General features: G+C 66.6%; 39 protein-coding genes and 2 pseudogenes (1 of these 41 cut by a window edge). 20 read left to right on the forward strand and 21 right to left on the reverse strand.

Going from position 1 to position 57,671, the window contains the following annotated elements:
• Positions 1-65: 65 nt before the first annotated feature.
• The 5 genes and pseudogenes from ACI7BZ_RS09240 to ACI7BZ_RS09260 form a co-directional block, all read right to left on the reverse strand.
• Positions 66-413: a hypothetical protein gene (locus tag ACI7BZ_RS09240; RefSeq protein WP_414116868.1), complete on the reverse strand. Its 348-nt coding sequence runs from the start codon at positions 411-413 to the stop codon at positions 66-68.
• A pseudogene (locus ACI7BZ_RS09245) lies at positions 389-1,014 on the reverse strand (IS630 family transposase); the annotation flags it as partial. The pseudogene ACI7BZ_RS09245 and the gene ACI7BZ_RS09240, both read right to left, overlap by 25 nt.
• Positions 1,015-1,077: 63 nt before the next feature.
• Positions 1,078-2,213 (reverse strand): IS3 family transposase gene (locus tag ACI7BZ_RS09250; RefSeq protein ID WP_414116353.1). Its coding sequence is split into 2 segments (ribosomal slippage): positions 1,078-1,958 and positions 1,958-2,213, totalling 1,137 coding nucleotides; the frame shifts between segments, so codons are not numbered across the junction.
• Between the two features lie 166 nt (positions 2,214-2,379).
• Complete coding sequence (locus ACI7BZ_RS09255; RefSeq protein ID WP_414116869.1) at positions 2,380-2,778, reverse strand: DUF5681 domain-containing protein; 399 nt, start codon at positions 2,776-2,778, stop codon at positions 2,380-2,382.
• A 3-nt stretch (positions 2,779-2,781) separates the two neighbouring features.
• The gene (locus tag ACI7BZ_RS09260; RefSeq protein WP_414116870.1) at positions 2,782-4,152 is read right to left on the reverse strand and encodes a site-specific DNA-methyltransferase; all 1,371 of its coding nucleotides are present in this window, start codon (positions 4,150-4,152) and stop codon (positions 2,782-2,784) included.
• Positions 4,153-4,730: 578 nt separating this feature from the next.
• On the opposite strand from ACI7BZ_RS09260, the gene ACI7BZ_RS09265 reads away from it, so the two are divergent.
• The 4 genes from ACI7BZ_RS09265 (at position 4,731) to ACI7BZ_RS09280 (ending at position 7,859) form a co-directional block, all read left to right on the forward strand.
• The gene (locus ACI7BZ_RS09265; RefSeq protein WP_414116872.1) at positions 4,731-5,255 is read left to right on the forward strand and encodes a hypothetical protein; all 525 of its coding nucleotides are present in this window, start codon (positions 4,731-4,733) and stop codon (positions 5,253-5,255) included.
• A gap of 21 nt (positions 5,256-5,276) precedes the next feature.
• On the forward strand, positions 5,277-5,738 hold the full coding sequence (locus ACI7BZ_RS09270) for a hypothetical protein (RefSeq protein ID WP_414116873.1): 462 nt from the start codon (positions 5,277-5,279) through the stop codon (positions 5,736-5,738).
• A 188-nt stretch (positions 5,739-5,926) separates the two neighbouring features.
• Positions 5,927-6,993, forward strand: a protein-coding gene (locus ACI7BZ_RS09275) for an IS630 family transposase (RefSeq protein ID WP_414116874.1) whose coding sequence is annotated in 2 segments (ribosomal slippage) — positions 5,927-6,413 and positions 6,413-6,993 — 1,068 coding nt in all. Because the reading frame shifts where the segments join, the coding sequence is not laid out codon by codon here.
• Positions 6,994-7,529: 536 nt separating this feature from the next.
• Positions 7,530-7,859 carry a hypothetical protein gene (locus ACI7BZ_RS09280; RefSeq protein ID WP_414116875.1) on the forward strand — a complete coding sequence of 110 codons (330 nt, stop codon included), beginning with the start codon at positions 7,530-7,532 and terminating at the stop codon, positions 7,857-7,859.
• Here the strand turns inward: ACI7BZ_RS09280 and ACI7BZ_RS09285 are convergent.
• Positions 7,849-8,667 (reverse strand): hypothetical protein, encoded by an 819-nt coding sequence (locus tag ACI7BZ_RS09285; protein WP_414116876.1) that lies wholly within the window; start codon positions 8,665-8,667, stop codon positions 7,849-7,851. The genes ACI7BZ_RS09280 and ACI7BZ_RS09285 overlap by 11 nt on opposite strands.
• Before the next feature lie 74 nt (positions 8,668-8,741).
• Positions 8,742-9,986: an MBL fold metallo-hydrolase gene (locus tag ACI7BZ_RS09290; protein WP_414116877.1), complete on the reverse strand. Its 1,245-nt coding sequence runs from the start codon at positions 9,984-9,986 to the stop codon at positions 8,742-8,744.
• A 212-nt stretch (positions 9,987-10,198) separates the two neighbouring features.
• On the opposite strand from ACI7BZ_RS09290, the gene ACI7BZ_RS09295 reads away from it, so the two are divergent.
• On the forward strand, positions 10,199-10,429 hold the full coding sequence (locus ACI7BZ_RS09295) for a helix-turn-helix domain-containing protein (RefSeq protein ID WP_414116878.1): 231 nt from the start codon (positions 10,199-10,201) through the stop codon (positions 10,427-10,429).
• 413 nt (positions 10,430-10,842) lie between these two features.
• On the opposite strand, the gene ACI7BZ_RS09300 is transcribed toward ACI7BZ_RS09295, so the two are convergent.
• From ACI7BZ_RS09300 to ACI7BZ_RS09320, 5 genes are read right to left on the reverse strand one after another with little or no spacing between them, the layout of a single operon-like run.
• Entirely contained in the window at positions 10,843-12,042 is a 1,200-nt protein-coding gene (locus ACI7BZ_RS09300; protein WP_414116879.1) for a Wadjet anti-phage system protein JetD domain-containing protein, read from the reverse strand.
• Entirely contained in the window at positions 12,039-14,294 is a 2,256-nt protein-coding gene (locus ACI7BZ_RS09305) for an SbcC/MukB-like Walker B domain-containing protein (protein ID WP_414116880.1), read from the reverse strand. Before ACI7BZ_RS09305 ends, ACI7BZ_RS09300 begins: the two co-directional genes overlap by 4 nt.
• Before the next feature lie 14 nt (positions 14,295-14,308).
• Entirely contained in the window at positions 14,309-15,487 is a 1,179-nt protein-coding gene (locus tag ACI7BZ_RS09310; RefSeq protein ID WP_414116881.1) for an ATP-binding protein, read from the reverse strand.
• A complete protein-coding gene (locus tag ACI7BZ_RS09315; protein ID WP_414116882.1) occupies positions 15,484-16,131 on the reverse strand; it encodes a DUF4194 domain-containing protein in 648 nt (215 codons plus the stop codon). Before ACI7BZ_RS09315 ends, ACI7BZ_RS09310 begins: the two co-directional genes overlap by 4 nt.
• Positions 16,121-17,638: a Wadjet anti-phage system protein JetA family protein gene (locus tag ACI7BZ_RS09320; RefSeq protein WP_414116883.1), complete on the reverse strand. Its 1,518-nt coding sequence runs from the start codon at positions 17,636-17,638 to the stop codon at positions 16,121-16,123. Before ACI7BZ_RS09320 ends, ACI7BZ_RS09315 begins: the two co-directional genes overlap by 11 nt.
• 432 nt (positions 17,639-18,070) lie before the next feature.
• Here ACI7BZ_RS09320 and ACI7BZ_RS09325 point away from each other — a divergent pair, with 432 nt between their 5' ends.
• The 6 genes from ACI7BZ_RS09325 to ACI7BZ_RS09350 all read left to right on the forward strand — a co-directional run bounded on the left by ACI7BZ_RS09325 (position 18,071) and on the right by ACI7BZ_RS09350 (position 30,745).
• Complete coding sequence (locus ACI7BZ_RS09325; protein WP_414116884.1) at positions 18,071-19,957, forward strand: AAA family ATPase; 1,887 nt, start codon at positions 18,071-18,073, stop codon at positions 19,955-19,957.
• The gene (locus tag ACI7BZ_RS09330) at positions 19,954-20,601 is read left to right on the forward strand and encodes a 4Fe-4S single cluster domain-containing protein (protein ID WP_414116885.1); all 648 of its coding nucleotides are present in this window, start codon (positions 19,954-19,956) and stop codon (positions 20,599-20,601) included. The genes ACI7BZ_RS09325 and ACI7BZ_RS09330 overlap by 4 nt, the downstream gene beginning before the upstream one ends.
• Positions 20,602-20,813: 212 nt before the next feature.
• Entirely contained in the window at positions 20,814-26,945 is a 6,132-nt protein-coding gene (locus ACI7BZ_RS09335) for an AAA domain-containing protein (RefSeq protein ID WP_414116886.1), read from the forward strand.
• Positions 26,942-28,360, forward strand: a complete 1,419-nt coding sequence (locus tag ACI7BZ_RS09340) for a hypothetical protein (RefSeq protein ID WP_414116887.1) — start codon at positions 26,942-26,944, stop codon at positions 28,358-28,360. The genes ACI7BZ_RS09335 and ACI7BZ_RS09340 overlap by 4 nt, the downstream gene beginning before the upstream one ends.
• Positions 28,361-28,845: 485 nt before the next feature.
• Complete coding sequence (locus ACI7BZ_RS09345; RefSeq protein ID WP_414116888.1) at positions 28,846-29,340, forward strand: DUF6538 domain-containing protein; 495 nt, start codon at positions 28,846-28,848, stop codon at positions 29,338-29,340.
• Between the two features lie 391 nt (positions 29,341-29,731).
• Entirely contained in the window at positions 29,732-30,745 is a 1,014-nt protein-coding gene (locus tag ACI7BZ_RS09350) for an aldo/keto reductase (RefSeq protein WP_414116889.1), read from the forward strand.
• 90 nt (positions 30,746-30,835) lie between these two features.
• Here ACI7BZ_RS09350 and ACI7BZ_RS09355 read toward each other — a convergent pair whose 3' ends face one another.
• Entirely contained in the window at positions 30,836-31,741 is a 906-nt protein-coding gene (locus ACI7BZ_RS09355; protein WP_414116890.1) for a LysR family transcriptional regulator, read from the reverse strand.
• 192 nt (positions 31,742-31,933) lie between these two features.
• Here ACI7BZ_RS09355 and ACI7BZ_RS09360 point away from each other — a divergent pair, with 192 nt between their 5' ends.
• Positions 31,934-33,181, forward strand: coding sequence for an MFS transporter (locus ACI7BZ_RS09360; RefSeq protein ID WP_414116891.1), 1,248 nt, complete (start codon positions 31,934-31,936; stop codon positions 33,179-33,181).
• Positions 33,182-33,823: 642 nt separating this feature from the next.
• A pseudogene (locus ACI7BZ_RS09365) lies at positions 33,824-34,668 on the forward strand (IS5 family transposase); the annotation flags it as partial.
• On the opposite strand, the gene ACI7BZ_RS09370 reads toward ACI7BZ_RS09365, so the two are convergent.
• From ACI7BZ_RS09370 to ACI7BZ_RS09380, 3 genes are all read right to left on the reverse strand, one after another.
• Complete coding sequence (locus ACI7BZ_RS09370) at positions 34,630-35,754, reverse strand: IS4 family transposase (RefSeq protein ID WP_414116892.1); 1,125 nt, start codon at positions 35,752-35,754, stop codon at positions 34,630-34,632. The pseudogene ACI7BZ_RS09365 and the gene ACI7BZ_RS09370 sit on opposite strands and share 39 nt — an antisense overlap.
• A gap of 339 nt (positions 35,755-36,093) precedes the next feature.
• Complete coding sequence (locus ACI7BZ_RS09375; protein ID WP_414116893.1) at positions 36,094-36,378, reverse strand: hypothetical protein; 285 nt, start codon at positions 36,376-36,378, stop codon at positions 36,094-36,096.
• Positions 36,379-36,662: 284 nt separating this feature from the next.
• A complete protein-coding gene (locus tag ACI7BZ_RS09380; protein ID WP_414116894.1) occupies positions 36,663-36,911 on the reverse strand; it encodes a hypothetical protein in 249 nt (82 codons plus the stop codon).
• A 314-nt stretch (positions 36,912-37,225) separates the two neighbouring features.
• On the opposite strand from ACI7BZ_RS09380, the gene ACI7BZ_RS09385 reads away from it, so the two are divergent.
• Positions 37,226-39,067, forward strand: a complete 1,842-nt coding sequence (locus ACI7BZ_RS09385) for a DEAD/DEAH box helicase (protein WP_414119126.1) — start codon at positions 37,226-37,228, stop codon at positions 39,065-39,067.
• A gap of 129 nt (positions 39,068-39,196) precedes the next feature.
• A complete protein-coding gene (yghU, locus tag ACI7BZ_RS09390; RefSeq protein WP_414116895.1) occupies positions 39,197-40,072 on the forward strand; it encodes a glutathione-dependent disulfide-bond oxidoreductase in 876 nt (291 codons plus the stop codon).
• A gap of 128 nt (positions 40,073-40,200) precedes the next feature.
• Here yghU and ACI7BZ_RS09395 read toward each other — a convergent pair whose 3' ends face one another.
• Together ACI7BZ_RS09395 and dsbD are read right to left on the reverse strand one after the other, a co-directional pair.
• On the reverse strand, positions 40,201-40,836 hold the full coding sequence (locus tag ACI7BZ_RS09395; protein ID WP_414116896.1) for a DsbA family protein: 636 nt from the start codon (positions 40,834-40,836) through the stop codon (positions 40,201-40,203).
• 37 nt (positions 40,837-40,873) lie between these two features.
• On the reverse strand, positions 40,874-42,706 hold the full coding sequence (gene dsbD / locus ACI7BZ_RS09400) for a protein-disulfide reductase DsbD (RefSeq protein ID WP_414116897.1): 1,833 nt from the start codon (positions 42,704-42,706) through the stop codon (positions 40,874-40,876).
• 230 nt (positions 42,707-42,936) lie between these two features.
• Here dsbD and ACI7BZ_RS09405 point away from each other — a divergent pair, with 230 nt between their 5' ends.
• The 4 genes from ACI7BZ_RS09405 to ACI7BZ_RS09420 all read left to right on the forward strand — a co-directional run bounded on the left by ACI7BZ_RS09405 (position 42,937) and on the right by ACI7BZ_RS09420 (position 46,388).
• A complete protein-coding gene (locus tag ACI7BZ_RS09405; RefSeq protein ID WP_414119127.1) occupies positions 42,937-43,599 on the forward strand; it encodes a response regulator in 663 nt (220 codons plus the stop codon).
• Complete coding sequence (locus ACI7BZ_RS09410; protein WP_414116898.1) at positions 43,596-44,921, forward strand: ATP-binding protein; 1,326 nt, start codon at positions 43,596-43,598, stop codon at positions 44,919-44,921. The genes ACI7BZ_RS09405 and ACI7BZ_RS09410 overlap by 4 nt, the downstream gene beginning before the upstream one ends.
• A gap of 111 nt (positions 44,922-45,032) precedes the next feature.
• Positions 45,033-45,329, forward strand: a complete 297-nt coding sequence (locus ACI7BZ_RS09415; protein WP_414116899.1) for a putative quinol monooxygenase — start codon at positions 45,033-45,035, stop codon at positions 45,327-45,329.
• 45 nt (positions 45,330-45,374) lie between these two features.
• Positions 45,375-46,388, forward strand: a complete 1,014-nt coding sequence (locus ACI7BZ_RS09420; protein ID WP_414116900.1) for an aldo/keto reductase — start codon at positions 45,375-45,377, stop codon at positions 46,386-46,388.
• Positions 46,389-46,460: 72 nt separating this feature from the next.
• Here the strand turns inward: ACI7BZ_RS09420 and ACI7BZ_RS09425 are convergent, their stop codons facing one another.
• Positions 46,461-47,072, reverse strand: a complete 612-nt coding sequence (locus ACI7BZ_RS09425; RefSeq protein ID WP_414116901.1) for an invasion associated locus B family protein — start codon at positions 47,070-47,072, stop codon at positions 46,461-46,463.
• Positions 47,073-47,263: 191 nt separating this feature from the next.
• Positions 47,264-54,460, reverse strand: a complete 7,197-nt coding sequence (locus ACI7BZ_RS09430) for a hypothetical protein (RefSeq protein WP_414116902.1) — start codon at positions 54,458-54,460, stop codon at positions 47,264-47,266.
• 777 nt (positions 54,461-55,237) lie between these two features.
• On the opposite strand from ACI7BZ_RS09430, the gene ACI7BZ_RS09435 reads away from it, so the two are divergent.
• Positions 55,238-55,840 carry a helix-turn-helix transcriptional regulator gene (locus tag ACI7BZ_RS09435; protein ID WP_414116903.1) on the forward strand — a complete coding sequence of 201 codons (603 nt, stop codon included), beginning with the start codon at positions 55,238-55,240 and terminating at the stop codon, positions 55,838-55,840.
• Positions 55,841-55,904: 64 nt separating this feature from the next.
• Here the strand turns inward: ACI7BZ_RS09435 and ACI7BZ_RS09440 are convergent, their stop codons facing one another.
• A protein-coding gene (locus ACI7BZ_RS09440) for a heavy metal translocating P-type ATPase (protein ID WP_414116904.1) crosses the window boundary here: on the reverse strand, positions 55,905-57,671 show its 3' portion. 288 nt of this gene lie beyond the right edge of the window; only the last 1,767 of its 2,055 coding nucleotides appear in the window; the start codon falls outside the window, past its right edge; its stop codon occupies positions 55,905-55,907.

Consider the following 57,671-nt stretch of genomic DNA (forward strand, 5'->3'; position numbering starts at 1 on the left):
CCCGGAACGAAAAACCCCGCCGATGGCGGGGGGCGAGTTGATCGGGTTCTGGATGGTCTCTGGAATCACCCGAACCCAAGTTCGCGGCGCTGCTCCGACCAATCCCTCGGCAGCTTGGCCAGCGACAACTTCAGGGCCGAGAGTTCGAGGGGCTGGCGCCCGTCGAGGATCGCTGCGGTGATATCGGGCGCAAGGAAGCTCAGGTGGACGATGCGCGTGAAGTAGGACGGCGTGATGCTGCTCAGCCGCGCGAGTTCGGTGATAGAGGTTCCATCGCCCTGAAGGATCAGATCCCGGAACCTCTGGGCGCGGGCGATCAGCCGCAGGAGGCTATGATCGGGCTTGCGGCTCTGCCGGGCCTGCGGCGCATCAATAATACCAACGGCCCTTACAACTGACCGGTATGTGCCCATTCTCGCATTCCGATGGATGTGATGGTTTCTTGCCTGCCGATGAGGCTTTGCCAGGCGTCGCAAGCGGCGTCGATGATGTCGTCGTAGGTGTCGAAGACGCGGTTCGAGAGGAAGTTGGCGCGCAGGAACTGCCAGACCTGCTCGACGGGATTGAGCTCCGGCGAGCGCGACGGCAGCAGGATCGGCGTGATGTTCTTTGGCCACCGCAGGTTGCCGGTCGTGTGCCAGCCGGCGCGATCGAGCAGCAAGACGGCGTGGGCCCCTCTGGCGACGTGGAGCGATATCTCGTCGACGTGGAGCTGCATCGCCTCGGTATCCGCGAAGGGCAGTGCGAGCCCGGCCCCGACACCTCTGGCTGGGCAGATCGCGCCGAAGAGGTAGGCGCTCTCGTATCTCTGGTCGGCCGGCTGGCTCGGCCGCGTGCCGCGTCTCGCCCATTGGCGCACGAGGCCGTTTTTCTGGCCGATGCGGGCCTCGTCCTGGAACCAGATCTCGATGCGCTTACGGCGGGCTATGGCGCCGACATGGGCTTCGAGCGTGCGGGCGAAGTTTTTTTGAACGCTGCGATGGTCTCACCATCCTGCTTCGGGTGCCGCGGCCGAGTGAGGTGGTCCCGGTTTGGCGGACAGATTGGCGGCTTCGCTAAGCTTGGTTCTGGTGTGTGTCACGCCGCCTTGTTGATGCCGTCGCAGGCCGTGTGGACCTCCTCCGGCGTTCTGCCGCCGAGGGCCGAGTGGGGCCTCGCGCGGTTATAGTAACTGACCCACCTGCCGATGCCGGCCCGGGCCTCGGAGCCGGTCTCGAAGGCGTTGAGGTAGATGCACTCGTATTTCAGCGACCGCCAGAGGCGCTCGATGAACACGTTGTCCATCCACCGGCCGCGGCCATCCATGGAGATCCGCACGCCGGCGTCCAGCAGCACCTGGGTGAACCGCGGGCTGGTGAACTGACTGCCCTGGTCGGTGTTGAAGATGCCCGGCCGCCCGAACCGGGACAAGGCCTCCTCCAATGCCTCGATGCAGAAGTCGGCCTCCATGGTGTTGGACAGCCGCCAGGACAGAACCCTCCGGCTGTGCCAGTCCATGATGGCGACCAGGTACAGGAAGCCACGCCGCATCGGGATGTAGGTGATGTCGGCGCACCAGACCTGGTCAGGCCTGTCGATCGCCATGTTCCGCAGGAGATAGGGGAACACGCGGTGCTGCGGGTGCCGCACTGTGGTCTTCGGCCGCTGGTAGATGGCGGCCAGCCCCATGCGGGCCATGAGGCGCCGCACGCGCTTGCGCCCGACCTCATGTCCCTGCCGGCGCAGATGGCGGACCATCTGCCGCGAGCCGTACCAGGGCGTCTCGAGGAACTGGCCGTCGATCTCTCGCATGACGGCGAGGGTCTCGGGGCCTTCGGTCCGCGGGCCGCCGTAGAAGGCCGACCGGCTGATGCCGACCAGGGCGCACTGGCGCGTGATCGGCAACTGAGGGTGATCCGGTTCGATCATGTCGCGTCTCGCCCCCACGCTCAGCGACCGGAGGCCCGACGCAAAAAATCCCGTTCCACCACCAGTTGGCCGATCTTGGCATGGAGCTGGTCGATCTCGCCCTCGCGGGCGGCGTCGGCGGCTTCCGCCTTGCCGGAGAACACCGTGGCCATCCCCTCGACGGCCTGCTTCTTCCAGGCGTTGATCATGGTCTGGTGGAGGCCATGCTTCGCCGCCAGCTGCGCCACCGTCTGCTCCCCGCGAAGCGCCTCCAGGGCCACCTTCGCCTTGAACTCAGCTGAATATCGCTTCCTCTTCCCGGTCATCGGGCTCGTCCTTCCGTCAGGCCGAACCAAGCTTAACTCCCTGTCCGATTTTCGGGGACCACCTCAGAGGACCGGGAACATGATGTGCACGAACGTGTAGAGGTCGTTGCGCGCGAAGCGGCAAATATCTTCCTTGGAGACGTCTTTCGAGAGAGCGTTCATGGTGTCAATCCTTCGTGTTGTCGGGGGTCGGGCCAGCAAGAATGGCGATCAGGTCCGCCAAGGTTTTTTCTTCGGCCGCGTTGAGCTTCGTTTCTCTCGGCTCTTCCAGGTGTGGCGAGACGAGCTTCGTGATGAGTGCGACAAGCGTTGTGGCCGCGCGGGCATCGCCCTTGAGCGCGCGTGCGACGAGGGTCTTCACCATGGCGCGCTGCTTGGAGACCGAGAGTTCCCGGTCCCCCTCACGCACGCGAATGCGTTCACCCAACTCCTCTTCCAGGTCGGTCGCGAGATTCCGTGTCCCTTTGGACCGGCCCTTGGGGTTGCCGGATCGGCCCTTCTGGAACCGGGTATGAGTCGGCGGCTTGCAGTAGCCGACCTCGTAATCGGTGGGCTTCTTCGCCATGGCTCAGCCCTCCTGCTGGTGGTTGACGGAGCGAGTGTCCGGTGCAGCGGCGGCGAGGACCGCCGTCTCGCGTGCCGCGAAGCTCTCGCCGGTCCCCGTCAGGACGGCGGTGCCGCCGGTGTGGTCGAGCCAGCGCCGGACGATGAGGTCCACATAGGCCGGGTCGTACTCGATGCCGAAGCAGCGCCGCCCGGTTTCATGGGCGGCGATGAGGGTGGTTCCGGAGCCGAGGAAAGGATCGAGGACGATGTCGCGGCAGTGCGACACGTCCTTGATAGCGTCCGCGACCAATGCGACCGGCTTCACGGTTGGGTGGAGCTTCAGAAGCGCGTCCCGCTCCGCCCCGAGCACGTTCATGCCGCGGTAGGTCCACAGGTTCGACCGGGAGCGCCCCTTCTTGCCCAGCTCGAACGTGTTGACGTGCGGCGCGGTGCCTTTCTTTACCGCGAGGATCATCTCGTGCTGGGACCGGTAGAAGGAGCCCATGCCGGCATTGGTCTTGGCCCAGACGCAGAGGTTAAGGAGCGTGAGCCGTGCTGCGTCGACGGCGGCGAACAGTTCAGGCAGGTGCCGCCAGTCCATGCAGACGAATAGAACCGCGCCTTCTGCGAGGCCGGGCAATGAGGCGGTCAGGAAAGCCACCAGAAAGGCGGTGAATTCGGCTGACGTCATCTCACCTGACGCCATCGCGAACTCGCGATGGGCGGTCCGACCGAGACCCGAGACATGCCCATCGATCTTCACGTTGTAAGGGGGATCGGTGAACATCATCTGGGCGCTGTCGGCGCCCAACAGAACGGCGTAGATCTCAGCGTCGCGAGCGTCGCCGCAGATCACCCGGTGCTCGGTCTTGCCGCTCGGATCACGAAGCACCCAGAGGTCACCCGGGCGCGACACCACCGGGGCCTCCAGGTCTGGTGCCAGAGGTGCGTCCTCGACAACGCCGGAGTTTGGCTCGTCGATGGACACGCTCATGTCGATCTCGACCTGGTCGAATCCGGTCAGGGAGAGGTCAAAACCGATCTCGAGTAGGGCGTCGAATTCCGCCCTGAGCTTGGGCTTGTCCCAGGTGGCGTCCTCGGCAAGCCGGTTGAGGGCAAGGCGCAAGGCTCGCAACTCCCCAGGGTCGCGATTGCGCTGAATGACGACCGCGACCTCGTCATGACCGAGGGCCGCGAGGGTCTCGGCGACGAGGTGGCCGTCGATGATGATCCCCTCCGGATCGACGATGATCGGCGCGACCTGGCCGAAGCGTCGCAGGATGTCCTTCGCCTTGCGGCGCTGGTCCCGGCTATGGACCCTGGGAGAGTTGGCATACGGCTTGAGGTCCGCGATCCGGCGGATCTCGATGACGAGCGAATTCGGCGTTGACATGTTTCACCTGCCTGGGCAGGGACCGCTGGCAAAGCTGGTGCTGTTGGGCTACGATCAAGCCATTCTGAAAAATTGACCGTTTGGCCCGGCTTCGCCGGCGATACCCCTCCGTGCTGGATGGCAGGGATGCCGAAATATAAGGTCTTTAACACATAGCCGACTAACTATATGATACTTCTAACATATTGATGCTAAATGAGATTAGCGGCGCGCGCCCTCCCAAAGTGGTCGGAGTATTAAAATACCCTAACTTTTTTTAGTGAAACGTGCCGCCAGACGCGCTGGCTGGTAGGGGCAACCTGTATCTGGGTAGCGGTGGTGTCTAATGGTTGTGGGCGGCATCACGCGATCACGGTGATGTGGACCGAAAAGCCCCACCCGGTCGGTTGGCGATCCATCCTGTTCACGCCGAAGTGAAGCAAGAAACAGACGGCCAAAGTGAATTGGTCTTTATGGCGCTCGTCGCGCGCAATGGGCGATGGGAGCTAAGCCGACGCATCGCGCGGCGTGCGCAAGGCGACGGGAAGAACGCCCTCGTCGTCTTGGTGCGGCAACCGCATACGAAAACAAGGTGCCGAATGAGCTCGTTTCGCAAACCAACGGGATTTGGAAAGAACGGATGCCACGAGACGCGGGATCGACTTCGGGTCGGCGACAATCGCCTCTACGCCCGCGTCCCGCTTCGGATTTCAATGCTTATCGGTTTCAGCGCCGCACTCCTCGCGCCGTGCACCGCCTCCGCCTTGAACCGACAGCTGGAGCCGATCCAGCCGGGGCTTTACTCTTCGGGGCAGGACGGCGGCTGCGATGACCCGGACAGCAAGGACACGATGCTGATCACAAGGTCGGAGATCCATCAATACGAAATTCATTGCCGCATTCGGCGCATATCGGCCCAAGGGTATTTCTACGAGATCGATACCAACTGCGACTCCGTGGGAGAGAGGAGAACAATAAAGTACGAGATTGCGCCGCTCTATCTCGGCACCCTAGCCGTGCAGATGCGCAAGGGTGGCCTGATGACTGCGACGGGAGAGCCGGTTCTCTACCGCCTGTGTCCGCTCCGGCAGGCCAGTCCCAAGGCCGATGACTACTCCCGCTGATGACCTGACGGAGGTTGCACGATGACCAGGGATCCGACAGGCGGAAACGATGGACCGGATGAGAAGCGGGAGAGCGGGACGGAACGCCCGCAGCAGACACCATGTGTCGGCATCTTCTGGTTCGTGATGCAAGCCGGCCGGCCCGAGCTTCTCACCTGCCAGACGCCCTGGCGGGACGCGGAGGACTATGGCGACTTCAAAACCGAGGCGACCGCACACTATGATTTCTGGCCCGGGCTGCGGAAAAGGCTGAAGCTGGTAGGCGAGTATGAGGACTGGCCGCGTGGGCGTGTCGTCTACCATGTGCGCGACGCGGTCTTCACCGCCTATATCGACCGGCAACTGTCCGGTGATGGCTTCCGCGCGGCGATCCGCGAAGCTTTCCATCTGCCGCCGGAACGGACCCGCTTCGCCTTCGATGCCCATTACAGCGGCGCGAAGTTCAAAGTGTCGGGCCGACCCGTCCGCGCCAGTGTGTCTTGAGTTTCGGGCAGATTTAGGAATCCGTAGCCCATTTGGAAATCGAGTTGCTTTCTGGATGTCCTCTGGTGAGAACGTGCCTTACGTAGGCAGCGTGAGCTGCAGCTCATACCAACGGCCCTCTGATGTGACTCGATGGGGGTTCCCATCAGGCGCTTGAGATGATTCAAGGTGCGTGGAGGACACGCGCCATGCCGAAGGTGGTCGAGATCGATCGGAGCCATACGCCTTCGGAGCTTCGCCGTCTTGCGGCGCGCGCGAAGGACGCGAACCAGAGCCGTCGTCTGCTGTCGATCGCGGCGGTCCTTGACGGGATGAGCCGGGCGGAGGCAGCGAAGATCGGCGGCATGGACCGCCAGACTTTGCGCGACTGGGTCCATCGCTTCAACGCGCAGGGCCCGGCCGGTTTGAAGGATAGCCGCCGCCCGGGCAATCCGCGCCGGCTGTCGCCGGCGCAGCTCACGGAACTGTCGCAGATCGTCGAGACCGGACCCGACCGCGCGGTCGACGGGGTCGTGCGCTGGCGACGCATCGACCTTCAGCGCGTCATCAGCGAGCGGTTCGGGATCGCGTATCATGAGCGCAGCATCGGCAAGTTGCTCAAGGCGCTCGGCTTCTCCCACGTCAGCGCTCGGCCGCGGCACCCGAAGCAGGATGGTGAGACCATCGCAGCGTTCAAAAAAACTTCGCCCGCACGCTCGAAGCCCATGTCGGCGCCATAGCCCGCCGTAAGCGCATCGAGATCTGGTTCCAGGACGAGGCCCGCATCGGCCAGAAAAACGGCCTCGTGCGCCAATGGGCGAGACGCGGCACGCGGCCGAGCCAGCCGGCCGACCAGAGATACGAGAGCGCCTACCTCTTCGGCGCGATCTGCCCAGCCAGAGGTGTCGGGGCCGGGCTCGCACTGCCCTTCGCGGATACCGAGGCGATGCAGCTCCACGTCGACGAGATATCGCTCCACGTCGCCAGAGGGGCCCACGCCGTCTTGCTGCTCGATCGCGCCGGCTGGCACACGACCGGCAACCTGCGGTGGCCAAAGAACATCACGCCGATCCTGCTGCCGTCGCGCTCGCCGGAGCTCAATCCCGTCGAGCAGGTCTGGCAGTTCCTGCGCGCCAACTTCCTCTCGAACCGCGTCTTCGACACCTACGACGACATCATCGACGCCGCTTGCGACGCCTGGCAAAGCCTCATCGGCAGGCAAGAAACCATCACATCCATCGGAATGCGAGAATGGGCACATACCGGTCAGTTGTAAGGGCCGTTGGTATCACTCCTTCGAGTGCTGTATTGATTGTGAAAGGAGGCGACATGGACGATAAAAATCGGGAGCAAAATACACTTCCTGGCACGGTCGGCGATACGTCTCCGCGAGAGGGCGAGCCCTCTCGCATGCCCAATTCTCGTCCGGCTGTGGGGCGGGCGTACAAAAAGTCGTTGAAGCAATACGATGAAGTATATCGAAAATTGGCGGGAATGCCAAAGAATCCTCGTACTTGAAGTGTCGTATATGTTTAAACGGGAAAGGATCTATCGAAATCTCTGTCTTGATATTTTTCCCCGAAATGAGAGGTATCCAGATAGTTTGAACGTAATAAATGTCGCCTGGCCCGTGCGCATCCTCGACTTCGAGGCAAGTTCCCTGGAGGATGGAAGCTATCCGATCGAGGTGGGGTTGGCGGTGTGGCCCGCACGCGGCGATCCCATAACCGTCTGGTCCACATCCGTCCAACCGAAGACTGGCGGCGCTTCGGTCATTGGAGCCTGGCATCGCGCAAGGTCCACGGCATTGCCATGAGCGCTCTCGAGGGTGGCCTACCGGCGCCCGATGTCGCCGTTCTTCTCAACGAGGCGGCGGGGGCGGGCGTCGTCTGGTGCGATGGGGGCGGCTACGATGCCCATTGGCTGCGCGCCTTATTCCAAGCGGGCGGCCTCAAGCCGGGCTTCGTCCTCGGCAACTGGCATGCCCTGCTTCGTAGCCTGCCGGATGCGAGCCGTGAACGCGCCATGGCGGTTCTGGAAGCCGCCACGCCCCGGCACCGGGCCGGGGCGGACGCCGAGCAACTCATGCACGCCCTCGCAGCGGGGATCCTGTCATCGGGTGACCCGACCTCTACAGCCTGATGTCCCCCGGATTGCCGCGAGCCAGAATCTCGATGCCCTTGAATTGTTCCGCATTATCGGCCAGCAGCTTCTTCCAGGCGCCGTCGCGCTGGTCCTTGTCGAAGCCGTAGACGATCATGCGGACATCGGGAGGGGAGGACAGCGTGAGCGCAGCACCTTCCGCTACTTTGCGCACCACCGGTGCCACAGCCCGCGCGCCCTCGCTCATATGGGCCAGGGCTACGAGGTTGCGGGCGATGAGCGCGTAGCTATCGATCACCGGTGCCGCCTGTTGTCCAAGACGCGTGCGGTAGGTCTCGATCTGCCGGACGATGGTCTTCTCCCCGGAGGTGCGCAGCTCTGGATTGCCCAGCATCTTCGCTTCCCAGAACATCAGCTTCACGCTCGTCCCGGCGTCCTCGAAGGTGGCGATGTCGATTCGGGGCACGCTGCGGCTGTCGGCCTCGGCTGGAAAAGCGATCTCGACATCCACCACGTTGGCATTGGCATTGACGATCGCCTGCACGCCGACCTTCTCATCCCCTGCAAATAGGCCGGCGGCCCGCTTCAGCTTGGGCAGCGTCCCGTCGGGCACATAGGTGCGGGTCAGGGCGTTCAGGCCGTCCAGTGCGAAGGTGCCGGTCTCGGTGTCGAGGGTCACCTGGCCGGACAGATCGGGGTCCAGCAGGTACTTCGGGTGCGTGGTGGCGGCGATGTGCCCGTGCTTCATCTCCACCTTGAAGATGGATTGGCCACGCCAATAGACATTGAGATAGTCGTCCCGCACGCCGATGACGAGGCTCTTGTCAGGAGTACGTCCCGCCACCATCCGGGGCGGGTCGCCAACTGCGCGAGAGCCTCCATCATGCCCGGTTTGCGGATGCCGCGCCTGAACTCTGCCATTCATACCTCCCACCATTCGCCGTCGTGCCGCACGACGACGTTCTCGAACAAGGATGGAAACCGGTCCGCCTCAAAGGTGTGGATCGGCACGAGGGCGCGCGGCGAGATGGCCGCTGCGAGCCGCTTCAGATCGGGAATGGAGGCGTGGCCTGAGGTGTGGAGGACCTCGAAGCCGACGCCGTGCGACTTCAGCGCAGCGAGAAGCGTCGCCGTCTTCTCGTCCTTGAGGTAGCCGGCCCATTGCGACCACACGGCGTGGGCGCCCCGGAGACATCTGGCTTTCACCAGGTCGTCGAGCAAGCTCGCCCGGAACAAGACGACATAGCGCTCGGGGTGAGCAGTCAGATTCTCCGGGAACAGGCGGTCGGCTTTGTGCCGCTCTATCAGGTCGAAGCGCTCCGCCTTCTTCACCTTCACCCGCTGGTGCCAAGGCGTGAACAATGCCACTTCCGGCCAGGAGGTTTGCGGAATACTGTCCCGGCCCGTCGCGTGGAGCATCTCGGCCGCATAGAGGTCCACTACCAGCGTGCGGCCGTTGCGCTTCGTCGCGCGGAAGATGGAGACCACGCGGTCGATGTTCTGGGCCGAAGCGGCCACCAGCACCATGCCGGGCGTTCGACGGATCACGTCCGTCAGAGCGGCCTCGATCTCGGTCTCGGTGGGAAAGCGCGCATCTTCATCCAGCCGTCCGAGGCACGATCCCTCCATCAGCATCACGTCGATGCCCTGGGGCGGCCGGGTCACCAGTCGTTCGAACAAAGCCCCTTTGCGGCCGTGGCTGCGGAGGTCTCCGGAATAGAACAGCCGCCGTCCGGAGGCCTCCACCGTGAAGGCGTAGGCATCGAAGGCGGAATGGTCCACCAGATGCGGAATAATGGTGAACGGGCCGATGGTGATGGGGCGACCATCCTGAAGATGGGCAGCGGCCTTCAGCGCCGGTACGTCACGAATGAAGAAGGACGCGGCGGCGAGGATGCGCTCGGTGCCTGCGCCCATGAAGACAGGAGGTGATTCGGCCGCATGGCCGAGCAACCCCCAATGGTCCCGATGACCATGGGACAGCGCGACGCCGAGCAGCGAGGAATCCGGGGTGGCAAGGCCTGCCACCTGCGGGAGCACGACCGGGGCGTCGGGTACGGCATCAAGGGGAAGGCCGCAGTCGAGGAGGAGGCGCTGCCTCTCTGACTCCAATTCCACGACCGTGCCGCCGATCTCCTGTGTGCCGCGATGGATGCGCGCCCTCATGCGGCCTTCGCGGGGGCGAGGGGATCAAGAAAATCGGCGAAGGCCCATGGAACGAATGGGGAGCGATCTGGGCGCTGCGCGCCTGCGACACGGATTTTGTCGATGAGGGAGAAGAATAGGGTTCGAGCCAATGGCGAGCTCTCCAGAGCATGGCGAGCGCAATGTAAAGTATACTCCGTGGTAAAATACTATTCAAGAGATAGCTCTCGGACATGGAGATCCGAGAGGTGTTCGCCCGCAATCTGAGAGCGCTGCGGCAGGCGAGGGGCCTGTCGCAGGAGGAGTTGGCGCATCGGGCAGGAATCGACCGGACCTACGTCAGCTCTCTGGAGCGTTGCGTCTACAGCGCCAGCATCGATGTGGTGGACCAATTGGCTCAGGTGCTGGAGGTTGAGGCGGCCGATCTTCTGGTACAGTCCAAGGCGGCCTTGTCGAATAACTGACGGTGAGACCATCAAGCGGGCGAAGGTGCTCTTGCCAGTGCTGGTCAGTCCGAGAAGGCATAGCGCCTTGCCACGCCCTGCGCCCACCTCTGGCTACATGATGGAGGACGACGCCTTCGCCACAATCATGGTTTGGTCCGCGATCGTACCCTCCCGGTGTGTTTCGGCATGGAAGATTTCCGTGCCGATCGACACTCTTAGCGTGGGCGAGCCGAGCCCCCCGCGAACCGAGTGCGTATATCCTTGGCCCTCCTTGAGCTTGCGACCCGCCATGGGCGCCATGGCCATCGGCAAATCAAGCCGTCAATCCGAATGCGCAAAATTCAAAGTCAATATACTTATAAACAATAAAAATTCAAAACCTCTGATCGCTTTGTGAAATATAAACAATATTATATATATCTTCTTATCTTTCATATAAATTCCAAAAATTCTGGAAATTTTGGATCTATTATTTCCTGTTCCAAATTAAGTCTCGTCTCAGAAACAATCTTCCAGATTTCCGCAATCTTGCTTTGCTCTCCGCCCTCGGGCGCGAGGTCGCGCTTTCCGACGGGGACTACCCCGTATTCGAACAACATGCGGGAATCCATGAGATGCGGCCGCAGCACTATCTTTGCTTTGTCGAGCGCTTTTTCCAGATGTCGGAAGATGCGCAGACCACCCACATCCATATCGCCCCAGTGAAAAACCGGGCTTTGTGCCTCCGCAGCCAGGCGCAAAATCTGACGCAGGTGGCTGCGCGCGGGAAAGCCGCCCGTGAAGATCACGAGTCCGTCCCTGTTGCCATTGATTTCGCGTACATGCCGGAGGAAGGAGGCATAATTCTCGATGGTAAGTGTGTAGCGGACAGGACTGGCAAGCTCGATGCGCTCCGCCAGATCCGGCGGAAAGCCCATATAGGGTAGGTCTGGCAGAAGCACTTCGCCAACGCGCAGGGGGCCACTCAGGAGCAAAGGCTGCGGCATGCGGACAATGCCGTAGCTTGCGAGGAGGTCGTCGGCTTCGAGGTCCGGAAACGGCGCGCGGGCAGGGAACAGCCGGGAATGCAGCGCTATAACAGCCGCCAATTGTCGTTCCAGGGCCTTGCTGTCCAGGCCCGCCGCCATCGAAAAGGTGCGGTAGTCCGTGGTTTGTGCCCCAACCTGCGCGGCACGTGCCTCTACCGCGAGCGCGAGCGTGAGGGCTCGCTGGAGAGCGTCACCGTCGTACGGAGGCAGGTTGAACCGTGAGACGCCCCGGTTCCAGGCCCTTCCCAGCTCATCGAGCACCTCCTGGGCTGTTTCCGGCAAGCCCGGCCGTGCGTACACCGGCGACAGGGCATCGCGGGTTCGCAGGTGGGCCGGCACCCGCTTCATGAAATGGTAGAGCGCGTCGGGGTCGACCAGACGAAGGTGGGCAATCAGGGAGACCCCATCAGCATGACTGCGCTTGACGGCGATTCCCCCGGACATTTCCGCTGCCGCGAGTTGCTCATGAAAGCGGTCACGCTGTTCCACGTTCTGGAAAGCGTCCTCGTCGACATAAGAGAGTGGCGCCCCGGAACCGGCCTCGTAGCGGGCAAGCAGATCGTTCAGCATCTCAGGGACGTCGGCGAACTTGCGGCGGCTCAAGGCTGGCCCCCGGCCTGCTGGATGTCGCGCTGCGCCAGGAGGTCGCCAAGTTCCGTTTCGCTCAGATGCTGCGGATTGGCCGCTCGCATCTCCGCGCGGGCATGGGGCTTGATGCGCGCGGTTTCGGCCGTGACCATGTTTTCGTGGCGGAACACATCGACGATGCTGTCGAGGTTTTCGTAGACCACGGACCGTTTCTCGGACGGCGCCGCGATGACCACCTGCAATCCGATATGGGAGTAGAAATCCAGCAGCGTGCGCTGGTTGGGACCATCCATCTTGCTGAAGGCCTCGTCGAACACGGCGAGGCCGAGACCGAGGTCGGGCCTATCGTATTGCTGTCGGGTGCCGTGGTAGATGCTGGCGAGGGCGGCACCGATGATGACGTAGTAGGGCACCTGCCGCTCGGCGCCGCTGGCGACCCCCCGCCGTCGGTCGTAGCTGGTCAGCCGGCCGTTGGTGACATCCTCCATCCTAAGGTCGAAATCGAAATAGCCCCGATAGTCCTGATAGGCGGAAAAATCGAGGGACGGGTCGCCGAGAAGCCGTTCCACCTCGGCAACAGCTTCAGCGTGTGCGCCGCCGCCAGCGGAAGGATCGAACAGCAGATCGAGCAGGGTCTCGTTCTCCTCGCTTTCGCGGGCCAGGCGATACAATGGGGAAAATGCCTCTTTGGGGCGGAAATGGAGCGAGTAGATTTCGTTGTGCAGCGGGCGCGTCTTCAGGGCGCGGTTCAGGAGGTCGATCTCGGTCCGCAGCGTGTTGAAGCGCGCATTGAGCTCATGGATAAAGGCGGTGCGGAAGATGCGCACCACTTGGCGGGCAGCCTCTTCCGCCTGCCGACGGTATTGGATGAGTTCGTTGGTTTCCAGGGCCTCGATGCCCGAGGTCACCCACGGTTTGATGACCGTCACCACCTGGTTCGGCTGGATAACGGGTGCGCCCTCGTCGAGCAGGCGATAGTGACCGTGGGCCTGACGAATCTCGCCCTCGCAGATGCGATGGTCCTCCTTCGCCTGGTTGGCGCTCTGCTCCAGCTCGCGCACGAAGGGGGCGAGCTGCCTGGATCCGCGGCCGCGATAGGTCGATCGCAACAAAGCGAGTTGCGCGCGATTGCGCACACGGTCTCGAAACCCAGCCCACCGGTGCCGGAGGCATGCGCGTGAACCCACCAAGTCTTGCCCGCCGCCAAGGATGCGCAGGGCTTCGGCGGCATCGCGCTGGAGCCCACCGCGCATTTCAACCAGCTCCTGCTTGTCCTGGTTCACAGCCTCACGCTGCGCTTTGAGGCTTTCGAGCGCCGTCCGCAGCGCCGGATCGACCATGGTGGAGATGCGATCGAGGCGCAGCTGCAACTGCGTGCGGCGCTCGTCCAGCCCGGCGATGTCGATGGCGAGGCGGTCGAGGCGGTCGGCCTCCTCTGCAGGCTGGGCGAGCCCTTCGAGGCGCTTGGCGATATCCTCGTGGAATCGCTCGATGCCGCGGTGAGTCTCTATTAGGGACGTGAGGTCGCTGATCTGACGCCTGAGGCCCTGTTCCATCAGTGGCACCGCCGCCCGGCCGATCTTCATGTCACGCGTGCGGAGCACTTCCACCACGATGCCGCTGTTGTAGGCGCCGTCGCGCATGATGGCGCGGCCGCCGGCGAGCAGGGCGGACTGGGTCTCTGCGAGTTCCACCTGCCCGGCGCGGAAGACGATGAAGGCCATGGCGAGGGGATCGTCGCTCGCGAGCACGCACGCTAGTGTTCCCTGTGCCGCCTGGATCGGGAGCGCGGCAAGCCGGCGCGTATTGGCTACCCGGCAGCCCCGAAACGTATCCCGCCCGGCTCGCAGGATCTCGACCGCCCGCGCCGCATGACCGGCATCCACGATGATCGCCTCCCGGTCGCGCGCGAAGAAGGCTTCGGCTGCCTCGCGCCAGCCCTCGTCCAGCACCTCGGCGACTTGGCACAAGGCGCGCGGCCGCATCCCCTCCCGCTCGAGCGTCGTCATGAGCTGGGCCGTGGGCTCTTCAAGCCTGACCCGGCCAGTGCGGGCGTGATCCAGTCGTCGCTGCAGGTCCCGCACCTCCTCTTCGAGCTGGTGGCGCTGGGCGATGGCCGCGTCGCGGCGCTCGATGACCTTGGCTAGCGCGGCGCTAGCCTGCGGGCGGGCGGCGTCGATCAGCGCATCCATAGCGATGGGGTCGCGGGGCCAGGCCGGCGGCTCTTGCCCTTCGCTCTCGGCGCGCAGCGCCGCCAGCGTGCGCATCAGTTCCCCGAGCTTCAGGGAAGCCAGCTGATCGCTGTGGTCGATGAGGCTCGCGCCCCGCGGGCTGCGGCGAGAAAGCGCGCCCTCAGCCGTGCCATGACGGCGCTCCTGTCGTGTTCGAGGACCTTAAGATCGCTCTGGACGACCGCGCGCTGGCTTGCCGCATCCTGGGCCGCGAGCTGCGCTATCAGGCTGTCGATCTCTGCGTCCAGAGCGGTGATCTCCTCATTGTGGCGCAAGATCTCGCCGTTGGTTTGCGTTTGCGCGCGCGTGATCTCCCGCTGGCGGCGCAAGGTGGCGACGAGGCCGGCGCCGGCCTCGATGGTCGCGGCGAGGAGGGCGGTTCCGCGGGCCACCTCCTCGCGCTCCAGCAATTGCTCGAACCGGTCCACCAGGAGCTTGATCTCGCGCAGCGCCTCAAGCCGCCGCTCCAGATCGCGGATGTCCTTCTGGATGTCCTGGTAGCGCCCGATGGATTCGCGCAGTTCGCTGATGTCGATGTCCTTCCTCTCCAGCAGGAACTGATGGACGAACTGGCTGACGGAGCGCATGTCCTCGAACGAGAGGGCCATGACGAAGGCGCGCACGAAGCGCTCGGGGTCCGTGTGGCGCCGGCCCGTGAACAGCTGCCGCATGTATTCGCGGATGAAGTTGCGGGCGGTGTCTGGCCGGATGAGCTCGCTCCCGGCAACCGCGCAGGCATCTTCCAGGCGGCGTCGCGCTGTGGTCCAGGATGCCGCGCGCGCATGCCCGCCGTCCATTTGCTCAACCAGCAGTTCGGTGTGGATGCGCACCCCCGGTGCCACATAACACCCCGCCACCCGCGCATCCTCCTGCAGGGACGCCTCCACGCACAGGCCGATGCTGACCGGGGGCCTCACTCCGTCGGGATCCTCGAACAGCAGCGCGAGATGCGTGACGGCGCTGTCGCGCAATGTGTCACCGTCCCCGAGCTGGCCCAGGCAATAGCCGCGCAACGTGCGTTCCGAGCCGCGGCTCCCGCTTTCGCCGGCGGAGCGGTTGAACCTGTAGTAGCGCGCCGAACCGCCCGTCATGACCGTCTGGATGAGGTCGATGAGGGTGGATTTGCCGGAGCGATTCTTGCCGAGGACGGCGGTATCGCCGGACAGGTCGAGGTCTTCCCGTCCGAACAGGTGCCACTGCACCAACGAGATCCGGCTGAGTTGCATCATGCGGAGGTCTCGACCTGCTGTTCCCCGTCCTGGGCCTCGGCATATTCGGGCCGCGAGAGGAGTTGCTCCAGCCGCTCGACCACGTCGTCCCCCGCCACGGTGGCGACGAGGGCGCGGATGGTGAGGCGATAGTCCTGCAGTTCGTCGTCGTACGCGTCGAGCCGGACCACGGCCTTGCGCGCGAGGCCCTCCAGGATGCCCTTGAACTCGCCCGCCGACAGCGCGGGCCGGCGGGCGCGGGCGACCATGTCCTGATAGGCGTCGTAGGCCTCGTTGAGCGTTACGAGCACGCTGCCGTGCCGTTCGATGTCGCCCGCCTGGATGCCCTCCTCCCACAACCGGCGCAAAAGCAGCAGAGCCAGCGTGTCGTCGATGCGCAGCCGCGTGAGCCCGGTCTGCTCCGTATCCGGCAGGATGCCGGCCCAGCCTTCCGACTCGCGCACCACCAGGCGATAGCCGGCGACTTCGAAATAGTTCGCGACCAGCTTTTCGAGATCGGGCCGCAGCAGGCTCTCCATGAGCGAGGCGCCGCCGCGATCCTCCAGGTGGAAGAATTGCTGGCGCAACAGGTAGCGGATCACCCGCAGCGCGCGCTCGAACTGGCGCGGGTCGTGGCTTTCCAGAGCCGAGAATTCAGCGAGCACGAGCCATCTCCAGCGTGACGTTGTCATCCGTGCGGACGGCGAGGAAGCCGGAGCACGCCAGCCATTTGTTGTCCACCCGCCCGCCCTCGGAGATCTTGAAGCCGAAGCTGCGCGCCAGGTGCGCGCCCAGTCTCGTCTGCGTCATGTCCTCTTTGGCAAGGACAAGGAGGCGGAGCGCCTCGAAGGCCAGGAAATCGTCGACGGTGTCGATCGGAAATCCGTCGGCCTGGGCTTCGCCGAAGGGCGGCACGCGGCGCTCTAGGAAACGGCTTACCTGCTCCGGCAACACCGTTAGCCGTTCAAGGTATTCCCGTTCGAGGCTCTTCCTCAGCTCCCGCAGCGGGTCGGGTGGCGGCAGCACGATCACCCCGCCGACGATGGGCGGACGGGACAGCCGCGGTCGGGCCAGCAGGAAGGGGGACAGCGGTTTGCTGATCGGCTCCAGTGGGCCGGGCACGGTGACGGCCTCGGGTTCCTGCGCCCGCAGCTTATCCAGGCGCAGCAGCAGGGGCTCGCTGCGGTTGAGGAACCCGCCCGTTCTGCGGCCGGCATAGCGCACCGTGTTGCGCAGACGCGTCTCGAGACGCCCGCGATGCTGCTGGATGCGCTCGAACACGTCCTCGATGCGTTCGAACACCCGCCGGATGGTGGCAAGATCATCGAACACCATGTCGCGCGCCTGAGCCGTGTCGGCGGCGAGATGCGCATCAAGATAGGCCTGCGCCAGCACGCCGATATCGGCCACCGATTCCTCTATTGCATCGAGGCGCGAGAAGATTCGATGGCGATAGCGGTAGGGATGCGCGGTCGTGTTGATGGAGGTATAGTCCTGCAAGAGGATCCGCTCGACGAAATCCTCGAAATAGAAGCGCAGGCGCTTGCTGATGCTGTCGCTCGATAGGATTTGCTTGTCGATATCCCGCAGCGCGCTGAGCACGGAGCGCAGGTATCGGCCGAACGACGCCGAATCCCGTGCCGCCTTGTGGAGCCCCAGCGCGTTTTCGCGGGCGTTGGCCTGAAGGGCGTCGAGCCCGTTCTTGACCTGCACGACGAGGCCGCCGAGCTGCTCGGATACGCCTTCCCGCAGCGCGCACAGGAACTCCGCGAGGCGCATGGCCGCCGCCGGCATGTCCAGGGTGACCTTGAGGCCGTAGCGCGTTTCTTCCAGCCAGCCGGTGGCGATCAGCCGATGGTAGATGTGGCGCGCGCGACCCATAGCATCGTTGGTGGCCTCCGCATGCGCCGCATCCAGGCCGCGCCGACGCAGGCGACGGCCGCGCCTGCCGACCACCTGGTCGAGCACGACCGGCTCCTCGTCGTCCCGCCAGAGCGCGATATTCTGGCCGAGCTGCTCATAGATGAGCGCGAGGACATCCGATTGAGTTGGAAAATTGAGATCAGATCGAAAGAACGATCTATAAGTCCGGTCGACCATGATCTCGTAAATATCGCGGTTTGATCCCGAGAATATGGTGAATATGTCTGCGTTCAATTGGCCAAACAGCATTCTCGCGCGCCTCTTCCCGCCACTGATTGAACGGCCGAGCTCCGCTTCCGGCCCCGCGGGCTGCTTAGCCTGAACCAACTAGCTCCACGGTCTGGTTTCAGCACAATCTAGGATAAGTTCTGGACCGATTGCTACCGCGTTTGAATGCCGCAACTCGGCTATTGACCTACGATGGCGGCGCAGACGCCCGCTGCGAGAGATCGAGAGGCCTCTGGTGGAAGGAGTGGGTGTGGCAGAATGAGGTCCCGGCCAGCGAAAAAGAGGGTGCGCATACGCCGTCCTGCCTCGTGTCGTCCGCCCTGTAGGATGGCACCTCGCCTTTTTCCTTCAGGTTGAGACAACTGTCGAACTCCCGTCGAATTGCCTTTACCATTGTGGCTAGGCTTGAGTCCGGTCACGGGCTTCGACATATGACCGACGGGGGCGTCCGGGGTGTCCGCATCAACTACCTACGAGGCGCCGCGCTGGCTGCGCGATCTGATCCGCTTTCTGCCGCTCAAGCCGCAGTTCGTCCTTTCCGGTAATGTGCGGGACCTGCAGCTCGCGGAGGTGGCGCCGGGCACGGTTGCAGCGGTCCCGCTCAGTTCGGCGCTGACGACGGCCCTGGGGGCGGCCGGCTATGCCTCTGTGATCGGCTACGATCCCGTCACAGGTTTTCGTCCCCTCCAGCGACCCGGTGAGAGCCCATCCTCCGGCGCCGCGCTCCTAACGCATCTCGGCCTGACCGTCGGGAGTGACGGGGCTGCACCGGCTGGGCCGGATCTGTTCTCGGACGTGCTCGGGCGCGTGGCCGGCGGAACTGCGGCGGTGGATGGCCCCGTCGCCGTGATCGCCGACTTCGCCTCGCGTCTGGTCGTGCGCACCGACGCGCTGTCCAATGCCGAGCATCAGATGTTCACCCGCGCGTTGGTGCTATCCCACCAAGCCCGTGCGCGGCCTTGCGGGACGCCGCCGCGCCCGTTTTTCAACACGGTGATCTGGGTCGTCGACAAGGAAGGCGACCTGCCGGACTGGCTCGTCGTCGACAATCCACGCATTCGCCACGTGCCGGTCGCCAAGCCAGACCAGCATTTCAGGCGGCAGCTAGCGTCTATGCTCCTGCCTGGCCTCGAAGGCGCGCGGGCGGCGGGCCCGGCTGAAATCGATGCCGCCATGGATGCGCTGGTGGAGCAGACGGAGGGGCTGCTGCTGGTGGACCTCTCAGCCATCATCCAGCTCGGCCGCTCCGAGGGCCTGAGCTTGCAGCGCGTAGGCGATGCAGTGCGCCGCTACAAGGTGGGTGTGACCGAGGATCCATGGGCGCGCATTGATCGGGACAAGGTGCGCCATGGAGCGGATTTCATCCGCGCCCGGGTAAAGGGCCAGGACCACGCCGTCACCCATGTGCTGGACATCGTGAAGCGGGCGGTCACCGGTGTGGGGGCCCCGCGTCGCGGAAGTCGGCCGCGCGGCGTCGCTTTCCTGGCCGGGCCGACGGGGGTCGGCAAGACCGAACTCGCCAAGACGCTCACCGGCCTCCTGTTCGGTGATGATACGGCCTATGTGCGCTTCGACATGTCTGAATTCTCCGCCGAGCATTCGGACCAGCGGCTGATCGGCGCCCCGCCCGGCTATATCGGCTACGACGTTGGCGGGGAACTCACCAACGCGGTGCGGGAAAAGCCGTTCTGCGTCGTCCTGTTCGACGAGATCGAGAAGGCACACCCGCGCATTCTTGACAAGTTCCTGCAGGTACTGGACGACGGCGTCCTGACCTCCGGCCGCGGCGACCGGGTCTATTTCTCCGAGGCATTCATCGTGTTCACTTCGAACCTTGGCATCTACCGCCTCGAGGCGGACGGCACGCGGGTCGCAAACGTGACGCCGGATGATGCTTTCGAGGTCGTTCAGACCAAGGTTCGAGCCGAGATCGAGCGTCATTTCAAGACGGCTTTGAACCGGCCCGAATTGCTGAATCGCATCGGCGACAACGTGCTCGTTTTCGATTTCGTGAGAGCCGAAGTCGGGGCACAGATCCTCGCAGGCATGGTCAATGGCATCCTCCAGGACGTGGAGGCGACCCAACATATCGAGGTCATTCTCTCCGACACCGCACAAGAGCGGCTGTCGGAACTGGCCTTGGCGGACCTCTCCAACGGCGGCCGGGGCATCCGCAACAAGGTGGAGACGCACCTTGTGAACCCGCTGGCGCGCGCCCTGTTCGACGCGGATGCGCGGCCGGGCGACCGGCTGATCGTCGCCGCCCTCGAGCCGGACACGGCCGGCGTGACCACGCTCGACGTTTCCAGATCGCGGGGCGCCGGAGGCTTCGCGGCATGACGTCTGCCCCGCTCCACCTCTCCCGCATCCACTTCCCGGTGCGCACGCTCGGCCCGGGCAAGCGCATCGGTATCTGGTTCCAGGGGTGCTCGATCCGGTGCCCGGGTTGCATCTCCATGGACACGTGGGATCCTCGGCCCGGTCGGACCGCCGTCGCCACCGTACTCGATGCGATCCGGCCTTGGCTCGCGGAGGCCGATGGGATCACCATTTCGGGCGGCGAGCCGTTCGACCAGCCGGAGGCGCTGCTGCAACTGGTGGAGGCGCTGCGCGGCGCGCAGGGCGGCGATATCCTGATCTATTCTGGCCACCCGTTGGAGGCGCTGCCCCTCCATAGGTTTGCCGGTCTCATAGACGCCGTTGTCGCGGACCCGTTCGATGCCGGGGCGGGCCAGACCCTGGCGCTGCGGGGCAGCGACAATCAGCGGCTCGTCCCGCTCACCGTCCTCGGCCGAGAACGCTATGGCGAGGATGCACGGCTCCGCCCGACGGCCGAAACGCTGGAGATCATGTTCGACGACGCGACCGGAGAAGTCTTCCTCGCCGGCATCCCCCGCCCCGGCGACCTGCGCCGCCTCGCCCGCCTTCTCGCGGCAGCGGGGCATCATGCCGTCACCACTGAAGACGCACGCCAGACGCCATGAACTCCCCCTCCAGATCGCCGGTGCGCCGCTGCCCGAGTTGCGGATCGGAACGACCGGTCTCCGAACTTTTCTGCCAGAACGTCGCTGAAGGCGTGCTTTGCGATTGGCCACTGGCGGATGTTGAGATCCGCGAGGAAGGAGCATCGGACCCCCAGCCGCTGCCCGATCCTATTGCTCCGCCATCGACCGTGAGGTGCGTCAACGGGCACGGCATGGCCGAGCTTGACGTGATGTGTCTCGTGTGCGGGGCCGATCCCGCACCCCCGCAGCCGGAGGGCGATCAAGGTCCGGCTTCCGGCCTGGGCACTGCCGACGGTTTCGAGGAAACGCCCCAGTCTCCTTATGGCGATGGCCCCCTGACTGCCGTCATCGCCGGATGGGAACTGTTGCGGCCGCTTCCGCGCGCGACACCAAGTGCGCCCTATTGCGGCTTCGAGGCGCGTGGTGCCGATCGCCGCACGGTTCTGCTGACGCTCTACGATGTTGGTGCCGAGCCCGATCCCGCCGTGCATGACATCCTGGCCCGCACGCCGCTCGATCACGTGGCAGAACTGATTGAAACGGGGCGCCACGAGGGCCGCACCTTCGAAGTCACGGAATGGATCTCTGGCGGTACTCTGAAGGATGCCGGCTTTGCGGGATCGGACGACCCCGCACGGCTCCGGCGCCTGGTGGATGAGCTCAGCCGTGCGCTGGCGAGCTTCGCCGAGGTCGGGCTGCGCCATCGGGACATCAACCCCTCTACGGTCTGCCTGCGGACCACCGATCCGCTCGATCTTGTGGTGACGGGCTTCGGCTCCGCCCGCCTCTCGGACTTCGATCTGGAGTCGGTGGCGCCGCTGGAACTGACCCGCTATTCGGCGCCCGAGACCATCGTTGGCGCGGTCAGCTCGGCCTCCGACTGGTGGTCGCTCGGCATGATCGTACTGGAGCAGGCAACGCGGGGGCGTTGCTTCGAGGGGGTGAACGACCAAGCCTTTCAACTTCAGGTCGTCACCCGTGGTGTGCCGATCCCCGCGTCGCTCGCCCCGGATATCCTCGTGCTGCTGCAGGGCCTGCTGGCGCGCGACCCTCTGCGGCGCTGGTCGGCCGCCGAGGTGCGCGCCTGGCTTGCCGGAGAGCCGGTGGCCGCCCCTGAACAACCGCAGCCGGAAGAGGAGCCGTCGGGGCCAGCCTTGTCGCTGGCGGAGCGCATATTCAGGCGGCCGGACGCCTTCGCGCTCGCCGCAGCCGAGGCCGGCAACTGGGATGCGGCGAGCGATCTCCTACACCGTGGCGCCGTGGCGACTTGGCTCAGCGAGCAGAAGGCCGATCCGCGGCTCGTCTCGCAGGTTCGGCGGATCGGAGCAGATGAAAGCCTGACCGAGGATTTCCGCCTCGCCTTGGCCCTGCTGGCGCTCAACCCCGCGCTGCCCCTGACCCTGAGGGGGGAGATCGTCACCCCGGCCTGGTTGCTGTCCCATCCGGCGGATGGCTACGCCATCGTGACCGGTGACGTGACGCGCCAGCTTGAACAGATAGACCGCGAGCCCTGGCTGGTGCGCCTGCGCTCGCGTGCGCAGGCGGTCCGCGAGCGCGCGCAGTTGCTGGAGATCGCCCTTGACGAAGACAACGTTCGGGTGGCGCTGCTGGCGACTTCGCGCGCCAACCTGGAAGCGGAGCGCGACGCGATCCGGCAGATTTGGCCCGATACCGACAATGCGGGGCTCGCCTCGATTCTAGAGCGGAGCCGGCTGTCGGACGAGGATCTGATCATTCTTGTGGGAGCGGAGCGGGGGCAGTTCCTGCCGCTGGCAGGGCTCGTGTCCGGCGCTGCGGAGCAGGCCGCCAAGGCCGGTGTCGATTTTGATGCGGCAGCGGTGGCCACGCTGCTTGTTCGCCCAAGGCGGGAAATTTTCGCCTTGGTCGATGCGCGTACGGCGAATTTTGCACGCTGCGGCAATCCGCGGGTTGATGATTGGGCCGATGCCTTTCGCGTGGAGCGCCGGCTGCCGCTGCCCCGCGCCGCTGTGCTGCTGGCGATCCCGGAGGTAGCCTGGAAGGAGCCGCCGAAGCAGCAATATGTGGCGACGCTGCTGTCGCATTTCGAGAAGCGGGTGGCGGGCGCGGTGTCCCGCGGTCCGCTTTCGCGTTTCACCATCGGCAAATGGACGCCGCGTGTCGACCTGTTCGAGCTCGGCACGGCGCATAGTCCGGCCGAGGCCCTTCTCAACCATGTCCTGTCGCGCGCGGATACGCCGGTGGCGCTCGACCCCTCCGGATACGTCGGCGATAATAGCCGCGAGGCGCGCCTGCGGCGCCTTGTCAGTCATGCGGAAATGTTCCGGCGGGATACGGGGCTTGACGGCCGGATGCTGGGTTTTCCCTTCATCGTGATGCGCGGCGGCCGCGGAACGGACGGCGCGCGCGAGGCCCGGCCGCGCGTGGTGCCGGTGCTGCTCTGGCCGGTGATCGTTGACATTCAGCCCGGCACTAGCGCCGCGACCATCGCCTTTGATCGCGAACGGGAAGAGGTGCGCCTCAATCCAGCTCTCGAAGGCATTCTTGGTCCGGGCATGTTCCAGAAATGGCAGGCTGCCCGCGAAGAGCTTCTCGGGCGTGCGGCGCTCAAGCGCGGCGAGGTGATAGACGCCTTTGGTACGCTGGCAACGCTGCGTTCCCGCGAACTCCGGCGTTTGCCGCCCAAGGATGCCAAGGTGGCGGCGGGCACGTTCGAACTGATCTGCGCGGCGGCGCTGTTCAATGCCGAGTTTACCGGGCAGTCGGTGGCCGAGGACTTGCGGCAAATGGCCCGCATGCCCCCCGCCGGAACCAGCCTCGACGCTGCACTTCGCATCCGAGGAGAGGCGCCGGAAGCAGGAGATCTGCCGCTCGTGCGCGAGCATGAGCGGTTCGCCGTTGCCGGCACCGACCCATCACAGGATGCTGCCGTTCTGCGGGCACGTATTGCGCCTGGGCTTCTCGTTGAAGGTCCGCCGGGAACCGGCAAGAGCCAAACCATCGTCAATGTGGTGGCTGACGCCATCGGTCGTGGCGAGACAGTTCTGGTTGTCTGTCAGAAGCAGGCCGCTCTGAAGGTCGTTCAAAAGCGCCTGGATGCCGAGGGCCTCGGCGACCGTCTGTTCCATGTGGTGGACATCAACCGAGACAGGGAGGCCATCATCCGGGCGCTGCGGGACCAGACCGAGACGGTTCGGGCCATGCCTTCGGGCCAGCTTGCCGTACTTCGCCGCCAGCGTGAGGAAAAGGCCGCCCGAATCGAGGATCTGGAAGGCGAGATCGACCGGCATCACGAGGCTCTCCACCATCGGGACGACCGCACCGGCCTGAGCTACCGCGATATTCTCGGCGAGCTGATCGGCCTCGAGGCGGAGGGCCCGTTCGTCGATTGCCCTGCGCTGCGGCCTCTGATGCGACCGCTCGGGCGTGGCCGGGTCGCCGTCATCGAGGAGGCCTGCTCCTCGCTGGCCCGCGCTTGGCTTGACGCGCAGTTCGAGGACAGTGCGCTGGAGGTGCTGAGGCCATTCTCGGTCGATGCCTCCATCACCAGCGCTTTCCGAGGGGACTTGCTGGCATTTATCCAGATCGAACGTCAGCGCCGTGAAGTGCTCGATGCCACGGCTGGGGCCTTCGACGTGGACGAACCCGGCCCCCACATGGCGTGGCTGGCCGCGCATGGCACATCGCTCGAGACAATGCCGGATCGCACCCGGCGGGGCCTGCAGGCTTGGTTTGACTTGTTCCGTCCCGGGCTCGATGGCCGAACGGCCGGGCTCGACATCATTCGGGATCTTGAGCAGGTGCTAGGCGCCCTGTCCGCGCTGGTCCCAGCGAATGCCGAGACGGAAATTCTCGAATACGCCGCGGCGCTGCCCGCTGGCTCGCTCAATGCGCTTCTTGCCGACGTGGACCGCGCGACCGCGCCGGTCTCCCTGCTCGGCTGGCTCAATCCCGCCCTATGGGGGGCACGCAAGCGGGCCAAGGGGGGGCTGTCGCAGCTGGGACGCACTGTGGACGCGAGCCAGCTGGTAGTTCTGAAGGAGGCGCTGGCCAGCGAGGTCCGCGTGCGCCCGCAACGCGAGCGCTTCGGACAACTGCTGGCGATATTGAAGCTCGTGCCCCCGACGAAGCCATCGCTGCTGCCGGCGCTGAAGCGGGAGGCTGAGGGGCTGGTCGTTGCCCTGCGCCGGGTAGCCGAGGCTGCTGCGGCCGTCTTGGCCTGCCCTCGCTTGGAGGATGCTTCCATCGCCGCCCGCTCCGGAGCGCCGGAAAGTTTCGCCGCTCTGCGTACCAGTTTCGAGCAAGCTTTCGCTCGGCAGAAGGCGCGTGCGCGAAGCTGCGACGCGATCGGGCCGCTTGAAGCCTGGTTCGAGACGCATTGGACGGACGAGATGCGCGGGCGCATCGCGCGCAACGAGGAGACTTTCGAGCGACTGAAAGGCGTAGCGGAGTCGGTCGGGTCGCTGGAACCCTACCAACGTTTTCGGGCCCGGGCCTCGAGCCTCGACGCGGATGTGCTGCAGGCGTTTCGGGTGCTGCGCGCGAAGGTTGCCGACCTGCGTGCTGCCGAGCACGCCCAACTGGGCGCGATCGTACGGCGAACCCTTTTCCGGGAAGCGCTGCTCGGCTGGAAGGGCGATCTGGAGACCACCCGTCCCGCATTGCTGTTAGAGCGCGAGGAGATTGCGCGGAAGGTAGAAGCGCTCGGCACCCTCGATCGCGATCTGCGCGCGATCAATCGAGACCTTCTCAGGCACGATTTCGACCCTCGGCGTCTGGGAAGTGCGGCCGCGTGGCAGGCGATCACGCGGTTGAGGGGACCTCAGGCCCGGCGGCTGCGGGAAATCGTCGACGAGGGTGCCGAACTCGGCCTCATGCATTTGCGGCCGGTCTGGCTCATGAACCCGGACGTGGTCAGCCGCATGCTTCCCCTGAAGGCCGGCCTGTTCGACCTCGTGATCTTCGACGAGGCATCGCAGATGCCGGTGGAGTATGCGATTCCCTCCCTGTTCCGCTCCAAGCGCATCCTGGTTGCCGGCGATGAAAAACAGATGCCGCCGAGCAACTTCTTCGCCTCGCGCATCGATGGCGACGACGAGGATGACGACGCCGAGTTCGACGTGTTCGAGGAGGGGGTAACCGACGCGGAGCGCGAGGCGCGGACCGACAGCTGGAACCGCCGCGAGATCAAGGATTGCCCGGACCTACTGCAGCTGGCTCGCGGCGTTTTACCCTCGGAGATGCTGAAAATTCACTACCGGTCGCAATATCGGGAGCTCATCAGCTACTCCAACGCTGCCTTCTACAAAGGCGAATTGAGCGTTCCCGCCCGCCATCCCGATGCCGAGATCCGGCGGGTGCGGCCCATCGAGGTGATCCGCGCGGAAGGGGTGTATGAAGAGCGGGTCAATCCCGCCGAGGCCGCGCTCGTGGTGGACTGGATCGCTAAGGCCTGGTCATCGTCGGACGAGCCGCCGAGCATCGGTGTCGTCACCTTCAACAGCAAGCAGGCCGATCTGATCGAGGATCTCCTGGAAAGACGGGCGGTTACCGACAAGGTTTTCCTGAGCGCGTACCAACGCGAGCGCCAGCGCACCCAGAATAACGAGGACATGAGCTTCTTCGTAAAGAACGTGGAAAACGTCCAGGGCGACGAGCGCGACGTTATCGTGTTCTCGACGACCTTCGGCCGCGATCGCCACGGTGCCTTCCGGCGGAATTTTGGCGTGCTGGGGCAGACCGGCGGCGAACGCCGGCTGAATGTCGCCGTGACACGTGCGCGCGAAAAGGTGATCCTCCTGACCTCCATGCCGCTCGGCGACCTCTCGGACTGGCTCTCGACCGGCCGGCCCCTCGACCGGCCGCGGGACTATCTTCAAGCCTATCTCGACTATGCCGTGCGCATGAGCCTCGGCGACGTTGAAGCCGGACAGCGTTTGATGACGCGCCTCGCGCCTCGTCATCGCGCCGGGCGCCAGGATGCCGCACCTGCCGTCGATGACGGCTTTGTACGAGCCGTGCGGGATCACATCCGCGGGCTCGGTTTTGTGCCCGTCGCGACGCCGCACGCGGACGCGTTCGGTCTCGATTTTGCGATCGAGAACCAGCGCACGGGGCTGTTCGGCATCGGGATTGAGTGCGATGCGCCCCGCCATGCCTTGCTGCGGCGGGCGAGGGCACGGGAGATCTGGCGGCCGGGGGTGATGCGCCGCGCCATTCCCGTCGTGCACCGGGTCTCATCTGACGGCTGGTATCATCGGCCGGCAGACGAGCGCAGTCGGCTGGAGGCCGCGCTGCGCAGGGCGCTCGGAGAGGCGGGCGTTCAGACGGGGAGCGAGCCATGAGCGGACCGAAGGTGGTGCGGGTCATCACGCGCGAGGAAGTTCAGGCAATCTGCCGTCGGGAGATGGCGGCCACGCAGGCGGCTGCCGACGCACTGCGCCGCGCCCATGAGCGATACGACCAGCTTTCCGAGCAGGCCCGACAGGCGATCGCCGAGGCCACGAACCAGCTCGCGGCACTGTATAAGGCCGAGCAATATGACGAGATCCGGAAGCTGGCCCCCCAGCTTACCGCCTTTTTCAAGGCTGAGAGCGAACGCCTTGTGCGCGAGGCCATTGCTGCAGCCGAGGCCGCGCGCAGCCGCCGGCGCCGCGTTGCCGATTCGGCCCGAAGCGTTTGTGCGGCGCTGGAGGCGGCGGGCAAACCGGTTCCTGCAGGACTGCCGGACGTTCCGGCCCGAGCCGCGGCCGCCGACGAAGCGGGGCTTGCCGTTTTGGAACGCACGGTGGAAGACAGCTTCCGTGCACTCGTGGCGCCACCCCGCTCCGCGGACGGGATGAATGCGGGAGCGCAGGCTCTTGCGGAGCGGTTGTCGGGCGAGGAGGCGGGCCGCAGCTACGCGCAATGGCTCGCCGAGCGCCAGCCGGTGCCGACGCCAGGCGATCTCCGGCTGGATACCGCCCTTGCCGCTATCGAGGCACTGGGGAACATGGCGATGGCCGAACGCTATGCAGCGCGATCGGCTGAAGTGCAGGCCGCAGGACCACAGCGCCGCGCGTTGTTGCTGGACTCCCTGCTGCTCGACGCCGCGCGCGACGCCCGGCACTTGCGGGACGAGCGCGAACTTCGAACCCGCCTTCAGGAAGCCGCCGCCGAGCTGGGGGCATTGGGTACGGAGCCGGCGCGAGTGCTCGCCGCCCGGATCGGCACCGCCTTGGCCCAAATTGCTGCGCACGAAGACGCCGCGCGGTTCCTTGCTGACTCACAAGCGCTCCTCACGGAGGCCGTCACGGAGATCTCGAAGGAGACATCCTCCATCGCCGCAGTGGCGCGGCGGCGAACGGTGCTGGGCGCGTTCGCGACCCTCGGCTACGAGGTGCGCGAGGGCATGGCCACCGTCTGGGCACGCGAGGGACAACTGGTGATCCGCAAACCCGGCACCGGCGACTATGGTGTCGAGCTTGGCGCTCCAGCGGACGCCGCGCGCATGCAGGTGCGTCTGGTTGGATCGGACCGCCCATCGGCTCTCCGCACCGCGACGCGTGATCGCGACCAGGAGGTGCTTTGGTGTTCCGAGTTCGAGCGCCTGAAGGGCATTCTGCATACGGACGGCGATGCCATCGCGATTGATCGCGCGCTTGAGGCTGGTGCGCAGGCGGTGAAGACTGTAGTGTTCCCCGATGCCGAAGAACAGTCCGAGCGCACGGAGGACAGGCCGCCGCGCGTCAAGGTTCACCGGCAAAGACCCAAAGGCTAACTCCCTAATGAGGGGGTCGATAGTCCTCGCCAAAGGCGACAGGCTGGTCGGCGAATGGGATTATATTACCGATCAAAATCGGTAGGCAACCGTTCTCCATGCGGCTGAACATATCGGTCGACATTCTAGCCGCGGCCCCCAGTTTTGGCCGCGTGAGTGACGCCTGTTTCCGTCAGCAGACTCCCTGCAAAGACGTCACAATTACCTGCAAGTTGGAGAAAGATCCCTGCATCTATGTTTAGGGAATTGTTTCGCAACCCATTGATTAATCGACTTTTGTGATAATGAAAATCGGCAAAACTTTCACAAATGGGGGGAATTTCCCAGAAAATTCCCGCGGAGCAGGCAACTTGAGCAGAGACGGGTTCGCTGTAGACTGCGTCATCCGCCAGTTTCCCCTAACGCATTGAAATTCCTGTTTGATGCGAAAGATCAAGAGCTTACGGGGCCGCTTGCTACACACGCCTGCTACACAAGGCGGCGAAATGGCAAGGGAAAGCAGGCTCTTCAGACGGGCGGGAAAGTGGACGTTTCGCGTTCGGGTTCCGGCCGACATCCAAGGCAAAATCGGGAAGAAGGAAATTTGGAAGGCGCTCGGCGACGTCTCCCACGCTGAGGCACGCCGCCTCACCCGCGTCGAGAGCATTAAAGCGGACGCCTTGTTCGCCGAGGCACGTTCGCCCGCTTCGAACCTTGCGCTCAACCAAATCTCCGATGCGGATCTCCAGCATCTGGCGCTGACCTATCTCCACCGGCTGGAGGCGGGGGCGGAGCCCATGCCTTTGGATGCGTCATTGCGAGGAGACCTGGCGTCCGAAGCGTCAGAAAAAATCATGCTCGTCGGGCAGTCGCCGGAGGACGCTTCGTTGCAACTGGTTGCAACGGCGTTGGCCGAGGAGGCTCGCGTGGATGTTGGACGAGATGCGACGATCATTCCGCGGCTGGCGGAGTATGTGCAGAGGGCGCTGATCGAGGATTAAATCTCTGGCGTCGTTCCCAACCTGATAACGCAGCGCCAATGCCTTCAGCGGGTGGCGCAGTCGGTGGTTGGTTGATGCGGGACGTCATGTCGTTGTTAACATGCACCATCGTGACAATTCAGGACATCGCGCGGCCGCCGTCGTACAACGCATGATCTGAAATTTTTCCGACCGGCTCCCATCCGGTGCAACCAGTTGCACCGCGGGCCAGCAGAGACCTCTTCAACCAGTCGGCGGGCGCGGGTGCGAAGAGCACGCCGATCGGCGTCACCTATGAACCGCCTTCTAAAGTCTTGAGATCACCGCCCGCCTATTTCGGATCTCCGGCGCGGCTTATCCCTTCCATGACGCCGAACGTTGGGTTCGGGCCACAGATGGAAGGTTCAGACTAATGGCACTCAAGGATATCCTGCGCGGGCAGCTCGGTTTTGGCGCGGCGCCGCTTGGCAACATGTTCCGGGACATTCCCGAGCCGGAAGTACGCGCCACGGTCGAGGCCGCGTGGAATGACGGCATCCGTTACTACGATAACGCGCCCTTCTACGGCGCGGGCCTCGCCGAAATGCGCATGGGCGAGGTGCTGGCCGGCAAGCCGCGGAGTGAGTTCATCATCAGCACGAAGGTGGGCCGGGTGATCCTCGACGAGATCGAGGACGTCAGCGCCCGCGACCTCGGGGAGAAGGGCGAGGTCTTCAAATACGGCCGCCCCAACAAGATCGTGAACGACTATTCTGAGGATGCCACCTATCGCTCCATCGAGGACAGCCTAAAGCGGCTGAAAATTGACCATATCGACATCGCCTTTGTCCATGACGTGGCGCAGGACTTCTACGGCGACGAATGGCTCGGCCGGTTCGAGGAGGCGCGCAAGGGCGCCTTCCGCGCACTCGACCGGATGCGCGACGAGGGCGTCATCAAGGCCTGGGGTCTGGGCGTCAACAGGGTCGAGCCCATCGAGCTGCTGCTGGCGCTGGACGAGCCGCGCCCCGATGGCTTCCTCCTCGCCGGCCGCTACACGCTGCTCGATCATGACCGGGCCTTGCAGCGGGTGATGCCGATGGTTGAGGAGCAGGGCCTCGGCATCGTGGTGGGCGGCCCCTACAGCTCGGGCGCGCTCGTGGGCGGCCCGAACTTCGAGTACGCCCCGGTGACGCCGGCCATGAGCGCGCGCATCGCGGCGATCAAGGCGATCGCGGATCGCTACGGCATTTCGATGAAAGCGGCCGGACTGCAGTTCTCGCTTGCCCATCCCGCGGTGGCCGCGGTCATTCCCGGCGCCAGCCGTCCCGAGCGGATCGCCGAGGATGGCGCCGGACTGCGCGAAGCCATCCCGGCGGGGTTCTGGGCCGAACTGCGAGAGCGCGGCCTCGTCAATCCGGCAGCGCCGCTCCCCGTCGGGGACTGACGCTTCCATTTGGTGTTCCGCCACCGCGTCCACGGCACCCGCTACCGACGCGGTGGCAGCGCGCGCAAGGAGGCAGGTCGCGTGAGACGCCTAGCCATGCTCCAGAAACTTCTGCATGCGCGGCACAGCGAAATCAAGGAAGGCCCGGACGCGCGCGGGCAGGAATTGCGCGCCCCGGAACAGGGCATGCACCTCGTCCGCCACGCCGAGGTCGCTGTCGGCCAGAAGCTCGACCAGTTCACCCCGGGCAATGGGCTCGCGCAGATGATAGTCGGCGAGCCTGATGATGCCCACGCCGGCAATCGCCATGCGCCGCAGCGTGTCGCCGTTGTTGACCAGCAGCGACCCGCTCAGCATCCGCTCGACGATGCGTCCGCCCTCGCGCATGGGCCAGACCGGCATCGCGCGGCGGAAATTGAAGCCGAGGCAGTTGTGGTGGACGAGATCCTCCGGCGTGGCGGGCGTGCCGTGGCGCGCGAGATAGGCCGGCGATGCGACGATGCGCCGCCGTGTCTCGCCGATCTTGCGGGCCATCAGATTGGAATCCATGAGCTTGCCCACCCGGATCGCCACATCGGTGCGATCGAGGTAGAGGTCGACCACCTCGTCGGAGAGGGAGAGGTCGACGATCACTTTCGGATAGGCTTCGAAGAAGGCCGGCAGGATCGGCTCCAGGGCCGCGGAGCCGAAGCTCACCGATGAGGTGACGCGCACGATGCCCTCGGCCTCGGCGCCACCCTGGGCGATTTGTTGTTCGGTCTCATCGAGCTGGCCGAGCAGGGCCTGGCTGCGCTCGTAATAGAATTGGCCCTCACCGGTCAGCGCCAGCCGTCGGGTCGATCGCTCGATCAGGCGCACCCCCAGCCGCGCTTCCAGGCGGGCGATCAGCTTGGACACTGTGGAGGGCGTCATCAGCATCAGCCGGGCCGCTTCGGAAAAGCTGCCCGCCTCCACCACGCGAACGAACACCATCATCTCGCCGGCGCGATTGTCCATGGCGGACCTTTGATCTGGTTTGCCCGTAGGGCCGAGACCTAACACGCCGTCGGACCTTCGTCCCGCGATCTGTGAAACGATCTCCCAAATCCAGTGAAAAGCGGCCGTCTAATCAGCGCGCCGACGTCATGCGATCTCAATCGGCGACGGCCGCAGCGCACCGGCTCGGCCTGCACTGAAAGGATCACAGACATGTCCGCCTGTTCTTCCACCGCCTTGCCGGTCGATATCGACCGGTCCTCGCCTCGTCCCCATGCCCGGGACACCGCCGCCGATCGCGGCGACACGCGGACGCTGCTCGCGCTCGCCTTGGGGAGCTTCGTGATCGGCACGTCGGAATTCGCGAGCATGGGCATCATCCAGCTCTTTTCCGAAGGCCTCGGCCTTACCGTGCCGCAGGCGACCGGTGCGATCACCGCTTATGCCTTCGGCGTGGTCGCCGGCGCGCCCCTCGTCACTCTGACGGCCGCCCGACTCAATCGCCGCACGCTGCTGCTGGCACTGATGGCCCTGTTCATCGTCGGCAATCTTCTGTCCGCGGTGGCCAGCGACCTTGGCTGGCTGATGGCGGCGCGGTTCATCAGCGGCTTGCCGCAGGGCGCGTACTTCGGTGCCGGCGCCATGGTCGCGGCCCATGTGGTCGGTGCCGGCCAAGCGGGCCGGGCCTTCGCCATCGTCATGACGGGGCTGACCGTCGCCACCATCTTCGGCTCGCCGCTGGCCACCTTCATGGGGCAGACGCTGGGATGGCGCGAGACCTACCTCGCCGTCGCAATGCTCGCTGCCCTCGCCTTTGCCGCCCTACGGCAGTGGGTGCCGCGCACGCCTGCGCTGGACGGGGTGCCGGTGATCCAGGAACTGTCAGCGCTTCGCAAGGCGTCCGTGTGGGGCATGATGATGGTCGCCGCCATCGGCGTCGGCAGCATCTTCGCCGTCTACACCTTCATCGGACCGATCGTGACCGATGCCGCGGGATTGCCTGTGACCCTGATCCCGGTAGCCCTGGCTGTGTTCGGCCTCGGCATGACGGCCGGCAACCTGTTCGGTGGCTGGATTGCCGACCGCTATCCGGCGCGGGGGATCGTCATCGGCTATGGCAGCGCGCTTGTGGTCATGGCGGCACTCGCCAGCGGCGGCACGTCCATCTGGCTGCTCCTGCCGGGCTTGTTCGGCGTGGGGGCTGCGATGATGGTGGCGATCCCGACCATTCAGGTGCGCCTGACCACCTTCGCCCCGGAAGCCCCGACCCTGATGGGCGCGATGAACCTCGCTTCGCTGAACGCAGCCAATGCGCTCGGCGCCTGGAGCGGCGGGCTGGCCATCGATGCGGGCTTTGGCCTGCTCTCGGCGGTCTGGGCGGGCTTCGGCCTCACGCTGGCGGGTCTTGCCATGTTCGGCTTCACCCTCATGGGGCAGAGACGCGCAACGCTATCGGACTGAACCCAGCGGTCCCTCTTGGTCTTGGGGGCTGTCATGTCACTGCTCACATGCACCAGTATGACATTTGATGACATGGGCGCCGCTTGGTGAGGTCTTCTCTACGCGAGAGTGATGGCCACCTCGGGCACGCGGTCGTGGTGCAACCGGTTGCACGACCCAATCGCGCGACTATTCCGATTTGGGTGAGCGGTGCAGTCAATTGCGTCTTTGCAACCGGTTGCACCGCCATCCGTCAATATCTGAAACCTAGTCAGCGTACCTCTCCGGGCACTGCGCCTTATGTGGACGCTGGCGCCCCAGTACGGACGCCGGAGATATGAACGACGGCCCTTTCTTTTTGGCGGACATGCGAAGGGAATACCCCGCTGCGAGCCAAGGTTCGAGTGGTGCGACTACATCCAGTAGCACGTGTCCCTCGTCTCTTTTCGGGTCCCAGACCGTGTGCTTGTTATCTTTGACATGCGGACGAAGCAATTTCGCAAAGTGTTCGCCCTTGTTCACAACGAAAAACAAGCCCTGACCCTCGTCGTGAGGAGAAACGGCCACCTCTGGCGCAGGGGCTCGCTTCGGCTGGCCAAGGTCTAGGCTCTAAACCCAACGCTCTAAGTGTGATTCAATTGGCTCATTGGAGGATGATTCGCCATGAGCCGGTTGTTCTGGTTGAACGAAGAGCAGTGGGCCAAGATCGAGCCACTTCTGCCGCACTACGGCAGTCCGCCCCGCGTCGATGACCGGCGCATCCTGTCCGGCATCATCCATGTGCTGCGCTGCGGCTGCCGGTGGTGCGACTGCCCTTCCGACTACGGCCCCTATACAACCGTATACAACCGCTTCAACCGCTGGTCCCGCAAGGGGATCTGGCAGAGGATCTACGCCGCGATCACCGGCGATGGGCGAACACCCCGCCAGCTTCTGGCCGACAGCACCCATGTGAAGGCGCACCGCTCGGCGGCCGGCGCCGAAAAAGGGGGGACCAACGTCAGGCGATTGGTCGCTCCCGCGGCGGTCGAACGACTAGAGACTGATTCACCGATCAGGTTGAATCAGTCTCTAAATTATTGATAGAGAACGTTTTACCGCTCAGCTTGCGATGCAAGCTGAGCGGAACGTGCTCTAAGATCCATGCTCTGAGCGACGGCAAGGGCCGCCCCCTCGTCCTTGCGCTCACGCCCGGCCAGGCCGCCGACATCAAGATGCTGCCGGTGATGCTCGACGCCGCGCCCCCGGCCCGCGCGCTTCTCGCCGACACCGCCTACGACAGCGACAAGGTGCGAGACGATCTGGCCGAGCGGAACATGCGGGCGGTCATCCCCAACAATCCCACGCGCAAGTATCTCCACCCATTTGACAAAAGGCGCTACAGAAAGCGCAACGCCATCGAGCGCATGTTCTGCCGCCTCAAGGACTTCAGGCGCATCGCCACACGCTACGCACAGTACACGACTCTTTCATGCTGGATGTGGGCCTGCTCTGGGGCCTTGTGGATTTGGAGGTTGCCCTGTCATGATGGCGTTCCAGCATTGAACGGCTTCGCGTCCTCCTTGGATCAGGATTTTTCTCAGCAGATCGAAGCCGACGCGGAAAATCGACTTTGCCTTGCGCTTGTGGGTCTTGATGATAATTGGTCGATGTCTGGCGCTCCATTCCCCAGTTGTATGAGCGAAGGTGAAGGCGACGGCCAGCACGGCGATGAGCTTGGCGATCCGCTCCGGGTTGGTGATGTGAGTGTCCTCGAGGTTGAGACCGCGCGTCTTGCTGGCCGCGAACAGGGTTTCGATTTCCCAGCGCCGCCGATAGTTGGCCAGGGCGATCCCGGGATCGGTGTTGGTTGCCACAACGAGCAGTTCCTTACTGGCCAGTCGTGTCGCCGCGAGCTTTACGGGCGGCCCGAGAGCGCTGCCGCGTGAACCGAGGCGGCAATCTTCGCGCACGTAGCGGCGTCCGCCGATGGCGAGCTTCCGGAACAAGGAAACGACCGGGCAGCAGCGGCCATCAGCCAGACGGATCTGGAAGGCGTCCTTGATGCGCAGGATGAACGGGATGTTGTTCTCGACCAGAAAGGCCATCCAGGCCGTGCCGACGAATTCCCGATCAGCGATCAATCCGGCTACAGCCTCGGCACCGAAGACATTGCAAAAGCGGGACAGCAGGGCTTCGCGATGGGCCGTGGTCGAGTTGCCGGCTCTGTCGAGCACGTCCCACATGAGCGGGATGGCGATGCCGTTATGGACGATGGCGAGCATCAGGACGTTGACGTCGCGTCGCCCGAACTTCCAACTGGTGCGGTCGAGGGCAAGAAGCCAGGGCCCCGATCCGATCCGTGCGATCCTCACCACGACGCGGGCCAGTTGATCGCTATCCAGCTCGACCTGCTCGAAGAAACGCTGGAGGCGGCGATAGTTTGAAGCAATCTCCGCCCGCGTCGGGAACATCCCGGCAAGGTGACTTAGATTGATGGTGCGCGACAGCAGAACGCCGACGACAAAGACGCAGAAGCTCTCAAGCCGGCTCTTGCGCATCGACAAGTGCTTGTCCAGGCAATGCCTCAAAGCGGCGATGATGTCTCTTCTCATGCAAAATCCCGATCCGCTCTCCGCCGAATCGGAAATCCTACTGATCGATCAAGGCCCTACCAAGAATCGTCGTGTACTGTGGCACTCTCCGCCAGTTTTCCATATAAATCATTGAAATTCCAGAAATAAATTCTGATTTGGCGGGTACGTCCAAGCATCTGCCCCGTGCACGTGCGTTGGCTCGTGATGGTCCGTGGTGGACAGAAGCGGGATTTGCCGGGATCAGGCGGGAACAAGCGGGACGCGGCCGTTCAGGCAGCTGCCCGCACGCCCTTGAGGATCTGCCCCGCGTGCGCCGCCTTCTGGGAGCGGGAGCGTGCAGGGGGCCAAGCGTAGGCCTTACTTTTTTCCTAGGAGGCCCGGTTTCTGCAACCCAGAAGCGGTTGAGCGGATTTCGGCCATGGCGCCGAAAAAAGAATGAAACTCGTCCATCTCCATAACACAGTATTGGCGATTGCCGGAAGCAAGAAGCGCTAACACGACGTGCGGGGTTTCCTTGTCGGTCTTGAGCCAAAGCGAAATCTTAAAGCTCGATCCACCGGCCGGGATCGGTGTGTCGATGCGCTTAATTGTCTTGCCCGAGGCAAGTCGGCGAATACTTTGGAAAAGATATTTGAAGAACATCGCTCGCCTAGCCCTTATGGGTCACAGGTGACCGAATGCAGACTGCTCCGGTGCCATGGCGCGCTCCAGATGGTCCTTTGGCAAGGGCGGTGCCCGCATCCGCAGTGAACGAGTGAATCCTCCAGGCACACGCACCCAAACGCCCCCGACGATGCGCCCCACCGGCTTCTCGGCGACGTGTTCGGTGGTGAGGCGTACTTGACACGGTGCACGGCGACGCATGCGCCGCGCCGCCGTGAGCGCCGCGTGGCAGAACAAGCGCACGGCGAACAACGTCGTGCGGCCTATGCCGCCTCCAGCGTGCTGTCCGGCACCTGGCCGAAACTGGCGATGAGCACCGGCGGGTCGGCGTCGTCCGATTCGGGGTCCACATCCCGCGAGAAGGCGATGGCGCCGGCATTCACGATCGCCATCCGCCGTGCGATCCGCTCCGCGTCGGCCGCCGTGCGCGCCTCCACCGCCGGGCCGGCCTTCAAGGCGCCGCGCTTGCCCAGCTCGAACGGCTGGACCACGTAGAATGTCTTCTTCGCCACGGCCGATTCTCCCCTTGCGACGGCCGGAGGCTGCGCCCGATGATGGAACAAATCAAGAACTATCCCGCGCCCCCCCCCGGCGACGGCAGCGGCCCTGCGCCTCGGCGTCCCGATGGTGCGTCCTTGCGCGAGAGCATCGGCCTTGATGAACCGGTCGTCCCCGCCCGCCTTGCCCTCGCCCGCCCCTCAAGTCGCCCCGCCGACGGTGGCATCCGGGCTCTCATCCTATTAGGAACGCATTCCAGACACTTTCCGATGGCTCCCCTTCGACGCCTGACGATAATGCGAGATAGGCGGAACCAGCCGTGCCCTTCATGACGACCAATCCGGCGCTCGCCCGGTCCCTGGCAGAGCGGGACTACACCACCCCGACAGCGGTGCAGCTCGCGGTGCTGGCGCCCGAGGCCGCGGGGCGCGACCTTCTGGTCTCCGCCCAGACCGGTTCCGGCAAGACCATTGCCTATGGCCTCGCCATGGCCGAGACGCTGCTGGGCACCGCGGAGCGCTTTGCCCCCGCCACCGTGCCGCAGGCGCTGGTGGTGGCGCCCACGCGCGAACTGGCGCTGCAGGTGCAGCGGGAATTCGCCTGGCTCTATGCCGCGACGGGCGCCCGCATCGTCGCCTGCGTCGGCGGCATGGACCCGCGGCAGGAGCAGCGCCAGCTGAACCAGGGCGCCCATATCGTGGTCGGCACGCCCGGGCGCCTGCGCGACCATCTGGAGCGCGGCCGCCTCGACATCTCCGCTTTGCGCGTCGCCGTGCTCGACGAGGCCGACGAGATGCTCGACCTCGGCTTCCGCGAGGATCTCGAATTCATTCTCCTCGCCACCCCGGCGGAGCGGCGCAGCCTTTTGTTCTCCGCAACCATGCCGCGCGGCATCGTCGCCCTGGCCAAGCGCTACCAGCGCGACGCCCTGCGCATCGAGGTGGCAAGCCCGCAGGGCGGCCACGCCGACATCGAATACCGGGCGATGCGCGTGGCGCCCACCGAGGTGGACCATGCGGTGGTCAATGTGCTGCGCTATTACGATACGCCCAGCGCCATCGTGTTCTGCAACACGCGCGAGGCCGTGCGGCGCCTGCACGCCATGCTTCAGGAGCGCCAATTCTCCGCCGTGGCCCTGTCCGGCGAGCTGAGCCAGAACGAGCGCAACCACGCCTTGCAGGCGCTGCGCGACGGGCGGGCGCGGGTGTGTGTCGCCACCGATGTCGCGGCGCGGGGCATCGACCTGCCGAACCTCGGCCTCGTCATCCATGCCGAATTGCCCAACGATGCCGAAAGCCTGCAGCACCGCAGCGGACGCACCGGCCGGGCCGGCCGCAAGGGCGTGAGCGTGCTCCTCGTGCCGCCGTTCCGCCGCCGCCGCACCGAAGACCTGTTGCGGGGCCTCAGCATCACGCCCGCATGGTCCGGTCCGCCCACCTCCGAGGACATCCGCAAGCTCGACCACGAACGCATGCTGCACGATGCCCTGATCACCGACGAGCCGAACGAGGAGGACGCCGCCGCCGGCCTTGCGCTGCTGGCGGCGCATGCGCCGGAGCATCTGGCGGCGGCGCTGGTGCGCCTTTATCGCGCCGGCCTGCCGGCCCCGGAGGAGGTCGCCGATCCGGGCGTGGCGCGGGCCGCGCGCGACCGCGCCGCCGATCGCGACTTCGGCGGGACGGCCGGCGCCGGCAGCGCTTGGTTCCGCCTCAACGTGGGCCGGCGCAACAATGCCGATCCCAAATGGCTGCTGCCGCTGATCTGCCGGCGCGGGAACGTGACGCGCAAGGAGATCGGCGTCATCCGCATCCTGGACGAGGAGACCGCCTTCGAGGTCAGCCTCGCCGCCGCCGATCGTTTCGCCAAGGCGGTGCGCAAGGCGGATGGCGAAGTGATCATCGAGCCGCTGCCCGGCGCCCCGGCGGCGGACGCCTCGGAGCGCCCCGCGCGCGGCAAGTCCCTGCGCGGCAAGCCCTCGCACGACGCCGCGGCCGATGGCCGGCCGCCCTATGAGAAGCCCTTCCGGGGCAAGAAATTCCGCGCCGGCCCGCCGCAGGGACGGACCGGAGAGGGCGCGCCGGACCCGGGCAAAGGCGAGCGCGCGCCGAAGAGCCCGCGTGCGACCCCATACGCGGGGAAGCCGAAGGGGAAGCGGACGCGCCCCACCTGACGCCGGCCGGGGCGGCGCACCCGGCATCGGACATGAACGCGAGTTCGAGGCATGTGCAGGGTGGATGGCAAGCGCGCTGTCCCCTCCAACCATCCCCCGCCCCACGGGCGGGAACCTGGAGACCATCCCATGACCGACAGCACGGATTACGTCCCGCCCCGGGTGTGGACCTGGGACAAGGCCAGCGGCGGCACCTTCGCCGGCATCAACCGGCCCGTTTCCGGCGCCACCCATGAGAAGGAGCTGCCGGTGGGCCGGCACCCGCTGCAGCTCTATTCCCTCGGCACGCCCAACGGCCAGAAGGTCACCATCCTGCTGGAGGAGCTGCTCGCCCTCGGCCACCGGGGGGCGGAATATGACGCCTGGCTGATCCAGATCGGCGAGGGTGCGCAGTTCGGTTCCGGCTTCGTGGCGATCAATCCCAATTCGAAGATCCCGGCGCTGGTGGACCGCAGCGGGGCGGAGCCGATCCGCGTGTTCGAATCCGGCGCCATCCTGATGTATCTCGCCGAGAAGTTCGGTGCCTTCCTGCCGACCGAGCAGCCGGCGCGCGCGGAGGCGCTGTCCTGGCTGTTCTGGCAGATGGGCTCTGCCCCCTTCCTCGGCGGCGGCTTCGGGCATTTCTACGCCTATGCGCCGACCAAGCAGGAATATCCCATCAACCGCTACGCGATGGAGGTGAAGCGCCAGCTCGACGTGCTGGACCGCCGCCTTGCCGACCACGAATTCGTCGCCGGCGACACCTACACCATCGCCGACATGGCCATCTGGCCCTGGTACGGCGGCCTGGTGAAGGGCTGGCAATACGGCGCGGCCGAGTTCCTGTCGGTGCAGGACTATCGCAACGTCATCCGCTGGGCCGACCAGATCTTCGCCCGGCCGGCGGTGGCGCGCGGCCGCAAGGTCAATCGCACCAGCGGCGAGCCTTCGAGCCAGCTTCACGAACGCCACGACGCCGCCGACTTCGACACCCGCACCCAGGACAAGCTCGCCAGCGGCGCGTGATGACCTGAGCCGGCGGGCGCGCTCACGGCCGGTGCGGCCCGCCGTCTTTATTCAATATGTTGGCGGGCGATACACCGCTCATATGGAGCTGCGGGAACCGCCGGAAAGCGCGGGAAAGCGCATGGGCATCACTCCGCGGCCTGCCGGCGGCGGGCCTCGGCGATGGCCTCCTTGAAGCCGGCATAATCCAGCGCGGAGGTGCGGAACGGGCCGATCAGATAGGCGGGCGTGCCCTGCAGGCCCAGCGATTGCGCCTGGGCGTGGTTGCGGCGCAGAAGGGCGGAAATATCGCCCGCATGGGTCTTCAGGTCGGCGTCCAGGCGGGCGAGGTCGATGCCCGACGCCCGGATGGCCTCAAGCATCTGCGCCTCGCCGATGCGCCGCCCGGGGATCGCCATCAGCGCGCGGTGCACCTTGCCGTAGCCGCCCTGGAAACCGGCCGCCAGCGCCATCTGCGCGCCATAGACCGAGGCCTCGGTGAGGATCGGCCAATCCTTGTAGACGAGGCGGACCCGGCCATCCTCCTTCACCGCGCGCTCAAGGTCGGGCTCGGCCTTCTTGCAGAAGGGGCAATTGTAATCGAGGAAGGCGACGATGGTGACGTCGCCCTTCGGATTGCCCGAAATGGGCGCGGCGGGATCGCGCAGAATGGCCTCCACGTCGATCTCCTGCGCCAGGAGGGGCGAGGCGAGGGGCGAGGCGAAGGACGCGGCGCCCGCGGCGACAAGGCCGCAGGCGCGCGTGATGAACTGCCGGCGCTGCATGATTTCTCCTCGGATTGACGGTGCTGGGGGGGGGATGTCAGGCGCCGGCCGCGTCGAGGCGGCGGGCGATCTCTTCGGCGGTGACGGGGCCCACGATCCGCGACCCGGGGATCTCGCGCCCCTGCGCGTCCATGAGGAAGAGCGTCGGCGGCCCGGCCACCTGGAAGCGCTCCATGAGGGCGCGGGTGGCTTCGCCATAGGCGGTGACGTCGGCGATGACCCGGGGCAATGGGGCGAGGCGCTCGCGCACGCCGGGGGCGGCCATCACCTTCGCATTGGACGCGCAGACGGTGCACCAGCCGGCGGTGAAATCGACGAGGATGGGCCGCCCGCCGGGGACTTCGGCCATCGCCCGCGCCACCGCGGCGTCGAATGCGGCGATCGAGGCCACGCGCGCCTCGGCCGGCGCGGGCGTGGTGGCGGGGGAGGGTGCCTGAGGGAAGGCGAGGGGGCGCAGCGGGTCCTCCGCGCCGCCCGCCGCGCCGATGATGAGGGTGGCGCCATAGAGCGCCGCCGCCATGCCGCCGCCGCAGGCCAGGCGGGCGCCGGCGCCGCTTGCCGGCGTCAGGCGGTCGAACCCGCCGAAGGCTGCCGCCGCGCCCATGAGGAGCGCGCCGAGCAGGGCGAGCGTGGCGGGCGGCGGCAGCAGGCGGCCGGCGATGAGGATGGCGACGGCGAGGAACACCGCCCCGAACATCTGCTTGGCGCGCACCAGCCAGGGGCCGCCCTTCGGCAGCAGGGAGGGGCCGAACAGGCCGACCAGCATCAGCGGCAGGCCCATGCCGAGCCCCAGCATGAACAGCGCCGCCGCGCCCCGGGCCGCATCGCCGGTGGCGGCGGCATAGAGCATGGCGCCGGCCAGCGGCGGCGTCACGCACGGGCCGACGATGAGGGCCGAGCCGAAGCCCAGCAGCGCCGCCCCGCCCAGGGTTTGGCCGGCGCCGCGCCCCGCCAGCCGGGCGCCGAGGCCCGCCGGCACTTTAAGGTCGAACAGGCCGAACATGGACAGGGCCAGCGCCACGAAGATGGCCGCCGTCACCCCCAGGGCCAGCGGCGTCTGCAGCATCGCCTGCAGGTTGGCGCCGGACCAGCCCGCCACCGCGCCCACCAGCCCGTAGGCGCCGGCCATGGCCAGGACATAGGCGCCGGTGAGGGCGAGGCCGCGCCCGCGCGTCAGCCCCGCCCCCGAGCGCGTCAGCATGCCGGCGAGGATGGGAAGCAGGGGGAACACGCAGGGCGTGAGCGCCAGCAGCAGGCCGAAGCCGAGAAAGGTGCCAAGGGTGACGCCGAGCCCGGCGCGGAACAATTCGCCTACCCCATCGGGCGCCGGCGTCGCGGTGGCCGGCCGGGCGGTGGCGGGCAAGGCCGTGTCGGGCGAGACCGTGTCGGGCGAGGCGGTGGCGGGGAAGGCGGTGGCGGGCGTCGCGCCCGCCGGCACGGGGCCGGGGTCGGACACCGGGCGCACCTGGAGCGTCGCCAGATCGACCAGGCGGGCCTGCGGCGGGAAGCAGATGCCCGCGTCGGAGCAGCCCTGGAAGGCGACCCGGAGCTGGCCGGCACGCTCGGGCGCATCCGCCCGCGCCTCCACGGGGCCGTGGAACACCTGGACGACGCCGAAGCTCGGGTCATCCTTGCTCTCGCCGGCCGGCCGCTCCAGCGGCACCGGGCGGCCGGCGAGCGAGGCTTCCAGGCTGTCGCGATAGAGATAGGTGCCGGCCCCCACCTGCCAGCGCAGCAGCAGGGCGCCGGACGGCGCGCGCTCCGCCTTGAGGGTGAAGGGCTGGCCGGGCGCGGCGGCGACCAGCGACCGCAGCGCCAGCACCGGATCGCCCGCGGCGGCGCCGGTGGCATGAAGGCCTGCGAGCACCACAAGCGCGCACCGAACTGCGTTCCCCCAATATCGCCATGCCATGGAACCGCTGCTCCTCCATCGTGGTGGTGCAGCGCTCTTACCCCCACCTTAAGCCAGCCTTAAGCTGGCGGGTGCCTGTGGCCTGCGGGTGGGGCCGGGTGAAGCTGCCGGCCCGGCGCGGCGCCTTGGCGGGACTGAAAGGCGGACGATGTGCGAAGGGACGCAGGCGCAAGGATGAACACGGCGTGATGCGCATTCTTCTGGTGGAGGACGACCCGGTTCTGGCCGACGGCGTCTGCGCCGGCCTCGCGCTGGCGGGCCTGACCGTGGACGCCGTGACCACCTGCGCCGATGCAATGGCCGCCCTCGGCGCCTGCCGCTTCGATGCCGTCGTGCTCGACCTCATGCTGCCGGACGGCTCCGGCCTCGATCTGCTGGCGGCGCTGCGGGCGCGGCAGGATGCGACGCCGATCCTGTTGCTGACCGCCCTGGACGAGACGCCGGACCGGGTGCGCGGGCTGGATGGCGGGGCCGACGACTATCTGGGCAAGCCCTTCGACCTGGACGAACTGGCCGCCCGGCTGCGGGCGCTGGTGCGGCGCGGCGGCGGCCGGGCCAGCCCGCGGCTGCGCCACGGCGCGATCGAGCTTGATCCCGCCACGCTCTCGGTCACCCTCGACGGCGCCGTGGTGGCGGTGTCGCGGCGCGAGTTCGCGGTTCTCGCCATGCTGATGGAGCGGCCGGGCGTGATCCGCTCGAAAGGCGAGCTGGAGGACCGGCTCTATGGCTGGCAGGAGGAGATCGACAGCAACACGGTGGAAGTCTACGTGCACAATCTGCGCAGCAAGCTGGGGCGTGATGTGATCGAGACCGTGCGCGGCCTCGGCTATCGCATGCGGGTGCCGTCATGACCTCCCTGCGCCGCCGCCTCTTCCTGATCCTGCTGGCGGCCACCGGCCTGATCTGGCTGTGCGCCGTCGCCTGGATCAGCGTCGGCAGCCGCACCGAGCTGGAGAAGGTGCTGGACACCCGCCTTCAGGAGGCGGCCCGCATGGTGCATTCGCTGGTGATGGCCGGCGGCCAGCTAAAGGATGCCGAGGCGGCCGCCGTGGCGCCGTCGCGGTGGGGCGGCTACGAGCGCCAGATCTCCTGCCAGATCTGGTCCTTCGACGGCCGGCTGCTGGGCCGCTCCTCCGGCGCGCCCGACGGCGCCCTGGCGCAGGACCACGAGGGCTTCGCCGACCGCGAGGTGAACGGGGAAACCTGGCGCACCTACACCATCGTGGACCGGGAGAAGAACGTCCGCGTCGCCGTGGGCGACCGGATCGGCCTGCGCGACCGGCTGGTGCGCGACCTGGTGGCGGGGCTGGCGGCGCCGGCTCTGTTGGCCATGCCGTTGCTGGGGCTGCTGATCTGGTGGAGCCTCGGGCGCGGGCTGCGCCCCCTCAACCATGCGGCGGAAGAGATTGCCGCCCGCGAGGGCGAGGACATGCGGCCGGTGCCCCCGGCCGGCGCGCCGGCGGAGATCCTGCCGCTGATCACCGCCCTCAACGGCCTGTTCGCCAAGGTGGAGGCGGCGCGCGCCCACGAGCGCGAGGTCACCGCCTTCGCCGCGCACGAACTGCGCACGCCGCTGGCCGGCCTGAAGACGCAGGCGCAGGTGGCCCTGGCCGCCCGCGACCCGGACACCCGGCACAAGGCGCTGCGGCAGATCATCGTTTCGGTGGATCGCAGCAGCCGGCTCGTGCGCCAGCTTCTGGCGCTCGCGCGGCTCGATGCAGGCGCCGGGGGCGCGGTGGAGCCCGCCGCCATCGGCAAGGTGCTGCACGAGGTGGCGCAATCGGTGCCCCACACGGAAGCCGTCACGGTGCGCATCGCCCCCGAGCTGGACGCCATGGTGCACAAGGTGGATGTGGATGCGCTGTCCCTCCTGCTGCGCAACCTGCATGAGAATGCCGTCCAGCACATGGGGGCGGGCACGATCCACTGGCGCGCCGACGGCGCCGGCGATCTGGTGATCGAGGACGAGGGGCCGGGAATTGCCGAGGAGGAGCTGGGGCTCGTGCGCCAGCGCTTCTATCGCGGCCGGGGCGCCGGCGGCGCGGGGCCCGGCTCCGGCCTCGGCCTTGCCATCGCCGACACCGCCGCCCGCCGCATGGGCGCCCGCCTCGACCTTGCCAACCGCAGCGACCGGCCGGGATTGCGCGCCATCATCCGCTTCCGCCCGGCGTGAGGCCGGGGCCGGCGGACGCATGGCGGCGCTGGACCGCGCCCGCGCGGCGTGACAAGGGCAGGGGGCGCGCCGAATCCCGCTGCGCCGCCCCATTGGACAGGAGCCGTTCGCATGACACCGACCGTGAAGATCGTGGCCATTCTGGTGGCGCGGCCGGGCAAGGCCGAGGAGCTGGAGGCGCTGCTGGGCGGCATGGCCGGGCCCAGCCGGGCCGAGCCGGGCAACCTGCGCTGGGACATCTGGCGCGACCAGGCCGACGCCGCCCGCTTCGTGCTCGACGAGCTCTATGTGGACAATGCCGCCGTTGCGGCGCATCGCGAGACCGCCCATTTCAAGGCCTATCTCGCGCGGATCGCCGATCTTGCCGAGCGCACGGCCTATGTGGCGGACCCGGTTTCCATCGGCTGAGAGGCCGGCAACCCGCGCCGTACCTGTGAAACCGAGGATGAGACGATGGCACTCAAGGATATTCTTCCCGGCAGGCTCGGCTTCGGCGCGGCCCCGCTCGGCAACATGTTCCGCGACATTCCCGAGGCGGAAGCCCGCGCCACCGTGGATGCCGCCTGGAACGACGGCATCCGCTATTTCGACACCGCCCCCCTCTACGGCGCCGGCCTTGCCGAGATCCGCATGGGCGAGGTGCTCGCCGGGCGGCCGCGCGGGGACTATGTCATCAGCACCAAGGTTGGCCGTGTCATCCTCGACGAGATCGAGGATGCCGGCGCCCGCGACCTGGGCGAGAAGGGGGACGTGTTCCGGTACGGGCGCCCCAACCGCGTGGTCAACGATTATTCGCAGGACGCGACGCTGCGCTCCATCGAGGACAGCCTGAAGCGCCTGAAGACCGACCATATCGAGATCGCCTTCGTCCATGACGTGGCGCAGGACTTCTTCGGCGACGAATGGCTCGCCATGTTCGAGAGCGCGCGCAAGGGCGCCTTCCGGGCGCTGGACCGCCTGCGGGACGAGGGCGTCATCAAGGCCTGGGGCCTGGGCGTCAACCGGGTGGAGCCCATCGAGACCCTGCTGGCGCTGGACGAGCCGCGCCCGGACGGCTTCCTGCTGGCGGGGCGCTACACCCTGCTGGACCATGACCGCGCCCTGCAAAGGGTGATGCCGATGGTGGCCGAGCGCGGCCTGGGCATCGTGGTGGGCGGTCCCTACAGCTCGGGGGCGCTGGTGGGCGGCCCGAACTTCGAATATGCGCCGGCCACGCCGCAGATTCTCGCCAAGGTGGCGCGCATCAAGGCCATTGCCGAGCGCCACGGCATCAGCATGAAGGCGGCGGGCCTGCAATTCTCGCTGGCCCATCCGGCGGTGGCGGCGGTGATCCCCGGGGCCAGCCGGCCGGGCCGCATCGCCGAGGACCGCGCCGCGCTCCAGGAGGCCATTCCCGCCGATTTCTGGCGCGAGCTGCGCGAGGCCGGCCTGGTGCATCGCGATGCGCCGCTGCCGGTGGCCGGCTGATCGCGGCCGGCGGGCGGGCCCGCGCCATCCGGCGGAAGGGGGCCGGGAGGCCCCGTTCAGGCCGGCCGGGCCTCAGGGCTTCCTGAGGCCGGCGAGCACCTTGTCGGCGCCGGACACCGCCACCTTGACGTTCAGCTGCCGCCCGTCCTGGAGCCGGAAGGCGATGGTGGCCTCCTTGGCGGCGGACAGTTCATTGGCCAGGGCCTGGTCATAGGCCAGGCTCGCCTCGCATTCGTTGGCATTGCACCACTGGTAGGCGAGCTTGCGGCTGTTCTGGCCGAGCACCAGGTCCACCCCGTCGCGCACCAGCACGCCGGTGGGGGTGGTGATGGCGATGGTGGGCACGTCCTTGCCGTCGCGGCCGATCTTCCACACCACCACCACCCGCTTGGACTTGGCATCGGTGACGCGCAGAAGGCCCCAGCAGGCTTTCTTGCCGGTCTTGGCCCCCGCCGCGGGCGGCCCTTCCTGGCAGGTGAGGACCCAGCCCTCGAAATTGGTGGTCTCGGTCTTCACCGGGCCGGCAGGCGGGGCGGGCGCGGACGGGGCAGGCGTAGACGGGGCAGGCCTGGGCTGGGGGCTCTGCGCCTCTGCCACGAAGCCGCCGCCGTCGGACAGCACCAGGGCCAGCGGGGCTACCGCAATCAGGGCCGCAAGTGCGCAAAGCGATCTGGCGAGGTTCACGGGGCCGTCTCCGGGCTGGCGATCGCAGGAAGGCGATCCGCTCATATGGAAGGGCGCTCATATGGAAGGGCCTGGCGGATCAATCCGGGCCGATCCGGCTCCCGGCGAAGGGACATCCGCCGGTGTGAGAAGGGAAGGGCAGCGCGCCGAAGCACGCTGCCCCTTCATGCAGGCCTTATGTCAGGCGCCGCTCACCACTGGTAGCGCACGCCGCCCTTGGCACTGCCGGCGGTGTAGCTGTCGCCGAACTTCACGTCGCCGTTGACGAAGCCGTTCCAGCCGTTGCCCTTGCCGAAGACGTTGACCCCCACGCCCACTTCGCCGAACAGGCCGTCGAAGGTGTCGCCGGTGACAAACGGCAGGCCCGGGTTGAACACCGTGACGGTGTTGTCGCCGAGGAACTCGTACCAGAGGCGGCCGGTGAGGCTGGTCACGACGGTGTAGGTGCCGGCGTCGTAGACCTGGGCGCCGACCCGTCCGCCGACGCTGCCGCGCAGGCTGTCGTTATTGCCGAAGTCAACGAAGGTGGACTGCACCAGCGAGAGGTCGGAGATGTTGGTGTTCACGTAGCTGAGGGTGGCGAGGCCGTCGAAGAAGCCCGTCGTCCCCCAGGTCCAGAAGCGGTAGCCGGTGTCGATGGTGAAGCCGAGGTTCCGCACATCCGTGGACTGGCCGAAGTATCCGGCCCCGAGCAGGGTCGGCGCGTCGTAGTCCATGGAGAGGAAGTCGGCCTTGACCAAAGCGTCGAGGTACCACTTGCCGGTGAGGTAGGAGGCGTAGGCGCCGACCGTGCCGCCGGAGTAGCTGGCCGAGGTGGTCGAGGCATCGAAGGAGAGGTCGGAGGCCACGTAGCCGCCGAGCACGCCGAACACCACCGCGTCGTTCTGGGTTGCGACACCCTCCTTGCCGAAGTCGGCACCCGCCATGAAGCCGTAGATGTTCTGGCTGTAGCTGGTGTCGAAGCCGTAGCGGTTGCCGTAGGCCGCGAAGCTGTCGGAGGCGTCACGCGAGCCCCAGCTGCCGATCACCTTGCCCCAGATGCCGGGGGTGACCGAGCCGGCCGCGCCGTCCACCGTCTTCACGCCTTCCTTGGTCACCAGCTGCGTGGGCGCGCCCTGCAGGTAGGTGCGCAGGTCCGCCTGGCGGTCGAGCCACACGCCGGTGGTCTCGTGCCAGATGGCCTGGGCGCCGGTGACGAGCTTGGGCAGCTCGAACACTTCCTGGTCGGGCAGGCCGATGAGGAAGTGGTCGTTGCCGATCACCGCGAGGTCGTAGAAGAACAGCCCCTTGTCGATCACCCCGCCGAACTTGGCAGCGTAATTGGCCGAGTTGGGGTCGATGTAGAAGCTCTCCGGCAGGGTGGTGCCGGCGATGCTTGCCACATCCACCACCTTGATGCCGGCGAGGTTCAGGGCGCCGGGACCGGCGTTGACGTCGTTGATGAGGAGGGCGGTCTGGCCCTCGGTGACGAGGCCGGCGATCTCCAGGCCGTTCACGTCGAGGCCGCCCACCGTCAGCACGTCCGAGGTGGAGCCGGGAGCGCCGAGGTAGCTGTCGAGCCCCACGGTGCTGTTGCCGACCCCGTTCCAGATGCCGCTCACATAGGTCACGTCGCGGGCGCCGTTGAAGGCGATCTGGCCGGGAACCTCGTCGATCATGGAGAGCAGGCCGCTCTGCACGAACAGCGGGTCGCCGTTGTTGAAGGTCTCCAGGCTGTTGAAGTTGGTGGTTTCCGCCACCGCCCCCTGCAGCGCCGTGACGATCCGCCCCTCGTTGTTCACCGTGTCGGTGCCGGCGCCGAAGTAGTTGTCGCCGACGGTGATCCAGGTGTTGGACGAGAGGTTGTTGAACACGTCGTCATTGTCGGTGAGCCCGACCCGGCCGACGATGGTGCCCGAGTTGCTGATGGTGGTGGCGCCGCCGTCGGTGTCGATGACGATGTCGCTGGCCGCCACGATCAGGCCCGGCAGGTTCACGCCGCCGGTGTAGCTCCAGGAGCTGACCAGCGAGCCGGCGCCGACCGAGATGGAGGTGGCGTCGTCGCTCTCGATGGAGATGACCGCCTCCGCCCAGCTCTTGCCGGAGCCGATGACCGCGTTGTTGGTGCCGATGGCGACCGTCGCCACGTCCGCCGAGAAGATGCGGATGGCGTTTCCGACGCCGCTCTCGTCCGCGTCGCCGCGGATGAGGCTGAGGTCCGCCGTGGTGATGCTCACACTGTCCCAGCCGCCGGCGCGGATGCCCTTGTCGTTGGCCACGACCTGGGAGTTGAGGCCGGTGTTGACGAAGATGTCGTTTCCGGCGCCGAAGGCGAAGTTGGTGGCGGTGATGCCGTCGTCGCCCGCCGCGATCACGCTGGAGCTGCCGGTGGTGACGAAGACGTCGCCCGAGCCGGCGAACTTGCCGGCCACGATGCCGTCGCCGCCGGCGGTGATGCCGCTGGCGAGGCCGGTGGTCACCGTCGCATTGCCGGTGGCGCCGATGGACTGTGCCTCGACGCCGGTGCCGGAGGTGGTGACGGTGCTGCTGGTGCCGGTGGTCACCGAGGCGTCGCCGGTGCCGCCGAAGCGCCCGGCGAAGATGCCGCCCGCCGTGGCGGTGATGGTGGAGAGGGTCCCGGTGGTGACCGAGACATTGCCCGTGCCCAGCGTCTTGGAGGCGATGATGCCGAAGTCCGGGGCGGTGATGGTGGTGAGCCCCGCCTGGGCGACGGTGACGTCGCCGGTGCCGAAGATGGCGTTCGCCTCGATGCCGTTGCCGGTGGTGGAGGTGATGTTGGCGTTGGCGTTCACCGTCACCGCGCCGTCGCCGGCCTTCAGGATGAAGATACCGTTGTCGGTGGCGTTGATGGCCGCGTTGTTGGTCACCGTCACGTCGCCGGCGGTGAGCGCCGCCGCGAGCACCTGGATGCCCTCGTCACCCGCGGTGATGACGGCGTTGGTGGTGATGGCGATGTTGCCGCCGCCGATCTGGGCCACGGAGATGCCGTCGTCCCCGGCAGTGATGGTGCCGTTGGCGGTGGTGGTGATGGTGATCGGGCTGTCCCCGAGGGCGAGGGCGAAGATGCCGTCGCCGCCGGTGGCCGCCTGGCTCAGGCCGCCGATGGCCGCATCCACGTCGATGGTGGTCGGGCCGTCGCCGATCTTGAAGGTGGCGACGCCGATGCCGTCCGACTTGATGGTGCCGCCGGCGTTGATGTTCACGTCGATGGCGCCGTTGCCGATATTGGCGCCGACGATGCCGATGGCGGTGGCCTGCACCTCCGCATTCACATTGGCAATGGCCGTGCCGGAGCCGATGGTCACCGCCGCGCCGCCGATGATCGGGGGGTCGATCATGGCGTTGATGGTGAGGGTGGCGTTGCCGGAGCCGCCGCCGATGGCCGCCGCGCCGACGATGCCGCCGGAGGCCACGGAGACCTTCTGGTTCACCGTCACTTCGGTTTCGCCGCCGGTGTTGATGCCGACCACACCCGCCACCGTTGCGTCAACGGTGCCGTCGGTGATGACCGTCACCTTCTGCCCGGCGCCGATGTTGCCACCGAACACGCCGATGCCGTTGGTGGCGGTGACCGCCGCCAGGGTGTGCACGTCCACCGTGCCGCCGCTGCCGAACGACAGGGCGCCGACGCCGAGCAGGGCGCCGCTCACCGCCGCGTCGGTGGTCACCGTCACCGCATTGGTGTCGCCGAAGGCGAGGGCGGCGACGCCGAAGCCGTCGGCGGAGGTCACGGTGGAAAGGGTGTGGATGTCGAGGGTGCCCCCGGTGCCGCCGAGCGCGCCGCCGACGCCGAGGAGGCGGCCCGCCACCGCCTGTTCGGTGGTGACGGTGACGTTGCTGGCGCCGGTGCCGATGGCGCCGCCGAACACGCCGAAGCCGTCGGCGGAGGTCACCGTGTCCTTGGTCAGGACGTTGACGGTGTTGTCGTCGCCGAAGGCCAGCGCGCCGACGCCGAGGTAGCGGCCGGTCACCGCCTTGTCGGTGGTCACGTCGATGGTGTTGGTGCCCAGGCCCAGGGCGGCGACGCCGAAGCCGTTGGCCGAGGTGACGATATCCTTCGTCTCCACGGTGAGGGTGCCGCCGGTGCCGCCGATGATGCCGCCCACGCCCAGAAGGTCGCCGGAGACTTCCTTCTGCGTGGTCACGGTGACGGTGTTGGCGCCGGTGCCGATGGAGCCGCCCAGCACGCCGAAGCCGGAGGCCGAGGTGACCTTGGCCAGGGTCTCCACCGTCACGGTGCTGCCGCCGCCGCCAAGGTTCAGGGCGCCGACGCCGAGCAGGTCGCCCTGCACTTCCTGCTGGGTGGTGACGTCGATGGTCTGGGCGGTGCCCAGGCCGAGGCCGGCGACGCCGAAGCCGTCGGAGGAAACCACCTTGTCCTCGGTGAGGATGGTCAGCTGCGATCCGGTGCCGCCGATGAGGCCGCCGACGCCGAGGAAGGCGCCGTTCACCTGCTCGCCGGTGGTGACGTTCACCACCGAATTGTCGCCGATGCCCGCGCCCACCACGCCGGCGCCGCCGGAGGTGACGGCCGCGGTGGTGGTGACGTCCACATTGCCCCGGGCGCCGATGGAGAAGCCGCCCACGCCGAGGAGGCCGGAATTGACCGCGGCCGAGGTGGAGACGACGACCACGTGGTCGTCGCCGATGCCGCCGCCCAGCACGCCGATGCCGTCATTGCTGATGGCGGCGGAGTTCTTCACGTCCACCGTGGTGGGGATGCCGGAGAGGTTGTCGCCGATCACCACGCCGCCGACCCCGAGCAGGCCGCCGGAGATGGCGCCGGTGTTGGTCACCTTCACCTGGCCGTTGTCGCCGACCACAAGGCCGCCCACGGCGATGCCCTGGGTGGTGATGGCGCCGCTGTTGGTGACGGTGAGGGCGCCGGTGTCGCCGATCACCGCGCCGAGCACGCCGCCGAAGTCCGCATTGACGGAGGCGGTGTTGGTGACGCTGGCGCCGAAATTGTCGCCCACGGCGAGGCCGAGCACGCCGACGCCCGAATTGTTGCTGATGGCGCCGTTGTTGGTGACGCTCAGGCCGCCGGCGGTGCCCTGGCCCACCGCGATGCCCGCGACGCCGAGGAAGCCGCCGGAGATGGCGCCGCCGTTGGTCACCGAGGTCACCGCGAAGCCGGAGCCGTCGGTGTCGATGGCGGCGCCGATGACGCCGATGCCGCCGGTGGTGATGGCGCCGAGATTGTTGACCGTGACGCTGGAGGTGCCGGCGCCCGCGCCGTCATCCACCACCACGCCGGCCACGCCGATGAAGCCCGCGTTCACGACGCCGAGGTTCTGCACCGAGACGGTGTTGCCCTCGCCCACCGCCACGCCGGCGACGCCGACCAGGTCGGCATTCACCACGGCGAGGTTCTGGACGTTGACCGTGTTGCCGTCGCCCACCGCGAGGCCGAGCACGCCCACGGCATAATCCTGGATCACGCCGGAATTCTGCACGTTCACGTCGAGGCCGGCATTGTTGTCGCCGATCTTGACGCCCGCAACGCCCACCAGCGGCAGCGCGCCCACGGAGGATTCCACCGTGGCGGTGTTGTCCACGTCCACCTGGCCGTTGCCGACGTTGAGGGCCAGCACGCCCACGAGGTTGGCGTCGATATTGCCCGAGGTGTTGGTGGAGGCGGTGCCGTTGCCGATGGCGACGGCGGCGACGCCCACCAGCGGGGGATCAATGTTGCCGCTGAAATTGACGGTGGCGTTGCCGTTGTTGGCGATGGCGCCGACGCCGACGATGCCGTCGGTGCTCACCTTGCCGTTGGTGGTGACGGTGGTGTCGCCGTCGGTGTTGAAGGCGAGCACGCCGCCGAGGGTGCCGGAGACGTCCTCGCTCTCCACGGTCACGGTGCCGCCGGTGCCGATGGAGCCGGCGAGGATGCCGAAGCCGCCGGTGGCGTCCACGTCGTCATTGGCCTCCACCGAGACTTCGTTGCCGGTGCCGATGCCCACCGCGAGGATGCCGGTGCCGTTGGCGGCGGTCACGTCGTCGTTGGTCTCCACATTGACGGTGGCCTTGCCGGTGCCGACCGCGGAGGCCCAGGTGGAGGGATCGTTGGGGTCGAAGCCGGTGAAGTCGCCGACGCTGGCGCCCATGGCGAAGATGCCGTTGCCGCTGGTGCCGGTGACGTCGCCGGAAACGTTCACGGTGGTGTTGGCATTGCCGTTGAGGCTGCCCGAGAGGGCGAAGATGCCGTTGGCGCCGCCGGTGACGTCGGCCGAGCCCTGCACGGTGGTGGTGGCGGTGTTGGGGCCGCCCGACACCGGCGCGGTGATGGCCGAGGCGAAGATGCCGGCGCCCGAGCCGCCCATCACCGTGCCGCCGTTGGCGGTGACCGTGGTGGTGGCGTCCACGCCGACGCCGCCGAGCCCGATGGCCGATGCGGTGGCATTGATGCCGTTGGTGCCGCCGGAAACGAAGGTGCCGCTGGTGGTGACCGAGGCGACCGCCGGAAGCTGCAGCGGACCGACCGAGACACCCACCGCCGTGGCATTGATGCCGTCGCCCGTGTTGCCGATGGCGGTACCGCCGATGAAGGTGAGGCTGACATCGGCGCCGGTGGCGGCGACGCCGTTGGTGCCACCGCTGAAGAAGCTGTTGTTGGCGATCAGGTCCACCTCGGGGGCGGTGAAATTGGCGCCGCTGCCGTTGGTGCCGGTGAAGAAGCCGCCGTTGGTGGTGGCGGTGATGCTGTCGGCGCTGAAGAAGTTCAGGCCGTTGGTGCCGCCGCTGGCGAAGGCGCCGGGGGTGGAGGAGAAGGTGATGGCGCCGCCGGCGCTGAGGCCGATGCCGTTGCCGCTGGTGCCCGTCGCCGAGCCGCCGAAGCCGGTCATCGAGATGGTGCCGAACGGCGCCGTGGCGCTGATGCCGTTGTCGCCGCCGGTGGCCGTGCCGGTGAAGTTGTTGGCGGTGATGTTACCGGCGGTGGCGAAGAGCTGGATGCCGTTGCCGGTGGTGCCCGTGGCCGACCCGGAGAAGTTGTTCAGCGTTATGCTGGTGCCGGCCGTGTAGACGATGCCGTTGGCGTCGCCAGTGAAGGTCGCGGCCGTGTTGTTGCTTGTGATCGAGGTCAGCGTGCCGACGTTCAGGGCGGTGCCGCTCGGCGCGGTCTGGACGATGACGCCCGCGCCGGCATTGACCGTCGCGCTGCCAAAGATGTTGGTGACCGAGAAGCCGTTGTTATCGGTCCCGGTGCAATCCACCGTCACGTTTGGAAAGCCGGCACTGCCGCACGCCGCATTGGCCTGCCCCGGCTGGATCACGGCCGCCAGGGCCGTCGCCAGTGCCGAACTGAGGAGCAGCGTCTTCATGCGCCTGCGGTTGACCGAAGGATGCACGTAAGCGCCAGAAAGGATGGTGCCGCCCGAATTGACCATCTTCACCCCCAAGTTGCGACCGCCACACGACGCGACCGCCACACGTTTCATTCAGCCGCACGCACGTGCAGCCTTTTGGCTGAGGGTGCATCTCGACACCCTTTGCAACTCACCGGAAACTACAGGGGAGATGACGAGCCTTCTCTGCATCTGACGAATGGATGCTACTCAAAATGCGAATCTGAGCACATTCCCGCGACCTGTTGCACATCTGCCATGATGCGAAAAAATCATTTAGAAACAATATACTAAACCATTTGGTGTGGCATGAAAGGTAACCAGGTGCAGGAGATGATGCGCGCTTCCTTCCATAAACTCCGGTAATATAGTACTATATGTTGCATTTACCGTCCATTTGCCCTGTTGTTTGTCGGTGCAAGGGAGGCGGCGAACTTAACAATGGAGTATTTTCGCAAGATTACGCAGTCGCAATATTTAAGTATTGAATGGGCTGCGGATTCTCTCGCCAATATTCCCCAAGGGAATGTGGCGTCGAAGCCAGCTGCGTCGAAGGCGATCGGGGTTAACAATGAGTTAACGGCTTGCTCAATTTCCCTTCAGAGTATGGTCATTATTTGTGCACGGTTTCGTCACGCAGGCGTGCTGCGCATCACGCCGGTTGCAGGGGCGGTAACTCTCGCGGCTCGAATCAGCGAATCCTCAAATCTACGATGGGGCGATGGGGAATCGTTCGCGGCGGACGGGAGCGAACTGCTCCTCGGTTCCGTCGGCGCGCGGCTTGAAGTTGCAGTGCGGCCATCGTCGGAGGCCACCTTCGTGCTGGTTCCGCGCCGCCTGCTGAGCGAGCCCGAGACCGGCCGGCCGGCCACCTATCTCGCCGCGGGCGCCCATCCGGCCCTTGAGGTGCTCATGGCGCAGGCCGCCATCCTCGTCGGCCGCACCCTCACGCCCGCCGTGGCGCAGGTGTGCGAGGCCGGCCTGCGCGGCCTGCTTTCCGTCGCGCTTGCGGACGGCTCCGCCGACGCCGCCCGCGCCGGGGGGGCGGACCTGCTCTATCAGGAGATCCTTCTGGATATCGCCGCCAATTGCGGGCGGCAGGACTATGGCGTCGTCCAGGTCGCCCAGCGGCACAAGGTCAATGTCCGCACGCTGCAGAAGATGTTCCAGAAACACGGCACCACGCTGAAGGAACGCATCACCGCCGCGCGGCTTCAGCTGGCCTGCCGTGCGTTGCTCGACCCGGCCAATGCGGAGCGCAAGGTGTCCGATATTGGCTATGAGGCGGGCTTTAACGACGTCAATACGTTCAACCGCCTGTTCCGCAAGACCTTCGGCCAGCCGCCCTCCGCCTTCCGCGCGGCTCCCCTGCTGCTGGCGCCGGAGACGGAGGCGCCGGAGACGCGGGCGTCCGAGGCATAGGCCAGGCCGGCCGGCGTGCCGTACAGGCTGATCGGCGCATGCTCTGCCGTCCGGCCCCGGCGCATCAGCGGCTGCGGGCCTGCCCCGCCAGCAGCGAGCGCACCAGCACCGCAATGGTGGTGCCGTTGTGCAGCGCCGCGGTGGCCATGGGCGAGAGGCGGCCCAGCACCGCCGCCGCCAGGATCGCCGAATTGGCCCCCACCGCCACGGCGAAGTTGGAATGGATGAGGCGCATGGTGACCTGCGAGATGTCCACCATGGCCGCCAGGGAATCCAGCCGGTCGTCGATCAGCACGATGTCGGCGGTGGCGCGGGCGATGTCGGCGGCGCGGGGCATGGCGATGCCCACGTCCGCCGCCATCAGCGCCGGCCCGTCGTTCACCCCGTCCCCCACATAGGCCACGCGCGCGCCCTGCGCCTTCAGCCCGGCGATGATGCGGGCCTTGTCCTCGGGCTGCTGCTCGTAGAACACCTCGTCCATGCCCAGCGCCTCGCCGAAGGCCAGGGCCTTGGCGCGGTGGTCGCCGGTGATCATCACGAGGCGGCGGATGCCCAGCGCCCGCAGCCGGGCGAGGGTGTCCGCGCTCTCCTCCCGCAGCCGGTCGCGCAGGGCGAACATGGCCAGCGGGCGCTCGTTGCGCGCCGCATAGAGCAGGGATTTGCCCTGCGCCTGGAAGTGGGCCACCTGGGCGCGTTCCCGCGCGAACGAGACGTTCTCGTCGTCTTCCAGATAATGCCGGCTGCCGAAGCGGATCAGGTCGCCGTGCACATGGCCTTCCACCCCGTGGCCGACGATGAAGTTGACATCCTCGTGGGGCACGTGGGCCAGGTGGCGCTCGGCCGCCAGCTTCACCACCGCGCGGGCGATGGGATGGCTGGTGTGCTCGCCCAGCGAGGCCACCAGGGCCACCGCCTCCGCCTCGCTCACCCCGGGATGCAGCGGGCACACGTCGGTCACCTGCAGCGTGTTGTGGGTGAGGGTGCCGGTCTTGTCGAACACCAGCGTATCCACCCCCGCCAGGGCCTCGATGGCCTGCCCGCTCTTCACCAGGCAGCCCTGCCGCGCCGCCCGGTACATGGCGGTCTTCAGGGCCACGGGGGTGCCGAGCTTCACGGTGCAGGAATAATCCACCATGAACACGGATTCCATGCGCCGCCAGTCCCGCGTCACCGCGAACACCGCCGCCGCCGAGGCCAAAGTGATGCCCACGCGCCGGTCGGCGAGGGCATCGCCGACGGACTGGATCTCCGCCGGGCGCTCCAGCGCCTCCTGGATGTAGCGGGTGATGCGGCCGGTGGTGGTGCTCTGGCCCACCCGGTCGGCGCGGATGACGAGGCGGCCGTCGGTGACGATGCTGCCCGCCAGCGCCAGGCGGCCGGGGGCGAGCGGGATCGGCAGGCTCTCGCCGGTGACGGCGGACTGGTCCACATAAGCGTCGCCGGTCACCACGGCGCCGTCCACCGGAATGGTCTCGCCCACGCCCACGGCCACATGCTCGCCGCCGCTGAGGGTGGCGAACGGCACGCGCCGCATCTCCCCCGTTTCGGCCACCACCCACACGTCGTCGGGGGTGCGGTGGAGCAGGGAGCGCAGCAGCGCGTCGGACCGCTCGATGGTGGTGGATTCGATATAGGCGGCCAGCTCCACCAGGAAGCGGGTGAAGTTGGCGGTGAGAAACTCGCCCCGCGCCGTGGGCAGGCCGATGGCGATGGCGTCCAGCACTTCCACCTTCAGCCCGTGCCGCGCCGCCGCCACCGCGCCGCGCACCAGGGTGCCCGCCACATTGGCATAGGTGAGGGCGGCCGCGGCCGGGCGCGGCAGCACCAGGGC

The sequence above is a fragment of the Xanthobacter sp. AM11 genome, from assembly GCF_047444035.1.
Classification (GTDB): Bacteria; Pseudomonadota; Alphaproteobacteria; order Rhizobiales; family Xanthobacteraceae; genus Xanthobacter.

Bases quoted from the DNA above. Each gene is read 5' to 3' on its own strand.
- ACI7BZ_RS09240 (WP_414116868.1), bottom strand. From the start codon at position 413: ATGGGCACATACCGGTCAGTTGTAAGGGCCGTTGGTATTATTGATGCG.
- ACI7BZ_RS09255 (WP_414116869.1), bottom strand. From the start codon at position 2,778: ATGGCGAAGAAGCCCACCGATTACGAGGTCGGCTACTGCAAGCCGCCG.
- ACI7BZ_RS09260 (WP_414116870.1), bottom strand. From the start codon at position 4,152: ATGTCAACGCCGAATTCGCTCGTCATCGAGATCCGCCGGATCGCGGAC.
- ACI7BZ_RS09265 (WP_414116872.1), top strand. From the start codon at position 4,731: ATGAGCTCGTTTCGCAAACCAACGGGATTTGGAAAGAACGGATGCCAC.
- ACI7BZ_RS09270 (WP_414116873.1), top strand. From the start codon at position 5,277: ATGACCAGGGATCCGACAGGCGGAAACGATGGACCGGATGAGAAGCGG.
- ACI7BZ_RS09280 (WP_414116875.1), top strand. From the start codon at position 7,530: ATGAGCGCTCTCGAGGGTGGCCTACCGGCGCCCGATGTCGCCGTTCTT.
- ACI7BZ_RS09285 (WP_414116876.1), bottom strand. From the start codon at position 8,667: ATGGTGGCGGGACGTACTCCTGACAAGAGCCTCGTCATCGGCGTGCGG.
- ACI7BZ_RS09290 (WP_414116877.1), bottom strand. From the start codon at position 9,986: ATGAGGGCGCGCATCCATCGCGGCACACAGGAGATCGGCGGCACGGTC.
- ACI7BZ_RS09295 (WP_414116878.1), top strand. From the start codon at position 10,199: ATGGAGATCCGAGAGGTGTTCGCCCGCAATCTGAGAGCGCTGCGGCAG.
- ACI7BZ_RS09305 (WP_414116880.1), bottom strand. From the start codon at position 14,294: ATGCGCACGCTGGCGGCGCTGCGCGCCGAGAGCGAAGGGCAAGAGCCG.
- ACI7BZ_RS09310 (WP_414116881.1), bottom strand. From the start codon at position 15,487: ATGATGCAACTCAGCCGGATCTCGTTGGTGCAGTGGCACCTGTTCGGA.
- ACI7BZ_RS09320 (WP_414116883.1), bottom strand. From the start codon at position 17,638: ATGCTGTTTGGCCAATTGAACGCAGACATATTCACCATATTCTCGGGA.
- ACI7BZ_RS09330 (WP_414116885.1), top strand. From the start codon at position 19,954: ATGACGTCTGCCCCGCTCCACCTCTCCCGCATCCACTTCCCGGTGCGC.
- ACI7BZ_RS09335 (WP_414116886.1), top strand. From the start codon at position 20,814: ATGGCCGAGCTTGACGTGATGTGTCTCGTGTGCGGGGCCGATCCCGCA.
- ACI7BZ_RS09340 (WP_414116887.1), top strand. From the start codon at position 26,942: ATGAGCGGACCGAAGGTGGTGCGGGTCATCACGCGCGAGGAAGTTCAG.
- ACI7BZ_RS09345 (WP_414116888.1), top strand. From the start codon at position 28,846: ATGGCAAGGGAAAGCAGGCTCTTCAGACGGGCGGGAAAGTGGACGTTT.
- ACI7BZ_RS09350 (WP_414116889.1), top strand. From the start codon at position 29,732: ATGGCACTCAAGGATATCCTGCGCGGGCAGCTCGGTTTTGGCGCGGCG.
- ACI7BZ_RS09355 (WP_414116890.1), bottom strand. From the start codon at position 31,741: ATGGACAATCGCGCCGGCGAGATGATGGTGTTCGTTCGCGTGGTGGAG.
- ACI7BZ_RS09360 (WP_414116891.1), top strand. From the start codon at position 31,934: ATGTCCGCCTGTTCTTCCACCGCCTTGCCGGTCGATATCGACCGGTCC.
- ACI7BZ_RS09370 (WP_414116892.1), bottom strand. From the start codon at position 35,754: ATGAGAAGAGACATCATCGCCGCTTTGAGGCATTGCCTGGACAAGCAC.
- ACI7BZ_RS09375 (WP_414116893.1), bottom strand. From the start codon at position 36,378: ATGTTCTTCAAATATCTTTTCCAAAGTATTCGCCGACTTGCCTCGGGC.
- ACI7BZ_RS09385 (WP_414119126.1), top strand. From the start codon at position 37,226: ATGACGACCAATCCGGCGCTCGCCCGGTCCCTGGCAGAGCGGGACTAC.
- yghU (WP_414116895.1), top strand. From the start codon at position 39,197: ATGACCGACAGCACGGATTACGTCCCGCCCCGGGTGTGGACCTGGGAC.
- ACI7BZ_RS09395 (WP_414116896.1), bottom strand. From the start codon at position 40,836: ATGCAGCGCCGGCAGTTCATCACGCGCGCCTGCGGCCTTGTCGCCGCG.
- ACI7BZ_RS09405 (WP_414119127.1), top strand. From the start codon at position 42,937: ATGCGCATTCTTCTGGTGGAGGACGACCCGGTTCTGGCCGACGGCGTC.
- ACI7BZ_RS09410 (WP_414116898.1), top strand. From the start codon at position 43,596: ATGACCTCCCTGCGCCGCCGCCTCTTCCTGATCCTGCTGGCGGCCACC.
- ACI7BZ_RS09415 (WP_414116899.1), top strand. From the start codon at position 45,033: ATGACACCGACCGTGAAGATCGTGGCCATTCTGGTGGCGCGGCCGGGC.
- ACI7BZ_RS09420 (WP_414116900.1), top strand. From the start codon at position 45,375: ATGGCACTCAAGGATATTCTTCCCGGCAGGCTCGGCTTCGGCGCGGCC.
- ACI7BZ_RS09430 (WP_414116902.1), bottom strand. From the start codon at position 54,460: ATGGTCAATTCGGGCGGCACCATCCTTTCTGGCGCTTACGTGCATCCT.